55 protein-coding genes, 2 rRNA genes and 1 pseudogene (1 of these 58 running past the window's edge) are annotated in these 56186 nt (G+C 74.2%); 41 read left to right on the plus strand and 17 right to left on the minus strand.

The window, feature by feature from the left end; genetic code table 11:
- Positions 1-78: ribosomal RNA gene (locus GD880_RS16850) — 23S ribosomal RNA — on the plus strand; the annotation flags it as partial.
- Between the two features lie 94 nt (positions 79-172).
- Positions 173-289 (plus strand): 5S ribosomal RNA (gene rrf / locus GD880_RS16855).
- 6 nt (positions 290-295) lie between these two features.
- Here the strand turns inward: rrf and GD880_RS20455 are convergent.
- Positions 296-1411, minus strand: a complete 1116-nt coding sequence (locus GD880_RS20455; protein ID WP_193314578.1) for a hypothetical protein — start codon at positions 1409-1411, stop codon at positions 296-298.
- Here GD880_RS20455 and GD880_RS20460 point away from each other — a divergent pair.
- From GD880_RS20460 to GD880_RS16915, 13 genes are all read left to right on the plus strand, one after another.
- Positions 1340-2191 carry a hypothetical protein gene (locus GD880_RS20460; protein WP_193314579.1) on the plus strand — a complete coding sequence of 284 codons (852 nt, stop codon included), beginning with the start codon at positions 1340-1342 and terminating at the stop codon, positions 2189-2191. The two genes, GD880_RS20455 and GD880_RS20460, sit on opposite strands and share 72 nt — an antisense overlap.
- Complete coding sequence (locus GD880_RS16865) at positions 2188-3258, plus strand: HAD hydrolase-like protein (RefSeq protein WP_226909770.1); 1071 nt, start codon at positions 2188-2190, stop codon at positions 3256-3258. Before GD880_RS20460 ends, GD880_RS16865 begins: the two co-directional genes overlap by 4 nt.
- A 40-nt stretch (positions 3259-3298) precedes the next feature.
- Positions 3299-3457: a hypothetical protein gene (locus GD880_RS20465; RefSeq protein ID WP_193314580.1), complete on the plus strand. Its 159-nt coding sequence runs from the start codon at positions 3299-3301 to the stop codon at positions 3455-3457.
- A gap of 1 nt (position 3458) precedes the next feature.
- A complete protein-coding gene (locus GD880_RS16870) occupies positions 3459-4385 on the plus strand; it encodes a TlyA family RNA methyltransferase (protein WP_152232778.1) in 927 nt (308 codons plus the stop codon).
- Entirely contained in the window at positions 4382-5221 is an 840-nt protein-coding gene (locus GD880_RS16875; RefSeq protein WP_152232779.1) for an NAD kinase, read from the plus strand. The genes GD880_RS16870 and GD880_RS16875 overlap by 4 nt, the downstream gene beginning before the upstream one ends.
- A complete protein-coding gene (recN, locus tag GD880_RS16880) occupies positions 5218-6933 on the plus strand; it encodes a DNA repair protein RecN (RefSeq protein WP_152232780.1) in 1716 nt (571 codons plus the stop codon). The genes GD880_RS16875 and recN overlap by 4 nt, the downstream gene beginning before the upstream one ends.
- Before the next feature lie 4 nt (positions 6934-6937).
- A complete protein-coding gene (gene steA, locus GD880_RS16885; RefSeq protein WP_226909771.1) occupies positions 6938-8137 on the plus strand; it encodes a putative cytokinetic ring protein SteA in 1200 nt (399 codons plus the stop codon).
- Between the two features lie 14 nt (positions 8138-8151).
- Positions 8152-9198 (plus strand): copper transporter, encoded by a 1047-nt coding sequence (locus GD880_RS16890; protein WP_152232782.1) that lies wholly within the window; start codon positions 8152-8154, stop codon positions 9196-9198.
- Positions 9195-10055 (plus strand): hypothetical protein, encoded by an 861-nt coding sequence (locus GD880_RS16895; protein WP_152232783.1) that lies wholly within the window; start codon positions 9195-9197, stop codon positions 10053-10055. The genes GD880_RS16890 and GD880_RS16895 overlap by 4 nt, the downstream gene beginning before the upstream one ends.
- A 3-nt stretch (positions 10056-10058) precedes the next feature.
- Positions 10059-11690, plus strand: coding sequence for a murein biosynthesis integral membrane protein MurJ (gene murJ / locus GD880_RS16900; RefSeq protein ID WP_152232784.1), 1632 nt, complete (start codon positions 10059-10061; stop codon positions 11688-11690).
- A gap of 123 nt (positions 11691-11813) precedes the next feature.
- Positions 11814-12926 (plus strand): glycosyltransferase family 4 protein, encoded by a 1113-nt coding sequence (locus GD880_RS16905; RefSeq protein WP_152232785.1) that lies wholly within the window; start codon positions 11814-11816, stop codon positions 12924-12926.
- Positions 12927-13021: 95 nt separating this feature from the next.
- Positions 13022-14812, plus strand: coding sequence for a CTP synthase (locus GD880_RS16910; RefSeq protein ID WP_152232786.1), 1791 nt, complete (start codon positions 13022-13024; stop codon positions 14810-14812).
- Complete coding sequence (locus GD880_RS16915; RefSeq protein ID WP_152232787.1) at positions 14809-15450, plus strand: NUDIX domain-containing protein; 642 nt, start codon at positions 14809-14811, stop codon at positions 15448-15450. The genes GD880_RS16910 and GD880_RS16915 overlap by 4 nt, the downstream gene beginning before the upstream one ends.
- Before the next feature lie 110 nt (positions 15451-15560).
- Here the strand turns inward: GD880_RS16915 and GD880_RS16920 are convergent, their stop codons facing one another.
- The 3 genes from GD880_RS16920 to GD880_RS16930 all read right to left on the minus strand — a co-directional run bounded on the left by GD880_RS16920 (position 15561) and on the right by GD880_RS16930 (position 18479).
- Positions 15561-16526 carry a COX15/CtaA family protein gene (locus GD880_RS16920; protein WP_226909772.1) on the minus strand — a complete coding sequence of 322 codons (966 nt, stop codon included), beginning with the start codon at positions 16524-16526 and terminating at the stop codon, positions 15561-15563.
- 121 nt (positions 16527-16647) lie between these two features.
- Complete coding sequence (locus GD880_RS16925) at positions 16648-17436, minus strand: ABC transporter permease (protein WP_152232788.1); 789 nt, start codon at positions 17434-17436, stop codon at positions 16648-16650.
- Positions 17437-17447: 11 nt separating this feature from the next.
- Entirely contained in the window at positions 17448-18479 is a 1032-nt protein-coding gene (locus GD880_RS16930; RefSeq protein WP_152232789.1) for an ABC transporter ATP-binding protein, read from the minus strand.
- A gap of 378 nt (positions 18480-18857) precedes the next feature.
- On the opposite strand from GD880_RS16930, the gene GD880_RS16935 reads away from it, so the two are divergent.
- Genes GD880_RS16935 through GD880_RS16970 form a run of 8 tightly spaced genes read left to right on the plus strand, consistent with a single transcriptional unit; the run spans position 18858 to position 25609 of the window.
- Entirely contained in the window at positions 18858-19631 is a 774-nt protein-coding gene (locus GD880_RS16935) for a helix-turn-helix transcriptional regulator (protein ID WP_226909773.1), read from the plus strand.
- A complete protein-coding gene (gene sufB / locus GD880_RS16940; protein WP_319593273.1) occupies positions 19631-21085 on the plus strand; it encodes a Fe-S cluster assembly protein SufB in 1455 nt (484 codons plus the stop codon). Before GD880_RS16935 ends, sufB begins: the two co-directional genes overlap by 1 nt.
- Positions 21085-22299: a Fe-S cluster assembly protein SufD gene (gene sufD / locus GD880_RS16945; protein WP_152232790.1), complete on the plus strand. Its 1215-nt coding sequence runs from the start codon at positions 21085-21087 to the stop codon at positions 22297-22299. Before sufB ends, sufD begins: the two co-directional genes overlap by 1 nt.
- On the plus strand, positions 22296-22643 hold the full coding sequence (locus GD880_RS16950) for a non-heme iron oxygenase ferredoxin subunit (protein WP_152232791.1): 348 nt from the start codon (positions 22296-22298) through the stop codon (positions 22641-22643). The genes sufD and GD880_RS16950 overlap by 4 nt, the downstream gene beginning before the upstream one ends.
- A gap of 33 nt (positions 22644-22676) precedes the next feature.
- Positions 22677-23435: a Fe-S cluster assembly ATPase SufC gene (gene sufC / locus GD880_RS16955; RefSeq protein WP_152232792.1), complete on the plus strand. Its 759-nt coding sequence runs from the start codon at positions 22677-22679 to the stop codon at positions 23433-23435.
- Between the two features lie 14 nt (positions 23436-23449).
- Positions 23450-24790 (plus strand): SufS family cysteine desulfurase, encoded by a 1341-nt coding sequence (locus tag GD880_RS16960; protein WP_152232793.1) that lies wholly within the window; start codon positions 23450-23452, stop codon positions 24788-24790.
- On the plus strand, positions 24783-25280 hold the full coding sequence (gene sufU / locus GD880_RS16965) for a Fe-S cluster assembly sulfur transfer protein SufU (protein ID WP_152232794.1): 498 nt from the start codon (positions 24783-24785) through the stop codon (positions 25278-25280). Before GD880_RS16960 ends, sufU begins: the two co-directional genes overlap by 8 nt.
- On the plus strand, positions 25277-25609 hold the full coding sequence (locus tag GD880_RS16970; protein ID WP_152232795.1) for a metal-sulfur cluster assembly factor: 333 nt from the start codon (positions 25277-25279) through the stop codon (positions 25607-25609). The genes sufU and GD880_RS16970 overlap by 4 nt, the downstream gene beginning before the upstream one ends.
- Before the next feature lie 440 nt (positions 25610-26049).
- Here the strand turns inward: GD880_RS16970 and ypfJ are convergent, their stop codons facing one another.
- Positions 26050-26919, minus strand: coding sequence for a KPN_02809 family neutral zinc metallopeptidase (gene ypfJ, locus GD880_RS16975; protein WP_152232796.1), 870 nt, complete (start codon positions 26917-26919; stop codon positions 26050-26052).
- Between the two features lie 146 nt (positions 26920-27065).
- Here ypfJ and GD880_RS16980 point away from each other — a divergent pair, with 146 nt between their 5' ends.
- Both GD880_RS16980 and GD880_RS16985 read left to right on the plus strand, forming a co-directional pair.
- Positions 27066-27944 (plus strand): aminoglycoside phosphotransferase family protein, encoded by an 879-nt coding sequence (locus GD880_RS16980; protein WP_152232797.1) that lies wholly within the window; start codon positions 27066-27068, stop codon positions 27942-27944.
- 204 nt (positions 27945-28148) lie between these two features.
- A complete protein-coding gene (locus tag GD880_RS16985) occupies positions 28149-29762 on the plus strand; it encodes an ABC-F family ATP-binding cassette domain-containing protein (RefSeq protein WP_152232798.1) in 1614 nt (537 codons plus the stop codon).
- A 108-nt stretch (positions 29763-29870) separates the two neighbouring features.
- Here GD880_RS16985 and GD880_RS16990 read toward each other — a convergent pair whose 3' ends face one another.
- From GD880_RS16990 to GD880_RS17000, 3 genes are read right to left on the minus strand one after another with little or no spacing between them, the layout of a single operon-like run.
- On the minus strand, positions 29871-30863 hold the full coding sequence (locus GD880_RS16990) for an SURF1 family cytochrome oxidase biogenesis protein (RefSeq protein WP_152232799.1): 993 nt from the start codon (positions 30861-30863) through the stop codon (positions 29871-29873).
- Positions 30860-31105, minus strand: coding sequence for a hypothetical protein (locus GD880_RS16995; RefSeq protein WP_152232800.1), 246 nt, complete (start codon positions 31103-31105; stop codon positions 30860-30862). Before GD880_RS16995 ends, GD880_RS16990 begins: the two co-directional genes overlap by 4 nt.
- Positions 31102-31437, minus strand: a complete 336-nt coding sequence (locus GD880_RS17000) for a DUF3099 domain-containing protein (RefSeq protein ID WP_152232801.1) — start codon at positions 31435-31437, stop codon at positions 31102-31104. The genes GD880_RS16995 and GD880_RS17000 overlap by 4 nt, the downstream gene beginning before the upstream one ends.
- Positions 31438-31653: 216 nt before the next feature.
- Here GD880_RS17000 and fabG point away from each other — a divergent pair, with 216 nt between their 5' ends.
- The 4 genes from fabG to GD880_RS20470 all read left to right on the plus strand — a co-directional run bounded on the left by fabG (position 31654) and on the right by GD880_RS20470 (position 34031).
- On the plus strand, positions 31654-32370 hold the full coding sequence (gene fabG, locus GD880_RS17005) for a 3-oxoacyl-ACP reductase FabG (RefSeq protein WP_152232802.1): 717 nt from the start codon (positions 31654-31656) through the stop codon (positions 32368-32370).
- Between the two features lie 67 nt (positions 32371-32437).
- Positions 32438-33205, plus strand: a complete 768-nt coding sequence (fabI, locus tag GD880_RS17010) for an enoyl-ACP reductase FabI (protein WP_152232803.1) — start codon at positions 32438-32440, stop codon at positions 33203-33205.
- Positions 33205-33705 (plus strand): SixA phosphatase family protein, encoded by a 501-nt coding sequence (locus GD880_RS17015; protein ID WP_152232804.1) that lies wholly within the window; start codon positions 33205-33207, stop codon positions 33703-33705. The genes fabI and GD880_RS17015 overlap by 1 nt, the downstream gene beginning before the upstream one ends.
- Positions 33706-33863: 158 nt before the next feature.
- Positions 33864-34031 (plus strand): hypothetical protein, encoded by a 168-nt coding sequence (locus GD880_RS20470; protein WP_193314581.1) that lies wholly within the window; start codon positions 33864-33866, stop codon positions 34029-34031.
- Position 34032: 1 nt separating this feature from the next.
- Here the strand turns inward: GD880_RS20470 and serB are convergent, their stop codons facing one another.
- Both serB and GD880_RS17025 read right to left on the minus strand, forming a co-directional pair.
- A complete protein-coding gene (serB, locus tag GD880_RS17020; RefSeq protein WP_452176752.1) occupies positions 34033-34713 on the minus strand; it encodes a phosphoserine phosphatase SerB in 681 nt (226 codons plus the stop codon).
- A gap of 333 nt (positions 34714-35046) precedes the next feature.
- The gene (locus tag GD880_RS17025) at positions 35047-36291 is read right to left on the minus strand and encodes a glucose-1-phosphate adenylyltransferase (protein ID WP_152232805.1); all 1245 of its coding nucleotides are present in this window, start codon (positions 36289-36291) and stop codon (positions 35047-35049) included.
- Between the two features lie 142 nt (positions 36292-36433).
- Between GD880_RS17025 and glgA the strand changes: the two genes are divergently transcribed.
- On the plus strand, positions 36434-37684 hold the full coding sequence (gene glgA, locus GD880_RS17030; RefSeq protein ID WP_152232806.1) for a glycogen synthase: 1251 nt from the start codon (positions 36434-36436) through the stop codon (positions 37682-37684).
- A 69-nt stretch (positions 37685-37753) separates the two neighbouring features.
- On the opposite strand, the gene GD880_RS17035 is transcribed toward glgA, so the two are convergent.
- Entirely contained in the window at positions 37754-38620 is an 867-nt protein-coding gene (locus GD880_RS17035; protein ID WP_152232807.1) for a hypothetical protein, read from the minus strand.
- A gap of 180 nt (positions 38621-38800) precedes the next feature.
- Here GD880_RS17035 and GD880_RS17040 point away from each other — a divergent pair, with 180 nt between their 5' ends.
- The 7 genes from GD880_RS17040 to GD880_RS17070 all read left to right on the plus strand — a co-directional run bounded on the left by GD880_RS17040 (position 38801) and on the right by GD880_RS17070 (position 47728).
- Positions 38801-39616 (plus strand): ABC transporter ATP-binding protein, encoded by an 816-nt coding sequence (locus tag GD880_RS17040; protein ID WP_152232808.1) that lies wholly within the window; start codon positions 38801-38803, stop codon positions 39614-39616.
- 346 nt (positions 39617-39962) lie between these two features.
- Positions 39963-40412 carry an NfeD family protein gene (locus GD880_RS17045; protein ID WP_152232809.1) on the plus strand — a complete coding sequence of 150 codons (450 nt, stop codon included), beginning with the start codon at positions 39963-39965 and terminating at the stop codon, positions 40410-40412.
- 19 nt (positions 40413-40431) lie between these two features.
- Positions 40432-41721 (plus strand): SPFH domain-containing protein, encoded by a 1290-nt coding sequence (locus GD880_RS17050; RefSeq protein ID WP_152232810.1) that lies wholly within the window; start codon positions 40432-40434, stop codon positions 41719-41721.
- A gap of 79 nt (positions 41722-41800) precedes the next feature.
- Positions 41801-42754 carry a CapA family protein gene (locus GD880_RS17055; RefSeq protein ID WP_152232811.1) on the plus strand — a complete coding sequence of 318 codons (954 nt, stop codon included), beginning with the start codon at positions 41801-41803 and terminating at the stop codon, positions 42752-42754.
- 136 nt (positions 42755-42890) lie between these two features.
- The gene (locus GD880_RS20895; RefSeq protein WP_226909775.1) at positions 42891-44819 is read left to right on the plus strand and encodes an ABC transporter ATP-binding protein; all 1929 of its coding nucleotides are present in this window, start codon (positions 42891-42893) and stop codon (positions 44817-44819) included.
- Positions 44816-46750, plus strand: coding sequence for an ABC transporter ATP-binding protein (locus GD880_RS17065; RefSeq protein WP_152232812.1), 1935 nt, complete (start codon positions 44816-44818; stop codon positions 46748-46750). Before GD880_RS20895 ends, GD880_RS17065 begins: the two co-directional genes overlap by 4 nt.
- Positions 46751-46861: 111 nt before the next feature.
- Positions 46862-47728, plus strand: coding sequence for a TrmH family RNA methyltransferase (locus GD880_RS17070; RefSeq protein ID WP_152232813.1), 867 nt, complete (start codon positions 46862-46864; stop codon positions 47726-47728).
- 101 nt (positions 47729-47829) lie between these two features.
- Here the strand turns inward: GD880_RS17070 and GD880_RS17075 are convergent, their stop codons facing one another.
- Both GD880_RS17075 and GD880_RS17080 read right to left on the minus strand, forming a co-directional pair.
- Positions 47830-48786: a hypothetical protein gene (locus GD880_RS17075; protein WP_152232814.1), complete on the minus strand. Its 957-nt coding sequence runs from the start codon at positions 48784-48786 to the stop codon at positions 47830-47832.
- Positions 48783-49544 (minus strand): hypothetical protein, encoded by a 762-nt coding sequence (locus tag GD880_RS17080; protein WP_152232815.1) that lies wholly within the window; start codon positions 49542-49544, stop codon positions 48783-48785. The genes GD880_RS17075 and GD880_RS17080 overlap by 4 nt, the downstream gene beginning before the upstream one ends.
- 68 nt (positions 49545-49612) lie before the next feature.
- Between GD880_RS17080 and GD880_RS17085 the strand changes: the two are divergent.
- Positions 49613-50044 (plus strand): annotated as a pseudogene (locus GD880_RS17085) (TrmH family RNA methyltransferase); the annotation flags it as partial.
- A 475-nt stretch (positions 50045-50519) separates the two neighbouring features.
- Here the strand turns inward: GD880_RS17085 and GD880_RS17090 are convergent.
- The gene (locus tag GD880_RS17090; RefSeq protein WP_152232817.1) at positions 50520-50909 is read right to left on the minus strand and encodes a nitroreductase family deazaflavin-dependent oxidoreductase; all 390 of its coding nucleotides are present in this window, start codon (positions 50907-50909) and stop codon (positions 50520-50522) included.
- A gap of 95 nt (positions 50910-51004) precedes the next feature.
- Here GD880_RS17090 and GD880_RS17095 point away from each other — a divergent pair, with 95 nt between their 5' ends.
- Complete coding sequence (locus tag GD880_RS17095) at positions 51005-51448, plus strand: MmcQ/YjbR family DNA-binding protein (RefSeq protein WP_152232818.1); 444 nt, start codon at positions 51005-51007, stop codon at positions 51446-51448.
- A gap of 192 nt (positions 51449-51640) precedes the next feature.
- Entirely contained in the window at positions 51641-52246 is a 606-nt protein-coding gene (locus tag GD880_RS17100; RefSeq protein WP_152232819.1) for a hypothetical protein, read from the plus strand.
- A 33-nt stretch (positions 52247-52279) separates the two neighbouring features.
- On the opposite strand, the gene GD880_RS17105 is transcribed toward GD880_RS17100, so the two are convergent.
- Together GD880_RS17105 and GD880_RS17110 are read right to left on the minus strand one after the other, a co-directional pair.
- Entirely contained in the window at positions 52280-54010 is a 1731-nt protein-coding gene (locus GD880_RS17105) for a SulP family inorganic anion transporter (RefSeq protein WP_226909776.1), read from the minus strand.
- Positions 54007-54339, minus strand: a complete 333-nt coding sequence (locus GD880_RS17110) for an ArsR/SmtB family transcription factor (RefSeq protein WP_226909777.1) — start codon at positions 54337-54339, stop codon at positions 54007-54009. Before GD880_RS17110 ends, GD880_RS17105 begins: the two co-directional genes overlap by 4 nt.
- Positions 54340-54530: 191 nt before the next feature.
- On the opposite strand from GD880_RS17110, the gene GD880_RS17115 reads away from it, so the two are divergent.
- Entirely contained in the window at positions 54531-55925 is a 1395-nt protein-coding gene (locus GD880_RS17115; RefSeq protein WP_152232820.1) for a dihydrolipoyl dehydrogenase family protein, read from the plus strand.
- 81 nt (positions 55926-56006) lie between these two features.
- Here GD880_RS17115 and GD880_RS17120 read toward each other — a convergent pair whose 3' ends face one another.
- Positions 56007-56186: the end of an MFS transporter gene (locus GD880_RS17120; RefSeq protein ID WP_152232821.1), read on the minus strand. 1179 nt of this gene lie beyond the right edge of the window; 180 of the gene's 1359 nt are visible here — the last part of the coding sequence; its start codon lies off the right edge, out of view — the gene reads right to left on this strand; its stop codon occupies positions 56007-56009.

A 56186-nucleotide genomic window follows, 5' to 3' on the forward strand; every position in this document is an offset into this window, starting at 1 on the left:
ACTGGGTTGATAGGCCGGACGTGGAAGCGCGGTAACGCGTGGAGCTGACCGGTACTAATTGGCCGACAACTTGCCACAACAAACTAAGCATCAAAGCACTGCTTGCGTCCACTGTACGGTTCCCGAGATACGCCCCACAACCTGCGTGTTGGGCCGGATATCTCCATAGAGTTACGGCGGTCATAGCGAGGGGGAAACGCCCGGTCCCATTCCGAACCCGGAAGCTAAGCCCCTCAGCGCCGATGGTACTGCACGGGAGACCGTGTGGGAGAGTAGGACACCGCCGAACACCCATTCACGAGGAGGTCGCAACACCTGTTGCGGCCTCCTCGTCGTATACGGACAATTCGCACTGATATCGCGCCATTCTCGAGCGCGCCGAATGAGGAAAAGGAAAGCCATGTCGAGCCAGCATGAAGGACCGGAGTCGGAGCGTCCTCCGCGCAAGGGCAATGGCTCCAACCCGCCGGCTCGTGGCCGCGGCGGCGACCGCGGCGATGACGCGTTCCGAGAGAGGGCCCGCAAGCGGTACGCCCGTTCTGACGGCGCGCGCTCCGAGCAGACCGACCGTCGTGAGGGTGGTTACCAGCGGCGTGATGGTGACCGTCGAGAAGGCGGCTACCAGCGCGGTGAGGGTGGTTATCAGCGGCGTGATGGTGAGCGTCGTGAGGGCGGTTACCAGCGGCGTGATGGTGACCGTCGAGAAGGCGGCTACCAGCGCGGTGAGGGTGGTTATCAGCGGCGTGATGGCGAGCGTCGTGAGGGCGGTTACCAGCGGCGTGATGGTGAGCGTCGTGAGGGCGGCTATCAGCGGCGTGATGGTGAGCGTCGTGAGGGCGGCTATCAGCGGCGTGATGGTGAGCGTCGTGAGGGCGGCTATCAGCGGCGTGATGGTGAGCGTCGTGAGGGCGGTTACCAGCGGCGTGATGGTGAGCGTCGTGAGGGTGGTTACCAGCGGCGTGATGGTGACCGTCGAGAAGGCGGCTACCAGCGCGGCGAGGGTGGTTACCAGCGGCGTGATGGTGACCGTCGAGAAGGCGGTTACCAGCGGCGTGATGGTGACCATCGAGAAGGCGGTTACCAGCGCGGCGAGGGTGGTTACCAGCGGCGTGATGGTGACCGTCGAGAAGGCGGTTACCAGCGCGGTGAGGGTGGTTACCAGCGGCGTGATGGTGAGCGTCGTGAGGGCGGCTATCAGCGGCGCGACGGCAGTTCCCCGCGGCGTGACGGCGCAGGTCGGGGTGAGGGCTACGCACGTGCCGGAGGGAGCCGGCCACGCCGCGAGGAGCGCGCGGATCGTCCCGCCGAGCCGCACATCCCCGACGAGGTCGAGCCGCAGATGCTCGACCGGGCGGCCCGCGCCCGGCTGCGCACGCTGGGCAAGAACAACGCCGATCTCGTCGCTCGTCACCTGGTGATGGCCGGACGGCTCATCGACGACGAGCCGGAGACGGCGTACCAGCATGCCCAGGCCGCCATGCGGCGCGCCGGGCGCGTCGACGTCGTCCGAGAGGCGCTGGCGCTGACCGCCTATGCGACCGGGCGCTACGCGGAGGCACTGCGTGAGCTGCGCACGGTGCGCCGTCTCTCCGGCATCGACGCGCACCGCCCCATGGAGGCGGACTGCGAGCGCGGCCTGGGGCGGCCCGAGCGCGCGCTGGCCATCGTCGCGGAGACCGAGCCGGCGGCGCTGTCCGAGGAGGACACGGCCGAGCTGGCTATCGTCGCCAGCGGCGCCCGCGCCGACCTCGGCGAGCACGAGGCCGGCCTCCTGGTCCTCGAGTCCCCGCTTGTCGACCGGGTGAAGCAGCCTGAGCTGGTCCGTCGTCTCTCGCTGGTACGCGCCGACCGCCTCGAGGAGCTCGGCCGCACCGAGGAGGCGGCAGCCCTGCGCGAGGCCGCCGGGCCCGAGCCGGAGCCGGACGAGCCCGTCATCGTGGTCGACCTCGCGGAGCTCGACCCGGGCGCGGAGGAGGAGTCGGGTGGGGCGACTGCGACGGATGTGACGCCCGGATCGGCAGATGCCGACGGGGCTGAGGCCTCGCCGGAGCATGTCGAGCGATCGCCGGAGGACGCCGAGGCAGAGGGCCTCTCCGGCTCGGAAGCCTCCCAGGAGCCGACGAGTGGTGACGGCACGACGACGACGGCGGACCAGGAGCCCGGCGCCACCGAGGACGGAGAGCGCCCGTGACGGCAGCGGCCCCCACCCTGCTGGCGAGCGACCAGCCGCTCGCCGGCGCGTACGACGTCGCGCTCATGGATCTCGACGGGGTGGTCTACCGCGGAGCGGAGCCGGTCGCGTTCGCCGATGCCGGGGTGGCGGCCGCGCGCGGGCTCGGCATGCGGATGATGTTCGTGACGAACAACGCCGCCCGCGCGCCGCAGACGGTGGCCGACCAGCTCACCTCCCTCGGCATCCCGACCGACGGCACCGACGTGATGACCTCGTCCCAGGCCGCGGCGGCGATCCTCGCCGAGGACCTGCCCGCCGGCGCGCTCGTGCTGCCCGTCGGCGGGGCGGGCCTGCGTTCGGCGCTCACGGAGGCCGGGTTCCGGCTCGCCGCCAGCGCAGACGACGCTCCCGTCGCCGTCGTCCAGGGCTTCGCGCCCGAGGTGGGCTGGCCGCAGCTGACTGAGGCCGCCCTGGCCATCGCCGCCGGCGCCCGCTTCGTGGCGACGAACCTCGACGCCACGCTGCCCACCGAGCGGGGCATGGCCGTGGGCAACGGCTCCCTCGTCGCCGCGGTCACCAACGCCACGGGCGTCGTCCCGGTGTCCGCCGGCAAGCCGGAGCCGGAGATCTTCCGGCAGGCCGCGCGGCGCGCCGGCGCCCGCCGCCCGCTCGCCGTCGGCGACCGCCTCAACACCGACCTCGCCGGCGCGCGTGCCGCAGACGTCCCGGGCCTGCACGTCCTCACCGGGGTCAGCGACGCCCGGGACGTCGTCCTCGCCCCGCCGCACGAGCGCCCGAGCTTCCTCGCCGTGGACCTGCGTGCTCTCGTCCAGCCCCACCCCGCGCCCGAGCGGGCGGGGGACTGGTGGCGCTGCGGCGCGGCCGCGGCGCGGGTGTGCGGCCCCGAGCCGCACCTGGAGGTGAGCCTGGCCGGGCGGACCATCACGCTCGACGGCGCCGACCCGGTGACCGTCTCACTCGACGCCTGGCGGTGCCTCGCCGCGGCGGCCTGGTCTGCCGCCGACATGGGCGCGCCGCTGACGTACCAGCAGGTGCCGGTGCTCGAGGTCGTCGCCCCGCGATAACCTCTTCGGGACGGCGGAAAGGCCACGGAAGGAGCGAGGGATGGGCGTGACGCCTGCCGATCTGGCGGCGCGTGCCGCGGGGGAGGACCCGCTGGCACGGCTCGGCGACCTCGCGGAGACCCCGCTGGCCGAACAGGTCGCAGTCTTCGAGGCCATCCACGCCCACCTGTCCGGGCGCCTGTCGAGCGCCGAGCACTGACGTGGCGCGTCGCGTCCGCATCGACACCGAGCTGGTCCGCCGCGGGCTGGCCCGGTCGCGCCAGCACGCCGCCGAGCTCCTCGCGGCCGGGCACGTGCTGCTCGACGGCGAGGTGGTCACCAAACCCGCCCGCCAGGTCGACCCCGCCCAGGCGCTGCGCGTCGACCTCGCCGAGACCGACGACTACGTCTCCCGCGGGGCCCACAAGCTCGCCGGCGCCCTCGACGCCCTCGGGGACGCCGCTCCCGTGGTCGCCGGGCGCCGCTGCCTGGACGCCGGCGCCTCCACCGGCGGCTTTACCGACGTGCTCCTGCGGCGCGGCGCCGCGCACGTCGTCGCCGTCGACGTCGGCTACGGCCAGCTCGCCTGGTCGCTGCAGACCGACGCGCGGGTGACCGTCCTCGACCGCACCAACGTCCGCACCCTGACCCCGGAGATGGTCGCCCCGGCGCCCGAGCTCGTCGTCGGGGACATGTCGTTCATCTCCCTCACCCTCGTGCTGCCGGCGCTGGCCCGCGCGGCCGCCCCGGACGCCGACCTGCTGCTCATGGTCAAGCCGCAGTTCGAGGTCGGCAAGGAGCGCCTCGGGCACGGCGGCGTGGTGCGCGATCCCGCCCTGCACGTCGAGTCCGTGCTCACCGTCGCCGCGGCCGCGGCGCGAGATGGCCTGGACACCTGGGCCGTGGTGCCCAGCCCGCTGCCCGGGCCGTCCGGCAACGTCGAGTACTTCGTCGCGCTGCGCCGGGACCACCCGCGCCCGCTGCGCGGGGCGGACCTCGAGGCGGCCGCCGCCGGGGCCGTGCGCACCGGCCCGGCCGGCACCGGCAACGCCGGCGCCCACCCGGCGGACGCCAGCCCGGCCGGCGCGATCCGCCCCACCGACCCGGGCGCCGCCGCGCCCGCCGATCCCCACCGGGAGACCCCATGAGCCGCCGCATCCTCGTCGTCAGTCACGAGGGACGGCCTGACGCGGTCATCGCGGCGGACAAGGTCAGCGCCGCGCTGCGCCGCAACGGCATCGACACCGCCCGCGACGGCAGCGCCGAGGACGCCGAGCTGGTCATCGTCCTGGGCGGAGACGGCACGATCCTGCGCGCCGCCGAGGTCGCGCGCGCCCACGACGTCCCGCTCCTCGGGGTCAACCTGGGCCACGTCGGCTTCCTCGCCGAGGCCGAGGAGGAGGCGCTGCCCGACGTCGTCGGCCGGGTGGTGGCCCGCGACTACGTCGTCGAGGAACGCATGACCCTCGACATCACCGTCACCACCCCTGAGGGCGAGGTCCGGCACGACTGGGCCATCAACGAGGCCACGGTGGAGAAGGGCGAGCGGGCCCGCATGGTCGAGGCCACCATCGGCGTGGACGGCCGCGGCCTGTCGACCTTCGGCTGCGACGGCGTCATCCTCGCCACCCCCACCGGCTCCACCGCCTACGCCTTCTCCGGCGGCGGGCCGGTCGTCTGGCCCGACGTCGAGGCCATGCTCGTGGTGCCCATCGCCGCCCACGCGCTGTTCGCCCGCCCGATGGTCGTCGGCCCCAGCTCCACCCTCGAGGTCGAGGTGCTGCCCTACGAGGACAAGCACGCCGTGGTCTGGTGCGACGGGCGCCGCATGCTCGACGCCCCCGCCGGCTCGCGGATCCGGGTGTGCCGCGGCGCCCAGCCGGTGCGCCTGGCCCGGCTGACGCAGGCGCCGTTCTCGGCCCGGCTCGTGGCCAAGTTCCACCTGCCCGTGCAGGGCTGGCGCGGCGTGAAGGAGCGCGCGTGATCGACCAGGTCCGGATCGAGAACCTCGGCGTCATCGCGGCGGCCGAGCTCGACCTCGACCCCGCCCTCACCGTCATCACCGGCGAGACCGGCGCGGGCAAGACGATGGTCCTCACCAGCCTGGCCCTGCTGCTCGGCGGCAAGGCGGACGCCGCGCTGGTGCGCCGGGGCGCCGAGCGCGCCGTCGTCGAGGGCACCTTCACCGTCCCCGATGACGGCCCGGCGGCGGCCCGCGCCGAGGACGCCGGCGCCGCCGTGGAGGACGGCGAGCTCCTCGTCGCCCGCACCGTGCCCGCCGCCGGCCGCTCCCGCGCCCACCTGGGCGGGCGGACCGTGCCGACCGGGTTGCTCACCGAGATCGGCGAGCAGCTCGTCACCGTGCACGGGCAGGCCGACCAGCTGCGCCTGCGCGCCCCGTCCCAGCAGCGCGCCGCCCTGGACGCCTTCGGCGGCCCGGACCACGCGGCCCTGCTGGGCGCCTACCGCGAGGCGCACGGGGCGTTCGTGGCCGCCAGCGAGGGCCTCGCCGAGTGGGAGCGCGAGGCCGGGGCCCGCGAGCACGAGATCGCCCTGCTCCGCGCCGGGCTCGAGCAGGTCGACGCGCTCGAGCCGCAGCCGGGGGAGGACCACGCCCTGCGCGAGGAGGCGCTGCGGCTGGGCAACGTCGAGGAGCTGCGCCTGGCCGCCGGCCGGGCCCACCAGGCCCTCACCGGCGACGTCGACGCCCCCGAGTCGGTGGACGCCACCACCCTCCTCGACGCCGCCCGCCGCAGCCTGGAGCAGGCCGCCGACAACGACGCCGCGCTGGAGGGCTGGGCCGGCCGCCTCGCCGAGGCCTCCTACCTCCTCTCCGACGTCGCCGCCGAGCTGGCCGCCTACCTCGACTCCCTCGACGCCGACCCCGTCCGGCTCGAGGCGGTCCACGCCCGCCGCGCCGCCCTCGCCGAGCTCACCCGCGCGCACGGCCCGGACGTCGACGCCGTCCTCGCGTGGGCCGAGCAGGCCCGGGCGCGGCTGGACTACCTCGACGGCCCGGAGGACACCGCCGAGAAGCTGCGCGAGCGACTCGCCGCCGCCCAGGAGGCGGTCACCCGGGCCGGCGCCGCCCTGACCGCCTCTCGCCACGCCGTGGCCGAGCGGCTGGCCGCCGCGGTCGACGCCGAGCTCGCCGGCCTGGCCATGGCCGGGGCCCACCTCACCGCCCGGCTCACCGCCCTGGAGGAGCCCGGCCCGCACGGCCTCGAGGGCGTCGAGCTGCTGCTCGCGCCGCACCCCGGCGCGCCCGCCCGCCCCCTGGGGCAGGGCGCCTCGGGCGGGGAGCTCTCCCGGGTCATGCTCGCCATCGAGGTCGCCCTCGCCGGGGCGTCCCCGGCCGACGGCGAGCTGCGCACCTTCGTCTTCGACGAGGTCGACGCGGGCGTGGGCGGCAAGGCCGCCGTCGAGGTCGGCCGCCGGCTCGCGCGGCTCGCCCGCGGCGCCCAGGTGATCGTGGTGACCCACCTCGCCCAGGTGGCCGCGTTCGCCGACCGGCACCTCGTGGTGAGGAAGAACACCCCGGGTGACGACGCCGTCGTCACCGCCACGGACGTGACCAGCGTGGAAGGGCCAGATCGCGTGCGTGAGCTGGCCCGGATGCTCTCCGGGCAGGAGGACTCCGAGACGGCCCTCCGGCATGCCGCGGAGCTTCTGGAGCGGGCCGACGTGCAACGATGAGGCGGTGACTGCCCTTTTCCGACGCCGCGCCCTGACGGACACCGGGCCCGGGGTCTCGGGCCCGGCCCGCGTGGACGCCCGGACCAAGAACCTCACCAAGCGGCTGCACCCGGGGGACATCGCCGTCATCGACCACGAGGACCTCGACCGGGTCTCCGCCGAGGCGCTGGTCGGCTGCAAGGTCGCCGCCGTGCTCAACGCCGCCCGCTCGACGTCCGGCCGCTACCCCAACCTCGGCCCGGGCATCCTCCTCGAGGCCGGCATCCCCCTGGTCGACGACCTCGGCCCGGCCGTCATGTCCGTGCGCGAGGGCCAGCCGCTGCGCCTGGACGGCACCGAGGTCTACGCCGGCGACAAGCTCGTCGCCGCCGGCACCGTGCAGGACGCCGAGACCATCGAGACCAACATGGCCCAGGCCCGCGAGGGGCTGTCCGTCCAGCTCGAGGCCTTCGCCGCGAACACCATGGACTACGTCCAGCGCGAGCGCGAGCTGCTCGTCGACGGCGTCGGCACCCCGAAGGTGCGCACGAAGTTCGAGGGGCGCCACGCCCTGGTGGTGGTGCGCGGGTACCACTACAAGGAAGACCTCGCGATGCTGCGCTCGTACATCCGCGAGTACCGGCCGCTCCTCATCGGCGTCGACGGCGGCGCGGACGCCATCCTCGAGGCCGGGCTCAGCCCCGACGTCATCGTCGGCGACATGGACTCCGTGTCGGACAAGGCGCTGCGCTCGGGCGCCGAGATCGTCGTCCACGCCTACCGCGACGGCCGCGCCCCCGGGCAGCGGCGGGTGGAGGACCTCGGCGTCGAGCACGTCGTCTTCCCCGCCACCGGTACCAGCGAGGACATCGCCATGCTCATGGCCGACGACCTGGGCGCCGAGCTCATCGTCGCCGTCGGCACGCACGACACGATGATCGAGTTCCTCGACAAGGGCCGCGCCGGCATGGCCTCGACGTTCCTGACCCGGCTGCGCGTGGGCAGCAAGCTCATCGACGCCAAGGGCGTCTCGCGCCTGTACCGGACCCGGATCTCGACCTGGCAGCTGGTGCTGCTGGCGGCGGCGGGCGTGCTCGCCCTGTTCGTCGCGCTGGCGACGACCAACGTGGGACAGACGACCTTCGGCCTCTTCGGCGCCTGGTTCGACGACCTCGTGAACTTCTTCCGGTCGCTCGTGGGGCTGGCCCCCGCGCCGACGACCTGACCTGTGGAGAGCTGATGATCGACTTCCGTTACCACCTCGTCTCGCTCATCGCGGTGTTCCTGGCGCTCGCCGTCGGCATCGTGCTGGGCGCGGGACCCCTGCGCGACACCATCGGGGACACCCTGACGGGTCAGGTGCAGGACCTGCGCGCGGACCGTGAGCGGCTGCGCGGCGAGCTCGAGGCGACCGAGCTGGACGTCACCGAGCGCACCACCTACCTCGAGCAGTCCGCCGGGGTGCTGCTGGAGAACACCCTCACCGACCAGCGGGTCACCGTGGTGACGCTGCCGGGCACCACCACCGACGACGTCAAGGCGGTCCGCGACCGGCTCGCCCAGGCCGGCGCCCAGGTGGACGGCGAGGTCGCCGTCACCGACGCGTGGACCGACCCGAACAACCGCTCCTTCCGGCAGACCTTCGCCGGTCAGCTGCTCGGCTACCTCCAGCCCGCGCCGGCCGCCGACGCCTCCGCCGAGACCATCTTCGGCCTGGCGCTGGGGCACGCGCTGACCCGCAGCGCGGAGGACGGCGGCCGCACCGCCGACGCCTCGACCCTGATGGACCTGCTGACCTCGGCGGACGCGCCGCTGGTCACCCTGACCGCCGAGCCCACCGCCCCGGCCGACGCGACCGTCCTCGTCGGCCCGCGGCCGACGACGCCGCCCGCTCCGGGCACGCCCAAGGAGCAGACCGACGCCGCCGCCGTCGTCCTGGACAGCTACGTGCGCCTGGCCGACGGGCTGGCCACGGCGGGCCCGTCCGTCACCGTCGGCGCCGCGGCCTCCGACCTCGACCTCGTCGCCGCGGTGCGCCACGACGGCGACGTCGCCCGGCGGGTGACCACCGTGGACTCCGTCGGCGAAATCACCGCCGCGCTCTCGACGCCGCTGGCCACCGCCGTCGCCCTCTCCGGCGGGCACGACCACTACGGCTTCCAGTCCGGCGCCACCGAGCCGGTGCCACCGCGCGTCGAGCTGCCCTCGCGCACGCCGGCCACCGCTGAGGCCCCGGCCGAGGCGCCCGCGGAGGACGAGGCGGCCGCCACGCAGGACGCTGCATGAGCCGCCTGCTCGACTTGGCGGCGCCCGCCGCGCTGGGTGCCGCGGCCACCGCCGTGGCCCAGGCCGCCCTCGAGGCGCGGCCCCCCGGCGGGCGCGAGCGCTGGCGGCGCACGAACTTCGCCGGCCGGGACGTCACCCTGCTCGGCGGCGCGGCGGCCGGGATCGGCGCGACCGCGGCCCCGCTCCTCGCCGCGGTGGCCGGCGGGCACCCCCGGGTGGCCGCCGCGGCGGTCGCCGCCGGGGCGGGCGCCGCGTTCGGCGCCGTCGACGACCTCACCGAGGACACCACCGCCGCCGCCAAGGGGCTGCGTGGGCACCTCGGGGCGCTGCGCCGCGGCCGGCTGACCACCGGCGCGCTGAAGATCCTCGGCATCGGTGCCGGCGCGCTGGCAGCGTCCGCGTTGGCCACCCCGCGCCCGCGGCGGCCCGGCGCGCCGGGTGCGCGGGCCGCCGACGTCCTCGCCGGCGCGGCCCTGGTGGCCGGCACCGCGAACCTGCACAACCTCTTCGACCTGCGCCCGGGCCGCTCCCTCAAGGTCGCCGCCGCGCTCAGCGCGCCGCTCGCCCTGGCCGCGCCCGCCGGCGCCCCCGGCACGCTGGCCGCCGCCGCCCTGGGCGTGGCCGGCGCCGCCCTGCCCGACGACCTCGCCGAGCGGGCCATGCTCGGCGACACCGGCGCCAACGCCGTCGGCGCCCTGGTCGGCACCGCCCTGGCCGCCCACCCCTCCCGCGCCGTGCGCGCGGGCGCGCTGGCCGGCGTCGTCGCCCTCACCCTGCTCAGCGAGAAGGTGAGCTTCTCCGCCGTCATCGAGGGCACGCCCGCGCTGCGGCGGCTGGACGCGCTCGGCCGGCGCTGAGGAATGGACCGCCTGCGCTCCCTGCTCGGCGGCGTCCTCGGCGCCGCCGGTCTCATCGCCGTCGTCACCCTCGCCTCCCGGGCCGTGGGGTTCGTCCGCTGGCTGGTGCAGTCCTGGACCGTCGGGGCCTCCGGCGCCGGCACCGCCTACGAGACGGCGAACCGCATCCCCAACGTCCTGTTCGAGGTCGCCGCCGGCGGCGCGCTGGCCGGGGCGGTGGTGCCGCTGCTGGCCGTGCCGCTGGCCCGGCACCTGCGCCGTGACGTGGACCGCACCGCCTCGGCGCTGCTGGGCTGGGCGCTGCTGGTGCTCGTGCCGCTCGCCGCGGCGGTCGCCGCCGCGGCCGGCCCGCTGGCCGGGCTGCTGCTGCCCGGCCGCGACGTGGATCCGGCCCTGGTCGCCCTGACGACGACGTTCCTGCGAATCTTCGCCCTCCAGGTGCCGCTGTACGGCGTGGGCGTGGTGCTCTCCGGCGTGCTCCAGGCGCAGCGGCGGTTCTTCTGGCCGGCGTTCGCGCCCCTGCTGTCCTCCCTCGTCGTCGTCGCCAGCTACCTCGCCTTCGGGGCGCTGGCCGGCGGCCACCAGGACGACCCGGCCGCCCTGCCCGGCGCCGCCGTGGCCTGGCTGGCGTGGGGCACCACCGCCGGGGTGGCGGCGATGAGCCTGTGCCAGCTGCCCCCGGTGCTGCGCTCTGGCGTCCGGCTGCGCCCGGGGCTGCGGTTCCCGCCGGGCGTCGCGCGCCGGGCCGGGCGGCTCGCCGCCGCCGGCATCGGGGCCCTGCTCGCCCAGCAGCTCAGCGTCGTCGTCGTCCTCTACCTGGCCAACACCGCAGGCGAGGTGGGCACCATCAACGTCTACGGCTACGCCCAGGCGGTGTACTTCCTGCCCTACGCCGTCCTGGCCGTCCCGGTCTCCACCGCGGTGTTCCCGCGGCTGGCCGAGCACGCCGGCACCGGGGACCGACGCGCCTTCGCCGCGCTGGCGGCCGGGTCCACCCGCCTGGTGGTGGCCGTCGCCCTCCTCGGGGCCGCGCTGCTCGTGGCGGTCGCCCCGGCGGCCACCGCCGTGTTCTCGCTGCGTTTCCCGATGCCGGGGATGACGGCGGCGATCACCTGGTTCGCGCCGGGCATCGTCGGCTACGCGCTGATCTTCCACATCTCCCGGGCGCTGTACGCCGTGGACCGCGGCCGCGCGGCGGTGGCGGCGACGGCGAGCGGCTGGCTGGTGGTCTCGGTCGCGTCGTGGGCGCTGACCGCGCTGCTGGCGCCGGACGGCGGGGACGGGCCCGCCACCCTCACCGCGCTCGCGCTGGGCTCCTCGCTGGGGATGGTCGTGGCCGGCGTGCTGCTGCTCGCCGCCATGCGCCGGGCGGGCGGGCCGGGCACCCTCGGCGGGCTCGCGCGGACCGGGGTCGTCGTCGTCGCCGGCGCGGCGCTGGGCGCGCTGGCCGGCCGGTGGGTGGTCGACGCCCTGCTCGCCGCCGTGGGCGCGGGCCTGGCCGGGGCGGTGGTGGCCGCCGTGGCCGGGGCCGTGGTGGCGGCCGCGCCGGCCGCGGCGGCGGTGCTGCTGCTCGACCGCGGGACGGTGCGGGCCGGGGCGTGGTCGCAGGAGTCGGGGGCGGACTCGCGGCCGTGATGACGCCGGCCCGGGCGCGCCCGGACCCCGTGCGCGCCCGGCGCGTGAGTGCCCGGGACCGTGCGTGAGCCGGTCCGGCGGGGGCCTGGGCGATACTGGGGCGCCGAGCGAGGGAGGACGAGCATGCGGGTGCTGCAGCTGACGGGATCGAGCGCGGGCGGGGTGGCCCGGCACGCCCGGGAGATCAGCGCCCTGCTGGCCGCCGACGGCGACGAGGTCGTCCTCGCCGGCCCCGCCGACGTGGTCGACGCGGCCGAGCCGGACGGGTACCGGCCGGTGGTCGTCGACATCGCCGACCGCCCCCGCCCCGCCGACGTCGCCGCGGTGCGGGCCGTCCGCCGCCTGGCCGCCCGCGCCGACGTCGTGCACGCCCACGGGCTGCGGGCCGGGGCCGTCGCCGTGCTGGCCGTGCGCACCCTGGCGCGTCGACCCCGGCTGGTCGTCACGGTGCACAACCTGCCCGTCGGCGGCGGGAAGGTGCGCGCGGTCGCCGCGGTGCTCGAGACGCTCGTCGCGCGCGGCGCCGACGCGGTGCTGGCTGTCAGCGGCGACCTCGTCGCCCGCATGCGCGCCCGAGGGGCCCGGGCCGTCGCCCGCGCCCTCGTCCCGGCGCCGGAGCGGCCCGCCGCGACCGTCCCGCCCGCCGCGGTGCGCGCGGCCCTGGGGCTGGGCGCCGACGAGCACCTGCTGCTCACGGTCGCGCGGCTGGCCCCGCAGAAGGGCCTGGACGTGCTGGCCGACGCCGCCGCCCGGCTCGCCGGTGCCGATGCCGGTGCCGGTGCCGGTGCCGGGGCCGGGCCGGGCGCCGCGGCCGCGTCCTGGCGCTGGGTGGTCGTCGGCGACGGGCCGCTGCGCGCCACGCTCGCCGAGCGGACCGCCGACCTGCCGGTGCTGCTGGCCGGCCGGCGCGACGACGTGCCCGACCTGCTCGCCGCCGCGGACGTCGTCGTCTCCACCGCCGCCTGGGAGGGCCAGCCCATCGCCGTGCAGGAGGCGCTGCGCGCCGGGGCGGCGCTGGTGGCCACCGACGTCGGCGGCACCCGGGAGGTCACCGACGACGCCGCGGTGCTCGTCCCCGGCGGCGACGGGTCCGCCGTCGCCGCTGCCGTCCGCGGCCTGCTCGCCGACCCCGCCCGGCGCGAGGCGCTGCGCGCCGCGGCCCGGGCCCGGGCGGCCGAGCTGCCCGGGCCGGAGGACGTCCTGGCCCAGCTGCGGGGGGCCTACGCCCGCCGGTAGCACGCCCGCCGGCAGCACGGTCCGCGGCCCCTCGCCGGCGGTGTCTGACGGCACACCGGGAGCCGTCCGCGGCCCTGGGCGAGCCGCGGCGAGCGATGCTAGGGTCGAAGTCCGTGGTCAACCAACCGAGCCGGCTTCCCGGCAACCAGGCCAGCATCCCTCGCCAGATCTTCGTCACCGGCGGGGTCGTCAGCTCCCTGGGGAAGGGGTTGACGGCGTCCAGCCTCGGCCACCTCCTCCGCGCCCGCGGGCTGCGCGTGGTGATGCAGAAGCTCGACCCGTACATCAACGTCGACCCCGGCACCATGAACCCCTTCCAGCACGGCGAGGTGTTCGTCACCGACGACGGCACCGAGACGGACCTGGACATCGGCCACTACGAGCGCTTCCTCGACGTCGAGCTCTCCGGCAAGGCCAACGCCACCACCGGCCAGGTGTACTCGACCGTCATCGCCAAGGAGCGCCGCGGGGAGTACCTCGGCGACACCGTCCAGGTGATCCCGCACATCACCGACGAGATCAAGGCGCGCATGCGCGCCCAGGCCGAGCCGGTCGACGGCGAGGAGCCGCCGGACGTCATCATCACCGAGATCGGCGGCACGGTCGGCGACATCGAGTCCCTGCCGTTCCTCGAGGCCGCCAGGCAGGTGCGTCAGGACCTCGGCCGCGACAACGTCTTCTTCCTGCACGTCTCGCTGGTGCCCTACATCGCGGCCAGCGGGGAGCTGAAGACGAAGCCGACACAGCACTCGGTCGCCGAGCTGCGCTCCATCGGCATCCAGCCCGATGCCATCGTGTGCCGCTCCGAGCGGGAGCTGCCCGAGAGCGTCAAGGCCAAGATCGCGTCGATGTGCGACGTCGACCGCGAGGCCGTCGTCATGTGCCAGGACGCGCCGAGCATCTACGAGATCCCGGCCGTGCTGCACGCCGAGGGCCTGGACGCGTACGTGGTGCGCCGCCTGTCCCTGAGCTTCCGGGACGTCGACTGGACGGTGTGGGACCGGCTCCTCGAGCGGGTGCGCCACCCCAAGGACTTCGTCGAGGTCGCCATGGTCGGCAAGTACATCGACCTGCCCGACGCCTACCTCTCCGTCACCGAGGCGCTGCGCGCCGGCGGCTTCCACCACCGCGCCCGCGTGAAGATCCGGTGGGTCGCCTCCGACACGTGCCAGACCGGCGAAGGGGCCCGCAAGGCGCTCGACGGCGTCGACGCCGTCCTCGTGCCCGGCGGCTTCGGCGTGCGCGGCATCGAGGGCAAGCTCGGCGCGCTGCGCCACGCCCGCGAGAACCAGATCCCCACGCTCGGCATCTGCCTGGGCCTGCAGTGCATGGTCATCGAGGCCGCCCGGAACATGCTCGGCCTGGACAAGGCCAGCTCGACCGAGTTCGACCCGAGCACCCCCGACCCCGTGGTGGCCACCATGGAGGAGCAGCTGGCCATCGTCGGCGGCGAGGGCGACCTCGGCGGGACCATGCGCCTGGGCCGCTACGAGGCCGTGCTCGAGCCGGGCTCCCTGGCCGCGGAGGTCTACGGCGCCGAGCGGGTGACCGAGCGGCACCGCCACCGCTACGAGGTCAACAACGCCTACCGCGACGCCCTGGACAAGGTGGGCCTGAAGATCTCCGGCCGTTCCCCGGACTCCTCCCTGGTGGAGTTCGTCGAGCTCGACCGGGACCTGCACCCGTACTACATCGCCACCCAGGCCCACCCGGAGTTCAAGTCCCGGCCCACCCGCGCCCACCCGCTGTTCGCCGGGCTCGTCGGCGCCGCGCTCGAGCGTCAGCGCGCGAGCCGGCTGCTCGAGCTCGACGAGCCGGAGACCGTCGGCCTCGAGCACGAGGCCCCGGTGGCCGCCACCGCCGGCGAGAGCGGCGAGCCGGCGTGACGGCGCCGGGGGAGCTGGCGGACGCCAAGGACGCCGGCCGGGAGGTCGTCGCGCACCGGACCATCCACGCCGGCCGGGTCTTCGACCTGGTGGGGGAGGAGGTCCGGCTGCACCCCGACGACGAGAAGCCGGTGGTCCGCGAGTACCTCGACCACCCCGGCGCCGTCGCCGTCGTCGCCCTGCGCGACGGCGAGGCGGGGGAGGAGATCCTGCTCATCCGGCAGTACCGCCACCCCGTGCGCGCCCAGCTGTGGGAGGTCCCCGCGGGCCTGCTCGACGTCGCCGGCGAGGACTACCGCGCCGCCGCCGAGCGCGAGCTCTACGAGGAAGCGGATCTGCGCGCGGCCCGCTGGGACGTGCTGGTGGACTACTTCACCAGCCCCGGGGGGTCCGACGAGTCCCTGCGCGTCTACCTCGCCCGCGACGTCACCGACGTCGACGGCGACGAGCGCCACGAGCGCGAGGACGAGGAGCGGGACATGGCCACCGTCTGGGTGCCGCTGGACGAGGCGGTCATGGCCGTCCACGCCGGGCGGATCCACAACCCCAGCGCCGTCGTCGGCATCCTCGCGGCCGCCTCCGCGCGGGCCCGGGGGTGGGCGCCGCTGCGCCCGACGGACGCGGAGTGGCTGCGCTGACGGCGGCTGCTCCGGCGCCTGAGCTGGGACGCTGAACCGCCGTCGGCGGTGACGGGACGGGCGAGCGGTGCGCGTCGGCACGGCCCACGATGCGAAGCCCGACGGCGCGGTCAGGCGCGGCGCGTGTAGAACGCGCTGCAGGCGAACGTCACGGCCACCGTGAGCAGGCCGGCGCCGAGCATGTGCAGGCCCACGAGGACCTCCGGCAGCCCGAGGAAGTGCTGGGTGTAGCCGATCACGCCCTCGACGACGACGACGCCGAGCAGCCACGGCCACACCCGGCGCGCCCGGTCGAGGCGCGCGTCGTCGCGCCGGCGGCCCAGCAGCACCGCGCCGGCCACGACCGCGACGACGAACAGCCACACCGATCCCGAGTGCATCCGCGTGATGGCCAGCGGGTCGAGGGCGTACCGCGAGGCCTCGTCGAGGTCACCGGAGTGCGGTCCGGAGCCGGTGACCACGGTGCCGAGCGCGACGACGACCGCGGCGAGCCCCGCCAGGACCCACGGCAACGCCCGCAGCCGCCCGTCGGCGAGCCGGACGACGGGACCGTCGCCCTGGCGCAGCCGCACGAGCACGTAGGTGGACACGGCCACGAGAGCCAGCGAGATGAGCATGTGGGAGCCGACGATGGCCGGGTGCAGGTCGACCCAGACGGTCACCCCGCCCACGACCGCCTGCAGGGCGATGCCGGCGAGTGGCAGCCAGGCCAGCCGCCTGAGCGCCGGGGGCCGCGAGGCGGTGGGCTCGCGGCGGTAGACCGCCCACAGAAGCGCCACCGCGATGACGCTGAGCACCCCGGTGAGGGTGCGGTTCCCGAACTCGATGTACGGGTGGATCGAGGTCGCCTCGTGGAAGACGGGCGTGAAGGAGCCCGGCTCGCACATCGGCCAGGACGAGCAGCCCAGCCCCGAGCCGGTCAGTCGCACCGCGCCGCCGGTGACGATGATGCCGATCTGCGCGACGAGGTTCGCCACGGCCAGGACCCACGTCAGGCGGTCGACCCGGCCGGCGGCGGGGGTGCGGGTGGCCCCGGCGGCGTCGTCGGGCCGGCGGGGACGGATCGCGGTGCTCACCGCACCAGGGTACGTGGACCGCGGTGGGCGTCAGGGCCGCGGGAGGCGGCCCGGGCGGGGTACGGGCGTGGGGCTGCTCACGCCGGGGCGCGCCGGGAGCCGGCACGCCGCGCCCGCGGGTTCAGTCCCACCGGAAGTACCGGGCGGCGAGCCAGGAGCCGGCCGCCGTCCACACCGCGAGCACGGCGAGGGCCGCGAGGTCGAGTCGCCCGGTGGTGGCCAGCAGGCGCAGCCCCTCGCCCAGTGCGCCGCAGGGGAGGAGGACGACCACCTGGGCGAGCGGGGCCGGCAGGGTGTCCACGGGCAGCAGCAGCCCGCCGCCGCCGGCCATGAGCACCCACAGCAGGTTCGCGACGGCGAGCACCGCCTCGGGTCGCAGCGTCCCGCCGATCAGCAGCGCCAACGAGACGAACACGGCGGCCCCGAGCAGCACGAACAGCGCCCCGCCGGCCAGCGCGGCGACGCCGAAGCCCTCACCGCGCCAGCCCAGCACGGCGGCGACGAGCAGCAGCACCACGGCCTGGACGGCCAGCACGCACACCACCGCGCCGAGCTTGCCGGCGAGCAGGCCCCGCCGGCCCAGCGGCGTCGTCGCGAGCATGCGCAGCACGCCCCAGCGCCGGTCGAACGCCACGGCGATCGCCTGGGAGGTGAACGCGGTGGAGGCCACGGCCAGGGCGAGGACCCCCGCCAGCGCGGCGGGCGCGCGCGTCGCGCCGGGCAGCGGCACGAGATCGGTGCGCACGAGCACCACCAGCGCGATCACCGGGAGGATGAACGTGAGCAGCAGCTGCTCGCCGTTGCGCAGCACCGCGGCGGTCTCGAACCGGGTCTGGGCGAGCACCCGGCGGGCGCGGGTCCCCGCGTCGGCCCGGGGGACGCCGTCGACCGCGAGGCTCTGGGCGGTCATGTCCTGCTCCTTCACGCGCTCGTCCCCTCGCGCAGCGCCCGGCCGGTGAGGTCGAGGAAGGTGTCCTCCAGGGTCCGGCGGTGGACGGCGACGTGCGCGCCGGGGTGGCCGGCCTCGGCCACCGCGGTGGACACGGCGGCCAGGGTGCCGGCGTCGACGTCGCCGTCGGGGGTCACCTCCACGGCGTCGGCGACGGCGTGGACCCCGAGATCGGCGCGCTCGGCGCGGGCCAGCGCGGCGCTCAGCGCGGCGGCGAGCCCGGCGACCTCAGCGGCCGGGGCCCCGTCGAGGCCGATACGCACCCGGACGCCGTCGGTCAGCTGGGCCGGGGTGCCCTCGGCGATGACCTGGCCGCGGTCGATGATGACCACGTGGTCGGCCAGCTCCTCGGCCTCGGTCATGAGGTGGGTGGTGAGCACGAGGGACGTGCCGCCGGCGCGCAGCTCGCGCAGCAGGTCCCACACCGCCAGCCGGGACTGCGGGTCCAGCCCGGCGGAGGGCTCGTCGAGGAAGACCAGCTCGGGGCGCCCGACGATCGCCCCGGCCAGCGCCAGGCGCTGGCGCTGGCCGCCGGAGAGCCGGCGCACGGAGGTGCGGGCGACCTCGGCGAGGCCCAGCCGCTCGAGCAGGGCGGCCGGGTCCAGCGGGTCGGCGTGGAGCCGGGCGAGGTGGGCGAGGACGGCGCCGGCCTTCGGGGCCATCGGCAGCCCGCCGTCCTGCAGCATCACGCCGACGCGCTCGCGCAGCGGCGCGTCGGACCCGCGCGCGGCGCGGTCGCGGCCGAGCACCTCGATGGTGCCGGCGTCGGGGCGGCGCAGCCCCTCGCAGCACTCGATGGTCGTCGTCTTGCCAGCGCCGTTCGGCCCCAGCACCGCGGTCAGCCGGCCCCGCTCGGCGGTGAGGGAGAGGCCCCGGACCACCTCGCGGCCCCCGTAGGACTTGCGCAGCCCGCGCACCGCCAGGGCGGGCGCGGCCGGCGCGGGCGAGGAGCCGGGGGACGCCGACGGCGGCCCGGAGAGGTCGGGGCGAGAGGGCGCACGCACCCGCACAGCGTAGACACGCGCGCGGCGACGCCGGGCATCGGGCGTGGGGGAGTGGGGCGCGTCACAGTGCGCCGGGACGCCGTCGACCGGGAGGCGCCGGGACGCCGTCGGCCACGAGGCGCCGGGACGCCGTCGACCAGGAGGCGCCGGGACGCCGTCCACCTCGAAGCGCCGGACGCCGTCGTCCAGGAGGCGCGATCCCGCCGTCCGCCCCGGTGCCCGGTCTCACAGCCAGGTGAGGCTGACCTTCCTTGCGGGGAACGATTTTGGGAACAACAATGTTTTCTAATCGTGCCGGGCGGAGCGTGCCCGGTGCAGGCGGGCCCCGGCCCGCACGGAAGGCCTGCGGGCACGCGGAACGGACGAGGGGAGACGCACGTGACCACGCCCGGCCAGCCCACGGCGCCCCGTCGCGGCACGTCCACGGACGAGGCCGGCACGCGCGAGCGGGTGCTCGAGCTCATCGTCGAGCGCGGCCCGGTGCCGGCGGCGACCCTGGCACGGGTCCTCGACCTGACCCCGGCCGCGGTGCGCCGTCACACCACGCACCTCGAGGAGCTCGGCCAGATCCGCGTGCACGAGCCCACCGGCACCGGTCAGCGCGGCCGCGGTCGCCCGGCGCGGCACTACGTGGCCACCGACGCGGGCCGGTCGGTGCTCTCGGACGCCTACTCCGACCTGGCCACCCAGGCCTTGCAGTTCCTGCGGGACGTCGCCGGCGAGGGCGCCCTCGACGCCTTTGTCGACGCCCGCGTCGGCGAGCTGGAGCGGCGCTACGCCCCGCTGCTCGAGCAGGCCGGCCCGGTCCCTGCGGCACGCGCGCACGCCCTCGCCGCCGCCCTGACGGCGGACGGGTACGCGGCCACCACCCGCGCCGTCGGCCCCAAGGGCTTCGCCCTGCAGCTGTGCCAGGGCCACTGCCCCGTGCAAGACGTGGCGCAGGCCTTCCCCCAGCTGTGCGAGGCTGAGACCCAGGCGTTCTCCCGCCTGCTCGGCGTGCACGTGCAGCGCCTCGCCACCCTCGCCGGCGGCGGGCACGTGTGCACCACCCACGTGCCCCTCTCCGCGGTCCCCACCCCGCTCACCACGCGTGACGCCGGGGCCGCCCGTTCCCGGACCAAGTCGCCCAGCGGCGTCACGGAAGGAAACTGATGACAAGTCCCACCCAGCAGGAGGTCACGGTGCCCGACGCGTCGATGACCGAGGACGAGAAGATCATTGCCTCGATCGGCAGCTACGCCTACGGCTGGTCCGATGCCGACGACGCGGGCGCCAACGCCCGGCGTGGTCTGGACGAGGACGTCGTTCGCAACATCTCGGCCCTGAAGCACGAGCCGGAGTGGATGCTCAAGCGCCGGCTCAAGGCGCTGAAGCTCTTCGACAAGAAGCCCATGCCCGGCTGGGGCGCGGACCTGTCGGACATCGACTTCGACAACATCAAGTACTTCGTCCGGTCCACCGAGAAGCAGGCCACCAGCTGGGAGGACCTGCCCGAGGACATCAAGAACACCTACGACCGCCTGGGCATCCCGGAGGCCGAGAAGCAGCGCCTGGTTGCCGGCGTCGCCGCCCAGTACGAGTCCGAGGTGGTCTACCACCAGATCCGTGAGGACCTCGAGGCCCAGGGCGTCATCTTCCTCGACACCGACACGGGCCTGAAGGAGCACCCGGAGATCTTCGAGGAGTACTTCGGCTCGGTCATCCCCGCCGGGGACAACAAGTTCGCCTCGCTCAACACCGCGGTGTGGTCCGGCGGCTCCTTCGTCTACGTCCCCAAGGGCGTCCACGTCGAGATCCCGCTGCAGGCCTACTTCCGCATCAACACCGAGAACATGGGCCAGTTCGAGCGGACGCTGATCATCGCCGACGAGGGCTCCTACGTGCACTACGTCGAGGGCTGCACCGCCCCGATCTACCAGTCCGACTCGCTGCACTCGGCGGTCGTGGAGATCATCGTCAAGAAGGACGCCCGCGTCCGGTACACGACGATCCAGAACTGGTCGAACAACGTGTACAACCTGGTGACCAAGCGCGCCACGGTCGAGACCGGCGGCACCATGGAGTGGATCGACGGCAACATCGGCTCCAAGGTCACCATGAAGTACCCGGCCGTGTACCTCATGGGCGAGCACGCCCGCGGCGAGACCCTGTCGATCGCCTTCGCCGGCGAGGGGCAGCACCAGGACACCGGCTCGAAGATGGTGCACCTGGCCCCGCACACGTCGTCCTCGATCGTGTCGAAGTCCGTGGCCCGCTCCGGCGGCCGCGCCTCCTACCGCGGCCTGGTGCAGGTCCTCGAGGGCGCCGCGCACTCGAAGTCCAACGTGCTGTGCGACGCGCTGCTGGTGGACCAGATCTCCCGGTCCGACACCTACCCCTACGTGGACGTCCGCGTCGACGACGTCGAGATGGGCCACGAGGCCACCGTCTCGAAGGTGAGCGAGGACCAGCTCTTCTACCTCATGTCCCGCGGGATGCCCGAGACCGAGGCCATGGCGATGATCGTGCGCGGCTTCGTCGAGCCCATCGCGCGCGAGCTGCCGATGGAGTACGCCCTCGAGCTCAACCGCCTGATCGAGCTGCAGATGGAAGGATCCGTCGGCTGATGACCGCCACCACCAACATGTCCACCGACCACACCCGCGCCACCGCGGACGCCGCCCACACCCACGGCGGCGGCACGGTGCCGGAGACGTCCCGCGCCGACCGCCGCTCGTCCTTCGAGCTGGCCGACTTCCCGGTCCCCACGGGCCGGGAGGAGGACTGGCGCTTCTCCCCGGTGGACCGACTCCAGCGGCTCTTCGCCGGTGACCTCACCGGCACGGGCCCGGTGGTGACCGTCGAGTCCGACGACGACGTGCGCGTCGAGCGGGTCGGCCGCGACGACGCCCGCCTCGGCCAGGTCCTCGCGCCCGGCGACCGGGTCGCGGCCGCCGCGTGGCAGTCCTTCGGCGAGGCCCTCGTGGTCACGGTGCCGAAGAACCACGTCGACGCCCGCCACACGATGATCGCCATCAACGGCGACGCCGAGACCGCATCCGCCCCCGCCGCCGAGCACGTGCTCGTCGTGGCCGAGGAGCTCAGCGAGTCCCTCGTGGTGCTCGACCACCGCGGCAGCGCCGAGCTCGCCCAGACCGTCGAGATCGACGTCCGCGACGGCGCCCACCTCACCCTCGTGTCCGTCCAGGACTGGGACGAGGGCGCGGTCCACGTGGCCAACCACCGGGCGCGGCTGGGCCGCGACGCGCGCCTCAAGCACATCGTCGTCAGCCTCGGCGGCGACATCGTCCGCCTGACCCCGGACGTGTCCTTCACCGCTCCCGGCGGCGACGTCGAGCTGCTCGGCCTGTACTTCACCGACGCCGGCCAGCACCAGGAGCACCGCCTCTTCGTCGACCACGCCGTGCCGAGCTGCAAGTCCCGGGCCACCTACAAGGGCGCCCTGCAGGGCGACGGCGCGCACTCGGTGTGGGTGGGCGACGTGCTCATCCGCCACGAGGCCGAGGGCACCGACACCTACGAGCTCAACCGCAACCTCGTCCTCACCGAGGGCGCCCGGGCGGACTCCGTGCCGAACCTCGAGATCGAGACCGGCGAGATCGAGGGCGCGGGCCACGCCAGCGCCACCGGCCGGTTCGACGACGAGCAGCTGTTCTACCTGCGCTCGCGCGGCATCCCCGAGGAGGAGGCCCGCCGCCTGGTGGTGCGCGGCTTCTTCGCCGAGCTCATCAACCAGATCGGCGTGCCGCTGGTGCAGGAGCGGCTCATGGAGGCCATCGAGCTCGAGCTGTCCAAGACCATGGGGGCCGCGGCTCGATGACCGCCCAGCACGCCTGCGACACCGCGGACCTCGAGCCGGGCGAGGCCATGCGCCTGGACCTCGAGGCCGCGGACGGTACGCCGCTGCCCGTCGCGCTGGTGCGCGACGAGGACGGGGAGTTCCACGCCATCTCGGACATCTGCTCGCACGGGCAGGTGAACCTCTCCGACGGCGAGGTCGACGGCTGCACCATCGAGTGCTGGCTGCACGGGTCGACCTTCGACCTGCGCACCGGCAAGCCGCTGAGCCTCCCCGCCACCCAGCCCGTCCCCGTCTATCCCGTGACCGTGGACGGGGAGCGCGTCCTGGTGGACGTCGACACCACCGCCGACGTCGCGCGCTGACGCCCCCCGCCGCCCCAGCCAGAAAGAAGACGAATGTCCACCCTTGAGATCAAGAACCTCCACGTCAGCGTCGAGACGAACGACGGCCCCAAGCCGATCCTGCGCGGCGTGGACCTGACCATCGGCTCCGGCGAGATCCACGCGATCATGGGCCCCAACGGCTCGGGCAAGTCGACCCTGGCCTACTCCATCGCCGGCCACCCCAAGTACACCGTGACCGACGGCGAGGTCCTCCTCGACGGCGAGAACGTCCTGGAGATGAGCGTGGACGAGCGCGCCCGCGCCGGGCTGTTCCTCGCCATGCAGTACCCGGTCGAGGTGCCCGGCGTGACGGTGTCGAACTTCCTGCGCACCGCCAAGACCGCCATCACCGGCGAGGCCCCCGCCCTGCGCAAGTGGGTCGGCGACGTCAAGGACGCCATGCACCAGCTGCGCATGGACCCCGAGTTCGCCCAGCGCGACGTCAACCACGGCTTCTCCGGCGGCGAGAAGAAGCGCCACGAGATCCTCCAGATGGAGCTGCTCCAGCCGAAGTTCGCCGTCCTGGACGAGACCGACTCCGGCCTCGACGTCGACGCGCTGCGCATCGTCTCCGAGGGCGTCAACCGGGTGCACGAGGCCACCGGCCTGGGCGTCATGCTCATCACCCACTACACGCGGATCCTCAAGTACATCAAGCCCGACTTCGTCCACGTCTTCGTCGACGGCCGGGTCGCCGACCAGGGCGGCCCCGAGCTCGCCGACCGGCTCGAGGACGAGGGCTACGACCGCTACCTCACCGCCACCGTCTGAGGAAGAAGAGGCGCATGACTGCTGCCGGGACCTCGGTGACCGGCGTCGCCGCGGCGGCCGCCGGCCCCGCCCGCTCCCTGAGCGCGGCGGAGCTGGCGGCCGTGCGCGCGGACTTCCCGCTGCTCGTCCGCACCGTGCGCGGGGACCGCCCGCTGGTCTACCTCGACACCGCCGCCACCTCGCAGAAGCCCCGGTGCGTCATCGACGCCGAGAGCGAGTTCTACGAGCGCACCAACGCCGCCGTGCACCGCGGCGCGCACGCGCTCGCCGAGGAGGCCACCGAGGCCTACGAGACCGCCCGTGCCGCCGTCGCCCGCTTCGTCGGGGCCGGCGAGGACGAGATCGTCTGGACCAAGAACGCCACCGAGGGCATCAACCTCGTCGCGTACGCCATGTCCAACGCGGCGCTGGGCCGTGGCGGGGCAACGGCGCGCGAGCTGTTCGACGTCGGCCCCGGCGACGAGATCGTCGTCACCGAGGCCGAGCACCACGCCAACCTCGTCCCGTGGCAGGAGCTGTGCGCCCGCACCGGCGCGACCCTGCGCTGGATCGGCGTGACCGACGAGGGCCGGCTGGACCCGGCCACCTTCGACGTCATCACCGAGCGCACCCGGGTCGTGGCGCTGGCCCACGCCTCCAACGTCACCGGCGCCGTCGCCCCGGTGGCCGCCGTCGTCGCCCGGGCCCGTGCGGCCGGCGCGCTGGTCGTGCTCGACGCGTGCCAGTCCGTCCCGCACCTGCCGGTCGACGTCAAGGCGCTGGACGTGGACTTCGCCGTGTTCTCGGGCCACAAGATGCTCGGTCCCACCGGCATCGGCGTGCTCTACGGCAAGGCCGAGCTGCTCGAGGCCATGCCACCGTTCCTCACGGGCGGGTCGATGGTCCAGGTGGTGACCATGGAGTCCACCACCTACGCCGCGCCGCCGACCCGGTTCGAGGCGGGCACGCAGATGGTCGCCCAGGCCGCCGGCCTGCACGCCGCCGTCGACTACCTCGCCGAGCTGGGCATGGACGCCGTCGCCGAGCACGAGGCCGGGCTGACCCGGCTGCTGCTCGACGGCGTGGCTTCGGTGCCCGGCGTGCGCATCCTCGGTCCCGCAGACCCGGCCGACCGGCTCGCCGTCGTCGCCTTCGACGTGGCGGGGGTGCACCCGCACGACGTGGGCCAGGTGCTCGACAGCCACGGCATCGCGGTGCGCGTGGGCCACCACTGCGCCCAGCCGATCCACCGGCGCCTGGGCGTGCACGCCTCCGCGCGCGCCTCCGCCGGGGTGTACACGACGGCGGAGGAGATCGAGGCCTTCGTCGACAAGCTCGGCGAGGTCCGGCAGTTCTTCGGGGTGGACCATGGCTGACCCGCTGCAGCAGATGTACCAGCAGGTGATCCTCGACCACGCGCGCGCGAAGCACGGCGCGGGGCAGATCGACCCGTTCGACGGCGAGTCCTTCCAGGTCAACCCCACGTGCGGGGACCAGGTGACCCTGCGCGTGCGGATCGACCACTCCGCCGGTGCCCCGCGGGTCGCGGAGGTGGGCTGGCAGGGGGAGGGCTGCTCGATCTCGCAGGCCTCGCTGTCCGTGCTCACCGACCTGGTCACCGGCAAGGACATCCCCACCGTCGACCACCTCAACGAGACCTTCCGCGAGCTCATGCACGGCCGCGGCAAGGAGCTCGAGCCGGCGAAGTCCGACGAGCTCGAGGACGCCACCGCCTTCGTCGGCGTGGCCCAGTTCCCGGCCCGGATCAAGTGCGCGCTGCTCGGCTGGATGGCCCTGCGCGACGCCCTCGCGCACGCCCTGACGGCCGAGCCCACCCCCGACGCCACCACCAAGGAGACCGCATGAGCGAGACCATGAACCCGTCGCCGACGACCGCGGCCGACGTCGAGGAGGCGATGCGCGACGTCATCGACCCCGAGCTCGGCATCAACGTCGTCGACCTCGGCCTGATCTACGGCATCACCGTGGACCAGAACAACGAGGCGGTCATCGACATGACCCTGACCTCGGCGGCGTGCCCGCTGACCGACGTCATCGAGGATCAGGCCGGGATCGCGACGGAGGGCCTCGTCGCCGGCATCCGGATCAACTGGGTCTGGATGCCGCCGTGGGGCCCGGAGAAGATCACTCCCGAGGGCCGCGAGCAGCTGCGGGCACTCGGGTTCAACGTGTGACCTCGGCCCGCCGCGCCGCTGCGCCGTGACCCGAGCGGGCCGCGGTCAGGATGTGCTGGCCTGACGCGCGGCGCTCGACCGGGTAGCCGAAACCTCCGTACGGACAATCCGTACGGAGGTTTCGGTTTGCATGGAGTCCGGGGGCGGGATTCCCACAGACGGGCGCCGGGCGCCCGCCGACAGCCGCGAGCGGATCATCAAACGCGAGCGGCGTGCGCAACCGCGTTGGCCATCGCCGTGACGGCGTTGGCCCATCGGCCGCCGCGACCGGATGCCAGTGGCCCCACCGCCCGTCCGGTCGGCGGTGGCGCTCAGGCGACGCTGGCCGAAGAGCACGTGCGGACTATCCGTACGGAAGCTTCAGCGAAGGTCGACATGGTCTCCACTCACGCCGGGCCGGACGGTTCGCGGCTCCGGTTGGCGCCGGATTCGTGGGGCCCCTACAGCTGCTGCGCGGCGAACGTGTCGCAGGCGGCCAGCGTGCCCTGCTCGTACCCGGTGGTGAACCACCGCACCCGCTGCTCCGACGACCCGTGCGTCCACGACTCGGGGTTGACCTGCTGGCCCGCCCCGGCCTGGATCCGGTCGTCGCCCACGGCCGCCGCGGCGTCGAGCGCGTCGCCGATCTGCTCCGGCGTCGGCGGCTGGAGGAAGGTCTGGCCCGAGTCGGGGTCGACGACGCTGGCGGCGTGGCCCACCCACAGCCCGGCGTAGCAGTCGGCCTGCAGCTCCAGGCGCACGCCGTCGGACTGCGGGCCGGTCGAGCGCTGGTCGATGGTGGCCATCGTGCCGAGCTGGTTCTGGATGTGGTGGCCCCACTCGTGGGCCACGATGTACTCCTGCGCCAGCGGCGCGTTTTCCGCGCCGAGCTGGGTCTCGAGCTGGTCGAAGAAGCCCAGGTCGAGGTACACGCTCTCGTCGGGCGGGCAGTAGAACGGCCCGACGGCGGAGGTCGCGCTGCCGCAGCCGGTCGCCACCTGACCCTCGAAGAGCTGGAAGGTCGGCTCGCGGTACTGCACCCCGCCCTGCTCGGGCAGCGCCGCCAGCCAGTACTGGTCGAGCGCGTCGGCGGTGTAGACCATGCGGCAGTCGGTGTAGCGGTTGGCGTCCGCTCCGGTCACGCAGTGCGCGAAGTCCTGGGCGGGCGCGGCGGTCTGCTGGCCACCGGGCAGGAACCTCGAGATGTCTTGGCCCGTGAACAGGAGGACGAGCAGCGCAACCAGTCCGGCGCCGCCGCCGACGGCGATGCCCTTGCCGCCGCCGCGGCGCACCCGGCTGGTGTCCGCACGGACGTCGTCGTTGAAGGTCATAGGCCGACCGTAATGCGGTGGCGGGCGGGCCGCCCTGCCGGGGGAAGGTTGCGGCCGACACGCGGCCGGACGCCATCCTGCCCCGACGTGGGATCCTGCACACCGCGTTCCGAACGGGAGCGCACCGAGAAGCGGAGGAGCAGCAGGTGGCCGACAAGCCCGCCGCCGAGGTCGCCGTCGACACCGACCTCGTGCGCCGGTTGCTCGCGGCCCAGCACGCCGACCTCGCCGGGCCGCCGCTCCGCCTGGTCGCCAGCGGCTGGGACAACGTCATCTACCGGCTCGGCGACGACCTCGCCGTCCGGCTGCCGCGCCGCGCGGCCGCGGCCGACCTCATCGAGCACGAGCAGCGCTGGCTCCCCGAGCTCGCGAGACGCCTGCCGGTCGCCGTCCCGGTCCCCGTGCGCCGCGGCGTGCCGGGTCTGGGCTACCCGTGGGCGTGGACGGTGACGCGGTGGAGGCCCGGGACGACGGCGGCCGAGGTGCCGGCGGGGGAGCGGCGCGCGCAGGCCGAGCCGCTGGCCGCCGTCGTCGCCGCGCTCCACCGGCCCGCGCCCCCGGACGCCCCGCACAACCCAGTCCGCGGGGTGCCGCTGGCCGCCCGCCGCGACGCCGTCATCGGCCGGCTCACCAGCGGGCTCGTCCCGCAGGCGGATCGCGCCGCCGCGCTGTGGACCGAGCTCAGCGCGACGCCGGCGTGGGCCGGGCCGGCGCTGTGGCTCCACGGCGACCTCCACCCGGCGAATCTCGTCGTGGCCGACGGCGGCCTGGCGGCGGTCCTCGACTTCGGCGACCTCACCGCGGGCGACCCGGCCACCGACCTCGCCGCCGCCTGGCTGACCTTCGACGCCACCGGGCGGGAGCGGTTCGTCCGGGCGCTGGGTCACGCCTACGACGCCGCCACCTGGCGCCGCGCCCGCGCCTGGGCCCTCGCGCTCGCCACCGCCCTCCTCGCCCACTCCGACGACGCACCGGTGCTGCGCGCCGTCGGCGACCACGCGCTGCGGGAGGTGCTGGCCGGCTGAGCCCCGGGCCGCCCCGAGCCGCCGGCCGCCCCGCGCCGCCGGCCGTCCCGAGCGCGGCGGGCGCCATGGCGGCCGGGGGCGGTGCGGCGTGCGCCGCCGTCGGACGTGGCGAAAATGGCAAGAACGCGCGAAGCGGACCGCCGTACACTGGAACCGCGCCCCGCGGCGTACCCCCCTTCCCATGACATGTCTTGAGGTCTGCCTGTGATCACCGCCCATGACGTCTCCGTACGCATCGGCGCCCGTGAGCTGCTGCACGAGGCGTCGTTCCGTGTCGACGCGGGGATGCGCATCGGGCTCGTGGGCCGCAACGGCGCGGGCAAGACCACGCTGACCAAGCTGCTCTCCGGCCAGGAGGAGACCGCCTCCGTCATCGAGCACACCGGCCAGATCGTGCGCACGGGGGAGATCGGCTACCTGCCGCAGGACCCGCGCACCGGCGACCTGCACGTCCTGGCCCGCGACCGGGTCCTCTCCGCCCGCGGCATCGACGCCATCCTGCGCCGCATCCGCAAGGCGGAGCAGACCATGGCCACCGCCACCGGCGACGCCCAGGTCAAGGCGATGGAGCGCTACGCCCGCCTCGATGCCGAGTTCACCGCCCAGGGCGGCTGGGCCGCGGACGCCGAGGCCGCCCGCATCACCTCCAACCTCGGCCTGCCCCAGCGCGTGCTCGAGCAGCCGCTGGAGACCCTCTCCGGTGGCCAGCGCCGCCGCGTGGAGCTCGCGCGGATCCTGTTCTCGGGCGTCGACACCCTCCTGCTGGACGAGCCGACCAACCACCTCGACCACGACTCGATCATCTGGCTGCGCGACTACCTCAAGACCTACAACGGCGGGTTCATCGTCATCAGCCACGACGTCGAGCTGCTGCGCGAGACGGTCAACCACGTCTTCTACCTCGACGCCAACCGCGGCGTCCTCGACGTGTACAACATGGGCTGGGACGCCTACGTCAAGCAGCGCGAGGCGGACGAGCGGCGCCGCCGCCGCGAGCGGGCCAACGCCGAGAAGAAGGCCGGGGCCCTCATGGCGCAGGCCGACAAGATGCGCGCCAAGGCGACCAAGACCGTCGCCGCCCAGAACATGGCCCGGCGCGCCGAGCGGCTCATGGCCGGCCTGGAGGACACCCGCCGCGCGGACAAGGTCGCGCACCTGCGCTTCCCCGACCCCGCCCCGTGCGGCAAGACCCCGCTGACGGCCGAGGGGCTGAGCAAGTCCTACGGCTCCCTCGAGGTCTTCACCGACGTCAACCTGGCCATCGACCGCGGGTCCAAGGTGGTCATCCTCGGCATGAACGGCGCCGGCAAGACCACGCTCCTGCGGATCCTCGGCGGCGTGGAAAACCCCGACACCGGCGACGTCATCCCCGGGCACGGCCTCAAGGTCGGCTACTACGCCCAGGAGCACGAGACCCTCGACGTCGAGCGCACCGTGGTCGAGAACCTCCGCTCGGCCGCCCCGGACCTGGACGAGACCGGCGTGCGCAGCGTGCTCGGCTCCTTCCTCTTTTCCGGGGAGGACGCCGACAAGCCCGCCAAGGTGCTCTCCGGCGGGGAGAAGACCCGGCTCGCGCTCGCGGTCCTCGTGGTCTCCTCCGCCAACGTGCTGCTGCTCGACGAGCCGACGAACAACCTCGACCCGGCCAGCCGCGAGGAGATCCTCGCCGCGCTGCGCAGCTTCACCGGCGCCGTCGTGCTCGTCACCCACGACGAGGGCGCCGTCGAGGCCCTGCAGCCCGAGCGGGTGCTGCTGCTGCCCGACGCCGACGAGGACCTCTGGAACGACAGCTACCTCGACCTGGTCACGCTGGCCTGATCCGCGCCCTGTCCGCGGGCACGCTGGTCCCAGCGACCACCATGGCCGTCTGGCCGTAGCCACCATGGCAGGTTGGCTGCAGCCAGGATGGCAGGTTGGCTGACGGGATCAGTCCTGCGCGCCCGGTGCCCGCCCGGCGTCGTCCGCCGGCGGCAGCGCGGCCGGTTCGGGCATGACGAGGAGCTCGGGCCGTCCGGACCCGCCCTCGCGTCGCGGCGCCGCCGGCAGGCCCCGCGCGGCCCGGCGCAGCTGCTCGGAGACCTCCAGGTCCTCCTCGAGGTCGTCGCGGGTGACCCGGCGCACCGGCCCCATGCCGGCGCGCTCGGCGGCCTCCCGCCGGGCGAGGATGACGATCGCGCCCAGCGCGGCCGCCGCGAACAGCCCCCACTGGATGGTGTAGGAGAGGTTCAGGCCCCAGTTCAGGCTCGGCCGGGAGTACGTGCCGAGCGCGACGGCGGCCGGCGGCCGCTCCGCGGCACCCAGGACGTAGCCGTCCATGACGGGCAGCCCGGCCGCCGCCGACACGTCGGTCACCTGGGCGGCCGCGGCGAGGACCTGCGGCGGGGTGAGGGTGTAGATCTGCCCGTGGGGCCGCTTGCGGTCCACGGGCGCCTCGGGCGCGCGGAGCCGCCCCGTCACGGTCACCTGGCCGCTCGGCGGCTGGGGCAGGGCGCTGCCCGGCTCCTCCACCTCGTCGGCGGGCAGCCAGCCGCGGTCCACGACGACGACGACCTCCCGCCCGTCACCGAGCCGGGCGACGAACGGGGCCACCAGGTGCCCGGCCGCCTGGCCCTCCGCGGGACGGTTGCGCAGCACCACCGTCCCGCCGTCGACGTAGCGCCCGGTCATGGTCACCGGCCGCCACTCGTGCCCGGGCGGCACGCCGGTCCCGGTGAGCACGTCCTCGAGGGGGACGGGCGCGGCGTCGTAGACGGCACCGATCTGGCGGGAGTCGGCGTGGCGGGACTCGTACCGGTGCCACTGCCAGCGGCCGAGGAACACGCAGGCGACCGCGACGGCGACCATCAGGGCGATGAGGCCGATCCAGCGGGGGGTCCTGAGGAAGGCGTAGCGCCGGGCCGGGGGCGTCGGCGCGCTCACCCGTGCGACTCGGCGAGCTCGTCGACGCCGACGACGTCGCGGAGGAAGGAGCGCGCGGCGAGGAACTGCGAGAGGTGCTCGCGGTGCGCGTCGCAGGCCAGCCACACCTTGCGCCGTCCGGCCGTGTGCAGGCGCGGGTTGTTCCACAGCAGCGCGTGCACGGCCGGCTCCCGGCACCCCTTGGCGCTGCAGACCAGCTGCCCGACGTCCTCGACATAGGGCAGCGCGGCGTCGGGGCTCATGCGAGGTACTCCGTCTTGGGGTCGTAGGGCAGGCGGGGCAGCTGCTTCGGCTCGTCGCCGCCGGGCTGGGGCAGCAGCGCCTCGGGCTCCTTCGGGCGTTCGCGCCCGGCGTTGGCGAAGAGGACGGCGAGCATGGGCAGGAAGATCGCGCCCGCCCCGCACACCCACTTCCACCACCCTGGCACGACGAGCAGCAAGATCATGCAGGAGGTGCGGATGCCCATCGACGTGAGGTAGCGCACCGTCCGCGCGTGCACGTCCTCGGCCAGGGCACGCGGGGCGGAGGTGATCGCGTAGACCGGCTCGGCCTTGTGGCCCTTTCGTCCCCTCACCCCACCAGGCTACGCCGCGGCCGGGCCGAGGGCGGAGCCCGGTCCGCGTCACCTGTCACCGGCCGGCGGGGTGGCCCTGGGCGGCCGGCGACCATCGCCCGAGGCGGCGTCACCACCCGTCCGGGGCGGTCCGTGCGCGGGGACGGCTTCGCCCGGGCGGTGCGCCGTCGGCTACGGTTTCCCCGCAGCGACAGCCAGACGAACGGGAGACGACGGGTGAGCGAGCAGGGCGGGCGCAGTGTGCTGGTGACCGGGGCGAACCGGGGCATCGGCCGCGCCATCGCGGAGCGGTTCGTGGCCGCCGGGGACAAGGTGGCCACCATCTACCGCTCCGGGGAGCTGCCCGCGGGCGTGCTCGGCGTCGTCGGCGACGTGCGCGACACCGCCTCGATCGACGCCGCCTTCACCGAGATCGAGGCTCAGCACGGCCCGGTCGAGGTGGTCGTCGCCAACGCCGGGGTCACCCGCGACCAGCTCCTCATGCGCATGAGCGACGAGGACTTCGACACCGTGCTCGACACCAACCTCGCCGGCGCCTTCCGCGTCGCCCGCCGCGCCAGCAAGGGGATGATCCGCCTGCGCCGCGGCCGGGTCGTGCTCATCTCCTCCGTCGTCGCCACGTACGGCGGGCCCGGCCAGGTCAACTACTCCGCGTCCAAGGCGGGGCTGATCGGCATGGCCCGCTCGATCACCCGCGAGCTGAGCGGGCGCGGCATCACCGCCAACGTCGTCGCCCCCGGCTTCATCGACACCGCGATGACGCAGGCGCTGCCCGAGAAGCAGCAGCAGGCCTATCTCGCCGCCATCCCGGCCGGGCGCTTCGGCGCGGTCGACGACGTCGCCGCCGCCGTGCACTTCCTCGCCAGCGACGCCGCCGCCTACATCTCCGGCGCCGTCATCCCCGTGGACGGCGGCCTGGGCATGGGCCACTGACCCACCCGCACCTCACCGACAACCACCCGCGGCACCCCGGCGTGCCGAGTAGAAGGAGACAACGCACATGGGCCTGCTCGAGGGCAAGACGATCCTGGTCACCGGGGTCCTGAAGGACAACTCCATCGCCTTCCACGTGGCACGGCTCGCCCAGGAGCAGGGCGCGCGCGTGATCCTGTCCTCCTTCGGCCGCCAGTTCCGCCTCACCGAGATCACCGCCCGCCGCCTGCCGCAGCCCGCGCCGGTGGTCCAGCTGGACGTCCAGAGCGACGAGGACCTCGCCAACCTCGCCGACGCCGTCCGTGAGCACGCCGACCACCTCGACGCCGTCGTGCACTCCATCGGCTTCGCGCCCCAGTCCGTCATGGGCGGCAACTTCCTCGCCGCCGAGTGGAAGGACGTCTCCACGGCCGTGGAGATCTCCGCCTTCTCGCTGAAGTCCCTCGCCGCGGCCGCCAAGCCGCTGATGGGCCCGGGCTCCGCCGTCGTCGGCCTGACCTTCGACGCCTCCTTCGCCTGGCCCGTCTACGACTGGATGGGCGTGGCCAAGGCCGCCTTCGAGTCCACCTCCCGCTACCTCGCCCGCGACCTGGGCCGGGACGGCATCCGCGTCAACCTCGTCTCCGCCGGCCCCATCCGGACGACGGCCGCGACCTCCATCCCCGGCTTCGACCAGGTCGAGGGCGGCTGGGGCGAGCGCGCCCCGCTGGGCTGGGACGTCACCGACGCCGAGCCGACGGCGCGCACCGTCGTGGCGCTGTGCTCGGACTGGTTGCCGGCCACCACCGGGGAGATCGTGCACGCCGACGGCGGTGTGCACGCGATGGGGATCTGATGGCGCACACCCTCGTGCTCCTCCGGCACGCCAAGGCGGAGCCGGAGGGGGACCTCGGGGACGCGATGCGGCCGCTGGCCGCCAAAGGCCGGCGGCAGGCGAGCGCGTTGGGACCGCAGCTGGCCGAGGCGGCCGGCGCGGTCGACCTCGCGCTCGTCTCCTCGGCGCTGCGCACCACCGAGACCCTCAAGCTGGTCGCCGCGGGCCTGCCCGTGCGCGAGCAGAGCGTGGTCGACGACCTCTACCAGGGCGGCCCGCGCGCCGTGCTCGGGCTGCTGCAGGATGTCGCCGAGGCGGCCCGCACGGTGCTCGTCGTCGGGCACGAGCCGACCATCTCCGGGCTGGCCTACCTGCTGCACGACACCCGCGACGACCTGGCGCGGCAGGTCAGCCTCGGGGTGCCCACCGCCACCGCCTGCGTGCTGACCGTGCCGGGCACCTGGCGCGACCTCGAGCGCAGCACCGCCCACCTCGACCGGCTGGTCCGCTCGCCGCACTGACGGCTCGTCGGCTCCGGGACCGGCATCGGTGCCCGCACCGCCACCGGCCTGGCGCGGGCCTCCCCGGGCCGCTGACACGGCTGCCGTTCCCCCTGCGCTCCCCCTGGCCGCACACCCGCGGGCGAGAGACAATCGAGGGGTCGGAGGGAGGAGCCGATATGTGTTACGGAAGCTACAGCGACTACTACCGGGCCGAGAGGGAGCGCCGTCGCCGCCAGGAGGAGACGACTCCGAAGGCCGAGCCGGAGAAGGAGACCGCCGCCCCGGTCGAGGCCGAGGCACCCACCGAGTTCGTCGCTGAAGAGCTCGAACCCACCCTGCGCTGACTCAGCGCCCCACCAGGCCGAGGACGGCGTCCAGCCGGGGAAATCCCACGGCGGCGGCGGCCTCGGCCTTCACTATGGGCTTGGCGCAGAAGGCCACGCCCAGCCCGGCTGCGGCGAGCATGCCGAGGTCGTTCGCGCCGTCGCCGACCGCCACCACCCGCTCCATCGGGACCCCGTCCGCCCGGGCCCAGGCGCGCAGGTGCGTCTCCTTCGCGGCGCGGTCGATGACGGGGCCGACCGTGCGGCCGGTGAGGCGGCCGCCGTCGACCTCCAGGCGGTTCGCCACGACGTGGTCGATGCCGAGCGACCGGGCCAGCGGGTCGACGATCTCGGCGAAGCCGCCGGAGACCAGGCCCACCCGCCCGCCGCCGGCGTGCACCGCCTCGACGAGCTCGCGCGCCCCCGGCGTCAGCGTCACGGCGGCGCGCACGTCCTCCAGGACCGCGACGTCCAGGCCGGCGAGGGTGGCCACCCGCTCGCGCAGGCTCGCGGCGAAGTCGAGCTCGCCGCGCATGGCCCGCTCGGTCACCTCCGCCACCTGCTCGCGGGTGCCCGCGTGCTCGGCGATCAGCTCGATGACCTCGGCGGTGATGAAGGTCGAGTCGACGTCCGTGACCAGCAGGCCCACGCCCTCGGCGGCGAGCGGCCCGGTCGTCAGGGCGGCGTCCACGCCGAGCGCGATGGCGGGCGTGCGCAGCTCCGCCCGCGCCTCCTCCACCGCGGCGCCGGGGCGCAGGCGGCCCGTGAGGGCGAGGCCGTACCAGCCGGCGCGGGACGTGTCGGTGACCGTGACGCCGTCGCCGACCCGCTCCAGCAGCGTCTCGGCGTGCCGCACCAGCGTCGCGGGGATCGGCCGCGGGGCGACCAGCCCGGCGCGGACGGCGGCAGACGGCGGGACGGCGGCGGGCGCGGCGGGGCTCTCGATGGGGTCCTGGCTCACCGGATCAGGGTAGGTGCGGCCCGGGGGGCCGCGGCGGGGGTGCCCATCAGGCAGGCCGATCGCCGCGGCGTCCGCTCAGCGCCGGACGACCCCGCCCTTGGGGACCACGGTGATCCCGCTCTCGGTGACCGTGAAGCCGCGCTCGAGGTCGCGCTCGCGGTCCAGGCCCAGCTGCGCGCCGGGCTCGACGACGACGTTCTTGTCGAGAATGGCCCGGTTGACGGTGGCGTTGCGGCCGATGTTGACGCCGTCGAAGAGGACGGAGTCACGCACCGAGGACCACGAGTTCACCCGGGTGCCGGGCGAGAGCACGGAGCCGACCACCTCCCCGCCGGAGATGATGACCCCGGGGGAGATGATCGAGTCCAGCGCGTGGCCCAGCCGCTCGCGGTGGCCGTAGACGAACTTCGCCGGCGGCAGCCCCACGTACCCGGTGTACAGCGGCCACTGCTCGTTGTAGAGGTTGAACACCGGGAAGACGGAGATGAGGTCCTGGTTGGCCTCGTAGAAGGCCTCCACCGTCCCCACGTCGCGCCAGTAGTTGCGGTCCCGGTCGGTCGAGCCCGGCACGTCGTTGAAGGTGAAGTCGTACAGACCCGCGGCGCCGTCCTTGACGAAGGCGGGCACGATCGACCCGCCCATGTCGTGCTTGGAGCTCTCGTCGCGCGCGTCGGCGGTGACCGCCTCCACGAGCGCGTCGGCGTCCATGACGTAGTTGCCCATCGAGGCGAGGATCTCCGTGGGGGAGTCCGCCAGGCCGCGGGCCTCGGTCGGCTTCTCGAGGAACTCGCCGATCTTGTGCGGGTTGTCCTCGTCGGCCTCGATGACGCCGAACTGGTCGGCCAGCGACAGCGGCTGCCGGATGCCCGCCACCGTCAGCGGGAAGCCGGCGTCGATGTGCTGCTCGACCATCTGCGAGAAGTCCATGCGGTAGATGTTGTCCGCGCCGACGATGACGACGATGTCGGGCCGCTCGTCGTCGATGAGGTTGAGCGACTGGTAGATCGCGTCGGCGCTGCCGAGGTACCAGTGCTTGCCCACCCGCTGCTGGGCGGGCACCGGCGCGACGTAGTTGCCCAGCAGCGTCGACATCCGCCACGTCTTGGCGACGTGCCGGTCCAGGCTGTGCGACTTGTACTGGGTGAGCACGACGATGCGCAGGTAGCCGGAGTTGACGAGGTTGGACAGCGCGAAGTCGATGAGCCGGTAGATGCCGCCGAAGGGCACCGCGGGCTTGGCGCGGTCGGCCGTCAGCGGCATCAGCCGCTTGCCCTCGCCGCCCGCCAGGACGATGGCCAGTACGCGTGGGGATGCCGCCATGCCACAGACGATATGGCGCGGCGCCGCCATCGGCAGAAGAACGGCAACAAATTGCCTCGTGTTGTCCGCATCACGTCCGGTGTGGGCATCCTTAGGTGCCGCGCAAGGCCGCGCCGGCCGGGGGACGAGGGAAGGAACTGGCATGAGGGTCGACATGCTCACCCGGGAGTACCCACCACACGTGTACGGCGGCGCCGGCGTCCACGTGACCGAGCTCGCCCGGGTGCTCGCCAAGAGCATCGACGTGCGCGTGCACGCCTTCGACGGGCCGCGCCTGAACGGCGACACCCACCACGACGCCGAGGTCCCGGTCACCGGCTACGACGAGCTGCCCGAGCTGGAGCGGGCCAACGCCGCCCTGCGGACGTTTGGCGTCGACCTTCAGATCGCCGGGAACCTGGCCGGGACGGACCTCGTCCACTCCCACACCTGGTACGCCAACCTCGCCGGCACGCTGGGCTCGCTGCTCAACGACGTCCCCCACGTGCTCTCCGCCCACTCTCTCGAGCCGCTGCGCCCGTGGAAGGCCGAGCAGCTGGGCGGCGGGTACGCCCTGTCGAGCTGGGCCGAGCGCACCGCCTACGAGCAGGCGGCGGGCGTCATCGCCGTCTCCGGCGGCATGCGCGACGACATCCTGCGCGCCTACCCCCAGGTGGACCCGAACAAGGTGCACGTCGTCCACAACGGCATCGACCTGTCCGGGTGGCACCGCCCGCAGGACGACGCCGCGCGGGAGGCGGCCCGGGCCACGCTGGCCCGGCTCGGCGTCGAGCCCGACCGGCCCACGGTCGTCTTCGTCGGCCGTATCACCCGGCAGAAGGGCCTGCCGCACCTGCTGCGCGCCGTCGAGCAGCTGCCGGCGGAGGTCCAGCTCGTGCTGTGCGCCGGCGCGCCGGACACCAAGGAGATCGCGGCGGAGGTCACCGGGCTGGTGGAGGACCTGCAGGACCGCCGCGCCGGGGTGGTCTGGATCGAGGAGATGCTGCCCCGGCGCGAGCTCATCGCGGTGCTGGCCGCCAGCACGGTGTTCGTCTGCCCGTCGATCTACGAGCCGCTCGGCATCGTCAACCTCGAGGCCATGGCCGTCGGGCTGCCGGTGGTGGGCACCGCGACGGGCGGGATCCCCGAGGTGATCGACGACGGCGTCACGGGCCTCCTCGTCCCGATCGAGCAGGCCACCGACGGCACCGGCACGCCGCTGGACCCGGAGAAGTTCCAGCACGACCTGGCCGCGGCGCTGACGGAGGTGGTCACCGACCGGGAGCGGGCGGCGCAGATGGGCGTCGCCGCGCGCCGGCGGGTCGAGGAGCACTTCTCCTGGGACGCGATCGCCCAGCGCACCATCGAGGTCTACGAGACGGTCCTGTCCGGGTACCGGAGCCGGTCCGCCTGAGCGCTCGCGCCGGCGCCGCCCGCGGGGGCTGGGCCGGGGCGCCGGCCGCCGGGACGCCGGCCGCCGGTGTCAGGGTCGCCGGGCGGGCCGGGTCGCGCTGGCCGCGCACAGCGCGTGCCGGGCGGCCCGTTCGACCGACGCCAGCGCCGACGCCCGCTGGGAGATCTGCGCCGCCGTCACGGCACCGCCGTCGTCGCTCAGGGCCAGGTCGATGATGGCGAGCAGCCGCGCCGCGCGCTCGAGGACGTCGAGCTGGCGCGGGTCCAGGCCCGGGGGCAGCAGGCGGTCCGGCAGGGTGGCGAGCGAGAGGTCGAGCAGGTGCTCGGCCAGGTCCGGGCGGTCGCGGGCGACGTCGAGGTCCTCGAGCACCTCGACGGCCTCGGTCAGCGCCAGCTGGATCTCCCGGCGCGCCTGGGAGACGGAGTCCACCCCGGCGAGCAGCAGGCTGGGCGCGGGCAGGAGGTCGGTGATGTCCTGCTCAACCGTCCAGGTCACCAGCTCGCCGCGCTCGTAGATGCTGCCGTAGGTGCTGCGCACCGGGACGACGACGCTGCACACCTCCGCGGCGCCGTCCGCCCGGCGCAGCAGAAGCCCCTCGCCGGCGTCGAGCAGGTCCGCCGACCGGGCGGCCGGCGCGCCCATGGGGTCCCCGGCCCGCGGCAGCAGCGCGGCGACCTCGATCACCGGGGTCAGGCCGGTGAAGAGCTCGTGCAGGGCGGCCAGCCAGGCGGACGCCGTCACGTCGGGACCACGCCGGGCCACGGGGGACGGGACCGTCTCGGCCGCCGCCCGCGGGCGGACGTGGACCTCGTGGTGCTCGCCGGACCGGGCGACGGCGCGCGCGGCCCGGAAGGCGGAGTCGCGGTCGGTGACGGTCGGGAGCCACAGCGCGAGCGTGACCGAGGCGGGGAGCTCGAGGATCGCCGGGCCGGACATGGGTACCACGATACGAACCCGCGCCAGCCGCGGACGGCCCGGCGGCCCACGACCCGCCGCACGGTGTCCGGAACCTGTCCGGGCGGGCCCCGCCGCGGGCCCGCACCGCCGCGGGCCGGGATGCGTCTCGCGCGGCGTGCGCGCGCGGGGCAGGACCGAGGAGTGATCTAGGGTCGAGGCATGGGTGATGTGCTCGAGCTGGCCGGGGTCTCCGTGCGCCGCGGGACCAAGACGATCCTCGGCGGGGTCGACTGGTCCGTGAACGAGGGCGAGCGCTGGGTGGTGCTCGGCCCCAACGGCGCCGGCAAGACGACCATCATCCAGATGGTCGCGGGCCGGCTGCACCCCACGTCCGGCACGGTGACGATCATCGGCGAGCAGCTCGGCAAGGTCGACGTCAACGAGCTGCGCCCGCTGGTCGGGCTCGCCTCGGCGGCCCTCGACCAGCGCCTGCCGATGGGGGAGAGGGTGATCGACGTCGTCGTCACCGCCTCCTACGGCATCACCGGCCGGTGGCGCGAGCAGTACGAGACCCTCGACACCGACCGGGCCCAGGCGCTGCTCGACGTCTTCGGCGTCGGCCACCTGGCCGCGCGCACCTACGGCACGCTCAGCTCCGGCGAGCGCAAGCGCGTCCAGATCGCCCGGGCGCTCATGCCCGACCCCGAGGTGCTTTTGCTCGACGAGCCGGCCGCCGGCCTCGACCTCGGCGGGCGGGAGGAGCTCATGGCCGCCCTCGCTGAGCTCGCCGGCGACAACCGGGCGCCGGTGATCGTGATGGTCACCCACCACGTCGAGGAGATCCCGCCGGGCTTCACCCACGCCCTGCTGCTGCGCGAGGGCGTGGTGGAGGCCGCCGGGCCGATCGACGACGTCCTGACGCCGCAGAACCTCTCCCGTGCCTTCGGGCTCGAGCTCGAGGTCGAGCGCCACCGCGACCGGTTCAGCGCCCGGGCCGCGGGCGCCGGCGCGCGGGCCGGGGCGCACGTCTCCTGAGACCGCACAGGCGCCGGGCGCGGCGAACAGACCGCACAGGCGCCCGGCGCGGCGAACGCACGGCCTCGACGCCGTCGGGGCGAGCAGTGCGACGCCTGTCGGTCTCCGTCCGCCGTGGCCTCAGGACCACAGTGGGAAAACTTCGTCCGGCTATGCCGGACGAAGTTCCCATGGGGCGCTGACCACCGGTAGGGCGTCCCGCCAGCCCCCACGCCCCGCGCCCCAGAAACCACGCCTTCCCGTCCGCAAACCGGGCGGTTCTCGTCCCGGCGCCCGCCGCGACGGGTAGGATCTGGGCCACACGGTTGCGCAACCGCGCACGTCAGGACGGGTGAGGGGAGCGCACATGGCCTGGCTCTGGTGGCTCGGGGCCGCGCTGGTCCTCGGCGTCGTCGAGCTGGTCACGGTCGACCTCATCTTCCTCATGTTCGCCGGGGGAGCGCTCGCCGGCGCCCTCGCCGCCCTCCTCGGCGCCCCGTTGTGGGGGCAGGTGCTGGTCTTCGCCGTCGTCTCGGTCGTCCTGCTCTTCGGCGTGCGGCCGTGGGCCAAGCGGCTGCTGGCCCGGTCGACCCCCGAGACCCTCACCAACGTCGCCGCGCACGTCGGGCGCGAGGCCACCGTCCTCATCGACGTCACCGAGCGGGCGGGGCGCATCAAGCTCATGGGCGAGGTCTGGACGGCACGCGCCGCGCGCCCCGGCACCGTCCTGCCCGCCGGCACCACGGTGCGCGTGGTGCGCATCGACGGCGCGATCGCCGTCGTCGAGGCGACCGCCGACACCACGCTGCACCCCTGATCCCCGACCAAGGAGCGCCATGACCGAGAGCCTGGGCAGCCTTTTCCTGACCGCCATCCTCGTCCTGCTCGCCATCGTCGTGATCGTCGCGATCTGGCGCGCCGTCCGCATCGTGCCGCAAGCGGTGGCGCTCATCGTCGAGCGGCTGGGCAAGTACCAGACGACGATGCACGCCGGGCTGCACTTCCTCATCCCGTTCGTCGACCGGGTGCGTTCCACCGTGGACCTGCGCGAGCAGGTGGTCTCCTTCCCGCCCCAGCCGGTGATCACCTCCGACAACCTCGTCGTCAGCATCGACACCGTGATCTACTTCCAGGTCACCGACCCCAAGTCGGCCACCTACGAGATCGCCAACTTCATCACCGGCATCGAGCAGCTGACCGTCACCACGCTGCGCAACGTCATCGGCTCGATGGACCTCGAGCAGACCCTGACCAGCCGCGACCAGATCAACGGCCAGCTGCGCGGGGTGCTGGACGAGGCCACGAGCCGGTGGGGCATCCGCGTCAACCGCGTCGAGCTCAAGGCGATCGACCCGCCCGCCTCCGTCCAGGGCGCGATGGAGCAGCAGATGCGCGCCGAGCGGGACCGGCGCGCCACGATCCTCACGGCCGAGGGCGTCAAGCAGTCCCAGATCCTCACGGCCGAGGGCGAGAAGCAGTCGGCGATCCTGCGCGCCGAGGGCCAGGCGCAGTCGGCGATCCTCAAGGCGCAGGGTGAGTCCCGGGCCATCCTGCAGGTCTTCGACGCCATCCACCGCGGCAACGCCGACCCCAAGCTGCTGGCCTACCAGTACCTGCAGACCCTGCCCAAGATCGCCGAGGGCAGCTCCTCGAAGATGTGGGTCATCCCCACCGAGTTCACCGCCGCGCTGAGCTCGATCACCGGGGCCTTCGGTGGCAACGGGCGCGTCGGTGGCGGCGAGGGCGGCGGCGAGCCGGTCCCGCCGGTCGACTTCGGCCCGCAGGGCGGCGCGCTCGCCGGGGACCTGCAGGAGACCAGCCTGCAGGACCCCGACGAGGCCCTCGCCGAGGCGCGCTCCTCCGCCGAGCGGGCCACCTCGGAGGCGACGACGGCGGGCACGGCCTCGGGCATGCCGTTCTCCTCCAGCGCCGAGCGCGGGCAGCGCCCGGCCGAGGAGGGCCCGACCCGCGCCGAGCGGCGCCGCGACGACGCGCTCGGCGCCGGCGGGGAGCGGGCCCGCCGCGAGGCGCTGCGCCGGGCGGAGGAGCTCAGCGGCGACGACACCCGCTTCGCGCCGCCGCCGCAGGACCCCGGCGACGACGGCGCCCAGCCGCCGCGCCCCTGACCCGCCGCGTCCCCGGTCCGCGGCGCGGCCGGGACCGGGGACGAGCCGCACCGTCGAGGCGCCGAGCGCAGGAGGCGGCATGGCCGTGCTGGCCCTCGCGGGCGACACGATGCTCGGCCGGCGCGTCGCGGAGGTCCTGGCCGAGGATCCGCGGGCGCCGCTGGTGGGGCCGCGGCTGCGCGCCGCGCTGGCCGCGGCCGACGCCGTCGTCCTCAACCTCGAGTGCTGCGTCTCCGCCCGCGGCCGGCGGTGGCTCGCGCCGGGCAAGCCGTTCTTCTTCCGGGCCCCGCCCCTCGCCGCCGACCGGCTCGCCGAGCTCGGCGTGCGGGCGGTGACCCTGGCCAACAACCACGCCCTCGACTACGGCCGTGACGCGCTGGTCGACACCCTCGAGCACCTCGCGGCCGCGGGCGTCGTCGCCGTCGGCGCCGGTCCCGACGTCGCCGCGGCGCGTCGCCCCGGGGCGCTCGACGTCGCCGGCGAGCCGCTGGCGCTGCTGGGCCTGACCGACCACCCGGCCGACTTCGCCGCCGCGCCGGACCGGCCCGGCGTCGCCTTCGCCGACCTGCGCTCCGCCGTGCCCGGCTGGGTCACCGCGGCGATCGGCGGCGCCGGCGCGCCGGTGCTCGTCAGCCCGCACTGGGGGCCGAACATGGCGACCGAGCCGCTGCCGTACGTGCGCCGCGCCGCGGCGGAGCTGGTCGCCGCCGGTGCCGCGCTCGTGGCCGGGCATTCCGCGCACGTCGTCCAGGGCGTGGCCGGGCGGGTGCTCTTCGACCTCGGTGACTTCCTCGACGACTACGCGGTGCACCCGACGCTGCGCAACGACCTGGGCGCCCTGTGGCTGGTGCACCTGGCGGGCGGGACCGTCCGGGCGGTGGAGGCGGTGCCGGTGCGGCTGCGCCTGGCGCTGACCGAGCTCGCCGCAGGCGACGACGCGGCCTGGGTACGCCGGCGCCTGCGGGCCGCGTGCGCCGCCCTCGGCACCGAGGCGCGCGACGACGGCGACCGCGTCCGCATCGGCTCAGGCTGACCCCCCACTCCGAGGGGCGTTCATTTCGCCGTGCGCGGAGGCGGGCCGGCGCCGCCCGCACGGTGCGGGACGCTGTCGGTGCCATCGCATACTGTGTGCTCGCCGCGGCCCTCGCGGCACCGCCCGAAGGGGTCCGATGCTCATCCGTGTCCTGCGGCGCTTCCTGCGCCCCTACCGCCGCGACGTCGCGCTGGTGGTCGCGCTCCAGCTCGTGCAGACGCTGGCCGCGCTGTCCCTGCCCACCCTCAACGCGGACATCATCGACGACGGCGTCGTGCGCGGCGACACCGGCTACATCATGCGCACCGGCGCCGTGATGCTCGGCATCACGGCGGTGCAGGTGACCTGCGCGATCCTCGCCGTCTACGTGGGCGCGCGCACCGCCATGACCGCGGGCCGGGACCTGCGCTCGGCCGTCTTCGACCGGGTGCAGCGCTTCTCGCTCGCGGAGATGGGCCGCTTCGGGGCCCCGTCGCTCATCACCCGCTCGACCAACGACGTCCAGCAGGTGCAGATGGTGACCCTGCTGACCTTCACCATCATGGTGATGGCCCCGATCATGATGGTCGGCGGCGTGGTCATGGCGCTGCACCAGGACGTGGGCCTCTCCGCGCTGCTCCTCGTGGTCGTGCCGCTGCTCGCGGTGGTCATGGGACTGGCGATCTGGCGCATGGGGCCGCTGTTTCGGAAGATGCAGAAGCGGCTGGACCGGATCAACCTCGTGCTGCGCGAGCAGATCGCCGGCGTCCGGGTGGTCCGCTCCTTCAACCGGCAGCCGACCGAGCGGGAGCGGTTCGAGGGGGCCAGCACCGAGCTGTTCCGGACGGCGCTCGGCGTCGGCCGGCTCATGGCGCTGGTGTTCCCCGCGGTCATGCTCATCATGAACGCCTCGTCGGCGGCGGTGATCTGGTTCGGGGCGGGGCGGATCGACGACGGCGCGATGCCGGTCGGGTCGCTCGTGGCCTTCCTCAACTACCTCATGCAGATCCTCATGTCCGTCCTCATGGCGGTCATGATGTTCATGATGGTGCCGCGCGCCCAGGTCTCCGCCGAGCGCCTCGGCGAGGTGCTCGCCACCGACCCGGAGATCGTCGCCCCCGCCGAGCCGGTGCGCCTCGCCACGGTGGGCGCCGCGGCACGCGCTGGCACGGGTGGTGCGGCGGCCGCCGGGCCTCCGGGCGGCCCGGCGGTCGGCGACGGGGTGCGGGCCGGTAACGGGGTGCGGGCCGGTAACGGGTTCCGCGGCGGCGACGGGTTCCGCGGCGGCGACGTGCCGGGCGCCGCCGGCGAGCTGCGCGGCGCGGACGGCGCGCTCGGCCGGCACCTCGCCGTCGAGCTCGACGGGGCCACCTTCGGCTACGCCGGCGCCCAGGCCCCCGTGCTCCGCGACGTCACCCTGCGGCTGGAGCCGGGCCGGACCACCGCGGTGATCGGCTCCACCGGCGCGGGCAAGACCACCCTGGTCAACCTCATCCCGCGCCTCATCGACGTCACCGCCGGCGCGGTGCGGATGGGTGGGGTGGACGTGCGGGAGGTGGATCCGCGCGAGCTGCGCGAGCACGTCGCGCTCGTGCCCCAGAAGGCCTACCTCTTCTCCGGCACCGTCGCCTCCACCCTGCGCCACGGCCGGCCCGCGGCCACCGACGCCGAGCTGTGGGAGGCCCTCGAGGTCGCCCAGGCCCGGGACTTCGTCGAGGCGCTGCCCGGGGGTCTCGACGCCCCGGTGGAGCAGGGCGGCACGAACTTCTCCGGCGGGCAGCGCCAGCGCCTGGCCATCGCCCGGGCGCTGGTGCGCCGGGCGGACATCTACCTCTTCGACGACGCCTTCTCCGCCCTCGACTACGCCACCGACGCCCGGCTGCGCGCCGTGCTGCCCCGGGCGACGCGCGGCGCGGCCGTGCTCGTCGTCGCCCAGCGGGTGGCGAGCATCCGCGACGCGGACACCATCGTCGTCCTGGACGCCGGCCAGGTGGTCGGCTCGGGCACCCACCAGGAGCTCATGGACGCCAACGCGACCTACCAGGAGATCGTCCTGTCCCAGCTCAGCGCGGAGGAGGCGGCATGAGCGCGCACGGGCCCGGCCCCGGCGGCCGGCCCGGCGTGGCCCCCGGGCAGAAGTCCATGCACTTCGGCGCCTCGCTGCGGCGGCTGGTGCGGACCCTGCGCCCGGAGCGCCCGCGGCTGATCGCCGTCGGGATCCTCGGGTCGGTGTCGGTCGCGCTGGCCGTGCTCGGCCCGAAGATCCTCGGCGACGCGACCAACATCGTCTTCAACGGCGTCGTCGGGCGCATGCTGCCCGCCGGCGTCACCCAGCAGCAGGCCGTCGAGGGGCTCCGGGCCAGCGGCCACGGGCAGATCGCCGACATGGTCGCCGGCATGAAGCACCTCGTGCCCGGGCAGGGCATCGACTTCGACGCGCTGGGACGCACGATCCTCCTGGTGCTGGGCGTCTACGTGCTCTCCGCGGTGTTCCTGTGGCTCCAGGGACGCATCCTCGCCGGGGTCGTGCAGCGCACCGGCTACCGGCTGCGCCAGGACGTCCAGGCCAAGATCGACCGGCTGTCCCTGGCCCACCTCGACGCCCAGCCCCGCGGCGACGTCCTGTCCCGGGTGACCAACGACATCGACAACGTCACCCAGAGCCTGCAGCAGACGCTCTCGCAGCTCGTCACCAGCGTCCTCACCGTCATCGGCGTGCTGGTCATGATGTTCTACCTCTCCTGGCAGCTCGCCCTCATCGCGCTGGTCACCGTGCCGCTCTCGGCGATCCTCACGGTCGTTATCGCCAAGCGGGCCCAGGGACAGTTCGTCATGCAGTGGAAGTCCACCGGGGACCTCGGCGGCCGGGTGGAGGAGGCCTTCACCGGGCACGAGCTCGTCACCGCGTTCAACGCCCAGGACACCTTCACGGCGAGCTTCGAGACCGAGAACGACCGGCTGTACCGCTCGAGCTTCAAGGCCCAGTTCATCTCCGGGACGATCATGCCGGTGATGAGCTTCGTCTCGAACCTCAACTACGTCCTGGTCGCGGTGGTCGGCGGGCTGCGGGTCGCGTCCGGCGCGCTGACGCTCGGGGAGGTGCAGGCGTTCATCCAGTACTCCCGCCAGTTCAGCCAGCCCCTGGCCCAGATCGCCTCGATGTCCAACCTGGTCCAGTCCGGGGTGGCCTCGGCCGAGCGGATCTTCGAGCTCCTGGACGCGGAGGAGGAGACGCCCGACCCAGTGCCGTCCGAGCGGCCCGCCCAGGTCCGCGGCCGGGTGGAGTTCTCCCACGTCAGCTTCCGGTACACGCCGGACACCCCGCTCATCGAGGACCTCAACCTCGTCGTCGAGCCGGGCCAGACCATCGCCGTCGTCGGCCCCACCGGCGCGGGCAAGACGACCCTGGTCAACCTCATCATGCGGTTCTACGAGATCGACGCCGGCACCATCAGCCTCGACGGCGTCGACACTCGCCGCATGAGCCGGGAGGACCTGCGCGACCAGGTCGGGATGGTGCTCCAGGACACCTGGCTGTTCAAGGGCACGATCGCCGAGAACATCGCCTTCGGGCGGGCCGGGGCCACCCCCGCGGACGTCCTCGCGGCCGCGCGGGCCACCAGCGTGGACCGCTTCGTCCACGCCCTGCCCGAGGGGTACGAGACGGTCATCGACGAGGAGGGCGGGGGCGTCTCCGCCGGCGAGAAGCAGCTGATCACCATCGCCCGCGCGTTCCTCGCGGACCCGCAGATCCTCATCCTCGACGAGGCGACGAGCTCGGTGGACACCCGCACCGAGGTCCTCGTCCAGCAGGCCATGGCCGAGCTGCGCCGGGGCCGCACCAGCTTCGTCATCGCGCACCGCCTCTCGACCATCCGCGACGCCGACCTCATCCTCGTCATGGAGCACGGCCGCATCGTCGAGCAGGGCACTCACGCCGGGCTGCTCGAGGCCGACGGCGCGTACGCGCGGCTGTACCAGTCGCAGTTCGCCGCCCCGGTCGCCGAACAGGCGTGAGACCTGCGTGACACCCGGCCGCCGGTCGTCGACCGCGCGGCGGCCCCGGCCTGCCTGACGGGGGCCGGGCTGCCTGACGGGGGCCGGGCGCCGGCGGGGGAGAATGCTCCGGTGCTGATCCGCATCACCGACCCCGCCGACGACCGCCTCGGCGACTACACCCACCTCACCGACGTCGCCCTGCGCTCCAAGCACGAGCCCGCCAAGGGCCTGTACATCGCCGAGAGCTCCAACGTCATCCGCCGTGCCCTGGAGGCCGGCCACCGGCCCCGCTCCTTCCTCATGGCCGAGAAGTGGCTCGAGTCCATGGCGCCGGTCATCGCCGCGGCGCCGGGCTGCGAGGGCGCGCCCGACGGCGGGGAGCAGGTGCCGGTCTTCGTCGCCGAGGAGCCGGTGCTGCGCGCCATCACCGGCTTCCACCTGCACCGCGGGGCGCTCGCGGCGATGCACCGCCCCCCGCTGGCCGGCGTGCGGGAGCTGCTCGAGGGGGCCCGCGCGGGCGCCGGCGCGCGCCGGGTCGCGATCCTCGAGGACATCGTCGACCACACCAACGTCGGGGCCATGTTCCGCAGCGCCGCCGGGCTGGGCGTCGACGCGGTGCTCGTCACGCCGCGCTGCGCGGACCCGCTGTACCGCCGCTCGGTGCGGGTGAGCATGGGCACCGTCTTCCAGGTGCCCTGGACCCGGCTGACCACCTGGCCCGGTGCCATCGACCGCCTCCACGACGCCGGCTTCACCGTCGCCGCGCTCGCCCTGAGCGACGACGCGGTCAGCCTCGACGACTTCGCCGCCTCCCCGGCCGTCGCCGACGCCGGCGCGAAGGTCGCCCTGGTGCTCGGCACCGAGGGCGACGGCCTGGCCCGCGCCACGGTCGAGGCCGCCGACGTCGTCGTGCGCATCCCCATGGCGGGCGGGGTGGACTCCCTCAACGTGGCCGCCGCCTCCGCCGTCGCCTTCTGGGCGACTCGCCGCCGCTAGTCAGGCCATGCTCTTAGTAGTCTGCTGCGTATACGCCCGAATGTTCTATATGTCGGGGTAACGCCCGGTATCGACCTGCGCAAACCGCCCTAGGATTCGATTCAGACAGCGTACGGTTGTGCATCCTTGATTGAGGTAGTGATTTCGATAAACGTAATTGAGATCCGGAGATAATCTTCTCCTGTGCCGGCTCGTATTGTCCACGCGGCGCCGATGTCAGAGTCGACGCCATGGTCCGCCGCATTTCGGACATTTGAAAGATACTTGCCTATTGCAGCAACCTTCTTTGGTAATGCTCTGGCCCTATCGAATGCATCGACCTTGGCGCCTAGGCCTGTCGCCCCTGCTACGCTTACCGACATGTCCGAAGCGAGTTGAGAGAGATACGATTCGATGGCGTTTCCCGCCGATACCACTGCTCCACGAGAGTCGCTCTGGCTGACCTTCAGATACGCTTCGGCGAGAGGTTGAAGTACTGAAGAATGGTCCACGTAGTTGCGTGCGCGCTCGGACATCCAGTCGCGGACGCGTAGCTCCGCTTCGGCGAGTTCCGCAACCGCTCCGGCGAGGAGGGTTGTGAAGTCTTCCTCTAGTTCAAAACGGACCTCATGATTGCCTCCTGCCGTTGCTCGTAGACTCTGGCAATAGGTTCCTAGGCTGAGGAGGGTCTGCTTGATTGTCTCCCTGTGAGCCGCTAGTCCAAGCAGTGCGCGCGTTTGCTGGGCAGCGGTTCCAGCTCCTTCGCCTGACAGGTGGAGGAGTTCCCGAAACACGCGAAACGGTTCGTATGCCTCAACAGCTATTCGAAGTACAGCGGCCCTCTGTGCTAACACTGGGGTATTGAGGAGGCGAGCGAGGGGACTAGCGGCTTTGTAGCAGTTACCGTCGCACCGAATTAGTCCTAAATCTTCGGCGAGTTCAAGCGCCGCCACAGCATTGACATTCGGCAAATCGAGGAAGTCTGCGACCATGTCCGCCGTCGCCGCATCTCGGCCGGCGACCACGCCCTGCACGGCACCAACGACGTTGTCAGCCGTGGTATCTGCGAGCCGCGTCATCGTGGGTCGTCGCCGTCGAGCCCTTCGAGCTCATCGGCCGCGCGCTCGATCGAGTCGAGCATCGTTCGAATTTGAACGCCAAGGTCGGGAAGTTGGCTCGGCTCTACACTGATGTTCACAATCAACTTCAGAGCAACGGAAGTTCCCCCGGGCGCCTGTTCGATTACCCGCTGGACGGTCGGGCCCTGAATGGGCAGAGGCTCGGGCGACGGCATGGGTGCGTCCCCCGGAGGGCGGACGGGTTCATCGACAGGGGTGGCACTTTCACTGATGTTTAGAGCGACCACCTGACCGTCGCGTTCGGCCACGAGCCCCGCTTGTTTCATCATCTCGATGACGGCGGCGGCGCCGGCCAGTGCCCGCGTGCTCTTGTCAGCCCCAGCTGTATACACGATTTGCGTCGCCAGTGTTGACGCGTCCATGCCGCCACGTACCCGGATCGCGGCGATGATGCGTTGGATGATGGTCTGGCCGGAGAGGACTTCGCGCCATGCCGCTGATATGTCGTTCGCTTCTCTGAAATCCAGTGCGCGAGCCAGCTTCTGGCCGACTGCCGTTACACCTTTATCCCGGCCGCCTTCTAGTACGCCGACCGATACAAGGAACCCCGTGTTACGGCTGATCTCTCCCGCAGGGGAGCCGGCGATTCCTGCGACGGTCTCCAGGTTGGTCTTCCCGCCCACATGGTTGTACGCCTGAACAATCCGGGAGAGCGTCTCGTACGACGCGCCAGGCAACTTAAACGTATCGTCCACCATGAGGGCATGGTTGCGGTCGCGGGCTCTCAGTGTGCTGCGACGCGCCGAGAGGCCGACCAAATTTAAACAATGTCGGGGCCATGTTCCGCAGCGCCGCCGGGCTCGGGGTCGACGCGGTGCTGGTCACGCCGCGCTGCGCGGACCCGCTGTACCGCCGCTCGGTGCGGGTGAGCATGGGCACCGTCTTCCAGGTGCCCTGGACCCGGCTGACCATCTGGCCCGGCGCCATCGACCGGCTCCACGACGCCGGCTACATCGTCGCCGCGCTCGCCCTGAGCGAGGACTCGGTCAGCCTCGACGACTTCGCCGCCTCCCCGGCCGTTACCGCGCCCGACTCGAAGATCGCCCTGGTCCTGGGCACCGAGGGGGAAGGCCTCGCCCGCGCGACCGTCGACGCGGCGGACGTGGTCGTGCGCATCCCGATGGCCGGCGGGGTGTACTCCCTGAACCTCGCGGCCGCCTCGGCGGTGGCGTTCTGGGCGACGCGGGCTAGGGCCTGACGACGCGCTGTCGCGAGGCGCGACGACGGCGCAGACCGGTCGCACGCGACCGCCCGGCAGGCAGTGGTGCTCCGCTCGAGAGGGGACGTCATGGACGCGCGAATCGTCGAGTCCTTGACCATGGTGGCGATCGGTGACGGCGTGCTCAGCGCTCTGTTCCCGGTGGCACACACCGCCCGGTGGGAGAGGGGGCCCTGGGGCCCCGGTGCTGGCCTGGTTCAGGGAGCGTCCGGGCCTGACCCGGGCGCTCGGGGTGGCGGAGGCCGTCGGTGCCGTCGCCCTGGCCGCCCGCCTGACGCAGTCCCCGGGGCAGGCCGGGAGGTAGGTCCGGGACGACTCTCTCCGGCAGGTCGTCCGACGTTCGCGGGGGCCGGGCGGCTCGGTCCCCGACATGGGTTCCCTCAGCCCGCGCCCCCGCCCGTGCCCGCGCCGCCCGTGCCCGGGTCCGACGGCCGCGCCCGTGCGCGTGGCCCGGTCAGTGTTCGGCGTCCGCGTCGAGGACGAGCGAGTCCGGCGCCTGGGCCAGCCCGAGGATCTGGCGCACCACCGGCGGGGCCCAGGAGCGCCCCGGGTCGTGCACCAGGCGCGGGTTCGTCAGTTCCACCAACCGGCCACGGGTCCGCACCCGGCATCCGCCGGCGGCGCGCACGTTGCGCACCCAGTCGGTGGACGGGCCGTAGGTCAGCGCGATTCGGTAGCCGGCACCGTCGCGGAAGATGTTGACCGGCACGGCGTACTCGCGGCCGGAGCGGCGACCTCGGTGAACCAGGAGCGCGAAGCCGGGCAGGTACGGGGCCACGAACCGCATCACGCGGTTCAGCGCCCGCTTGTTCACCCGGCCCACCCACAGCGGGATCGGGCTCATCCGTCCTCCTCCGGCCCCTGCCGGTGCGGCGGACCCGCCCCGCGCGCGACCGCCAGCCCCTAGTGTGGCCCCACGGTCAGCCGAGAGGGACGGCGATGGTGCACCCGATCATGTTCGACGACGACGACCCCTACCTGGCACGCCTGCGCGCGGTCGCGCTCGCCTTCCCCGACGCCGCGGAGGTCATCTCGCACGGCCGGCCGCACTTCCGGGTCAAGAAGGTCTTCGCGGTCTACGGCTCGGGCACCAAGGGCCCGGCGGAGACCCGGCTCCGCTACGACCACGGCCTCGTCGTGCTGCCCGAGGCGGGGGAGCGGCTCGCGCTGGAGCAGGACGCGCGCTTCTTCCTCCCCGCCTACCTCGGGCCCAGCGGGTGGGTGGGGCTCGACCTGGCGGCGGGCGGGCGGACCGGGCCCGAGGGGGTCGACTGGGCCGAGGTGGCCGAGCTGCTCGACGGGTCCTACCGGCAGGTGGCCGGCGCCCGGCTGGTGGCCCGGCTGGACGCCGAGGGCAGCCCCGCGGCCCGCACGCGGGCCTGAGCGGCGCGGCCCGCAGCCGCGTCACATGAGCACGCCGGCGGCGGCGGTGCAGGCCGTGGGGCCCGCCCACCGCCGCGCCGCCTCGCGCCACGTCGTCCACAGCCCGGCCCCGGCCGGGCCGCGCCCCGGCCCGCGGTCCGGGCACGCTGCTGCCCACGCGACGCGACCGCCGTCGCCGGAGGGAGGGACGTCGTGGACGCCACGGGTGAGGTCGGCACGCTGACCGAACGAGAGCTGTACGGGCCGCGCGGGTGGAGCGTGCGGGCGGGGGTGTGGGAGGTGCTCGCGCCGTTCACCATGCCCCGGTACGTGCCCTGGACGGCCTGGGAGGGCGCCGGGGAGCCGCCCGACGAACCTGGCGCGGCCGAGGCGCCCGCGGCGGTGGTGGCGGGGGCACCGACCCGCGACCACGTCTCCTGGGCCGGCCTCGACGGCGCGGCGGCCGCGGAGCTGCTCGACCGGCTACCGTCCGCACAGCTTCTCGACCGGCAGAACGACGCCCCGGAGCTGGCGGCGATGCTCGGCGCCGCGGCCGAGCACCCCGGCCTGGTGGAGGTCCACGGCTACGGCATCGGTCCGCAACGGTGCGACGAGCGGGTGACCGCGGAGGGGCTGGTGGTCTATGCGTTCGCGGACGTCGTGGTCAGCCCCCACCACGGCCCGGGCTGCCGGTGCGGGGAGCTGTGGGGGCTGGTCGGCGACGTCCTGGGCCTCGACGGCGAGCTCCCCGACGAGCTGCACCGGATCCGCCCACCCTGGGCGCCGCACCGCGAGGGCTGGTGGCTGTGGTGGGACTGAGGCCAGTGGTGCGGCGCCGGGGTGGCGGGCCGGTCAGCGGGTCGGCACGGCCGCGCAGTCGAGCAGCGACCGGCCGTCCAGCTCGTGGCGCACGTGGTGGCGCGCGTGCGCGACGGCGGCAGGCAGGTCGTGGAAGTAGTGCGCCGCACCGATGGCGTCGAGCACGCCCACCGCCCCCGCCACCCGCAGCTGGTCCGCGTCCAGGCCCTTGAGCAGGACGGTCATGCCGCGGCGCTGCAGGCTCGTGATGATCTCGCCGAGCGCATTGGCGCCTGAGGCGTCCATCATCCGCACGTCGGTGAGCACGAGGACGATGGCGCGAACGCCCCTGACGGCCGTGAGCTCGTCGAGGAACTGCTTGGTGCCGCCGAAGAAGAGCGCGCCGTGGAAGCGGTAGACGGCGATGTGCTCGTGCAGCAGCGCGTCCTCCTCGGCGGCGTCGAGCTCGCGCACCCCCAGCCGCCGCAGCCCGGAGACGCGCGACATCGCCCGCAGCGCGAGAAACGCCGCCACCGCCACACCCGCCTGCACCGCGACGACCAGGTCGAAGACGATCGTCACGGCCACCGTGACGACGTACACCAACGCGTCCGCGCGGCTCGAGCGCACGATCGAGCGGGCCGTGCGCAGGTCGATCATCCGCAGCGCGGTGACGATGAGCACCCCGGCGAGGGCGGAGGTGGGCACCAGCGCGACCACCGGCGCGGCGGCCAGGACCACGATCACGAGCACGACGGCGTGGCTGGCGGCGGCGACCCGGGTGCGGGCACCTGCGCGCACGTTGACCGCCGTCCGCGCGATCGCCCCGGTGGCCGGCATGCCGCCGAAGACCCCGCTGGCCATGTTCGCCAGTCCCTGGCCGACCAGCTCGCGGTCGGCGTGGGCGCGGGGCACCTCCTGGACCATCCCGTCGGCCACCCGGGCCGAGAGCAGGCTCTCCAGCGCCGCCAGCGCGGCGATCGCCAAGGCCGAGGGGAACATCGCCGCGAGCGCCTCGGCATCCCAGGAGGGCAAGGCCGGGGCCGGCAGCGAGGCCGGCATCGCGCCGATGCGGGCCAGCGGCAGCCGCGCCGCCTCGGCGACCACGGTCGCCAGCGCGACCGCGATGAGCGAGGCCGGCAGGGAGCGGCGAACCTTGCCGAGGACGAGCATGAGGACGATGACCCCGACGGTCACCGCCAGCGGCACCGCGGCCCGGCGCGGGTCCGCGGCCTCGAGGGTGCCCAGCGCCACCAGCCCGGCGTTCACGCCCGCGGCCCGGGGGGTGTCCAGGGCGAGCGGCACCTGCTGGAGGAAGATGATCGCCCCGATGCCTAGCGTGAAGCCCTCGACCACCGGCCAGGGGATGACCGAGACCAGCCGCCCCATACCGGCCAGGCCCATGACGACCACGAGCAGGCCGGCGAGGATGGACAGGGCAAAGACCGCCTCCGGGCCGTAGTGGGCGACGACCGGGACGAGCACCACCGTCATCGCGCCGGTGGGCCCGGACACCTGCAGGTGGGAGCCGCCGAGGACGGCGGCCACGAGGCCGGCGACGATCGCGGTGACCAGCCCCGCCGCCGCCCCCACGCCGGAGGCGACGCCGAAGCCCAGCGCCAGGGGCAGGGCGACGATGCCGACGGTCAGCCCGGCCGCCAGGTCCCGGCGCCACGAGCGGGACAGGCCGGCGTAGTCGCTGCGCCGGGGCAGGACCAGGCCGGCCGCCCGGCGGCCGAGGGCGGCTACGGTCCAGCGCGGCTGCAGCGCCTCGAGCCCGCTCACAGCTCCGCCAGGGCGCCACGGGCCGCGTCGAGGCGGTGGAGGAGGAACGTCCGGGCGGCAGCGAGCATCTGCGCCACGGACGGGTCGGCCAGGGCGTAGGTCACCACGTTGCCGCGCCGCGACTTCGTCACCACCCCCGCCCGCCGCAGCACGGTGAGGTGCTGGGACAGGTGGGAGGCCTCGATGCCGATGTCTGCCAGCAGCGCGCTGACCGGCCGGTCGGCCTCGGCGAGGAGCTCGAGGGTGCGGATGCGCACCGGGTGGCCGAGCGCCTTGAACAGCTCGGCCTTGATCTCGTAGACGGGTGTCGCGATGGCGCGGTCGGGCACGGGCAGGTTCCACTCGGTCGGGACTGGTGACTTGATGAATATATCAAGTCACTCATCGTGTGGTGGCGGCCGGGCGGCGGGCAGGACCAGCTGCCGGCCGCGGCGCCCGACCTGCTGCCCGCGCGGTCGAGGGAGAGACTCGGAGATGGGTGCCGGGTGCGTCATGGTCCGCCCCGGGTGAAAGGAGAGTCATGACCGAGATCGAGGACGTCGAGCTGCTGGTGATCGGCGGGGGCAAGGCCGGCAAGTCGCTGGCGATGGACCGGGCCAAGGCCGGCTGGAAGGTCGCCATGGTCGAGCGGGACAAGATCGGCGGCACGTGCATCAACGTCGCCTGCATCCCGACCAAGTCGCTGGTGGCCTCGGCGCGCACCCTCCTCACCGCCCGGCACGCGGGCGAGATGGGCATCGAGCTCGACGGCACTGCGCCGGCGGCCACCCTCGAGGGCCTGCGCGCGCACAAGGAGGGCGTCGTCGGCGGCATGGTCGCCGCGCACGCGAAGATGTTCCACGACTCGGGCATGGACTTCCTCATGGGGACCGCCCGGTTCGTCGGCGAGCGCACCGTCGAGGTCGCGCTCAACGACGGCGGCACCCGGGTGCTGCGCGGGCGCGACGTGGTCATCAACACCGGCACCACCCCGACGCACCCGGACATCCCCGGGCTGGCGGACGTCGACCCGTGGGACTCCGAGGGCATCTTGCGGATGGAGCGCATGCCCCGGTCCATCGTCATCCTCGGCGGCGGGTACGTCGGCTGCGAGTTCGCCTCCATGCTCGCCGTCACCGGCGTGGCCGTCACGCTCGTGCAGGGCCGGGGGCAGCTGCTGCCCCGCGAGGACCCGGACGTCGCCGCGGCGGTGGCGGACGTGCTGCGCGGCCAGGGCGTCGACCTGCGCCTGGGCGTGCGCGCCACCGCGGTGCGCCGCGACGGCCAGGGCGCCGTCGTCGCCCTCTCCGACGGCACGGAGGCCACCGGCGCCGAGCTGCTGGTCGCCACCGGCCGGACCCCCGTCACGGCGGACCTCAACCTCGCGGCCGCCGGCGTCGAGCTCACCGACCGCGGCTTCGTCGTCGTCGACGACCACCTGCGCACCACCGCCGACCACGTCTGGGCGGCCGGGGACGTCGCGGGCAGCCCCCAGTTCACCCACGCCTCGTGGAACGACTTCCGCATCCTCAAGGCCCTGCTCACCGGCGGCGAGGCCTCCACCGCGGGCCGGCTCGTGCCCTACACCGTGTTCACGACGCCGGAGCTCGCCCGGGTGGGCATGACCGAGACCCAGGCGCGCGCCGCCGGCCGCGACGTCAAGGTGGCCCGGCTCGACGTCGCGGCGATCCCGCGCGCCAAGACCCTCCGCATGGGCCAGGGGACGTGGAAGGCGGTCGTCGACGGCGCCACCGACGAGATCCTCGGCGTCGCCCTCCTCGGCCACTCGGCCGGCGAGGTCGTCGCCGCGGTGCAGATGGCCATGCTCGGCCACCTCACCTACCAGCAGGTGCGGGACGCGGTCATCACCCACCCCACCATGGCCGAGGGACTGAACCTGCTCTTCGACACCATCACCGCGGAGGTCCCGGCCTGACCGGCCCCCGCCGCCCGGCTTGCGCAGCGCTCACTCGTCCGCCGCCTCGCCCGCTCAGCGCCCCGCTCGCCCGCCCGGCGCTCACTCGTCCAAGGCGGGCGAGGCGCCGGGCGGCGGGGTCGGCGGCAGTCTGGGCGGCGGGCTGGCCGGCGTCGTCGGCGGTGCCGAGGGCTGGGCCGGGGCGGTGGCCGGGGCGGTGGCCGGGGTGCCGCTCCGGCGGTCGGCGGGATCGTGCTCGCGGCGCGAGAGCGCCAGGAACGG

Source organism: Georgenia ruanii, assembly GCF_009193175.1.
Taxonomy (GTDB): Bacteria; Actinomycetota; Actinomycetes; order Actinomycetales; family Actinomycetaceae; genus Georgenia; species Georgenia ruanii.

Coding starts and splice junctions, on each gene's coding strand:
- GD880_RS20460 (WP_193314579.1), top strand. CDS start 1,340: ATGCTCGACCGGGCGGCCCGCGCCCGGCTGCGCACGCTGGGCAAGAAC.
- GD880_RS20465 (WP_193314580.1), top strand. CDS start 3,299: ATGGGCGTGACGCCTGCCGATCTGGCGGCGCGTGCCGCGGGGGAGGAC.
- GD880_RS16875 (WP_152232779.1), top strand. CDS start 4,382: ATGAGCCGCCGCATCCTCGTCGTCAGTCACGAGGGACGGCCTGACGCG.
- GD880_RS16890 (WP_152232782.1), top strand. CDS start 8,152: ATGATCGACTTCCGTTACCACCTCGTCTCGCTCATCGCGGTGTTCCTG.
- GD880_RS16895 (WP_152232783.1), top strand. CDS start 9,195: ATGAGCCGCCTGCTCGACTTGGCGGCGCCCGCCGCGCTGGGTGCCGCG.
- murJ (WP_152232784.1), top strand. CDS start 10,059: ATGGACCGCCTGCGCTCCCTGCTCGGCGGCGTCCTCGGCGCCGCCGGT.
- GD880_RS16905 (WP_152232785.1), top strand. CDS start 11,814: ATGCGGGTGCTGCAGCTGACGGGATCGAGCGCGGGCGGGGTGGCCCGG.
- GD880_RS16910 (WP_152232786.1), top strand. CDS start 13,022: ATGCTAGGGTCGAAGTCCGTGGTCAACCAACCGAGCCGGCTTCCCGGC.
- GD880_RS16925 (WP_152232788.1), bottom strand. CDS start 17,436: ATGACCGCCCAGAGCCTCGCGGTCGACGGCGTCCCCCGGGCCGACGCG.
- sufB (WP_319593273.1), top strand. CDS start 19,631: ATGACAAGTCCCACCCAGCAGGAGGTCACGGTGCCCGACGCGTCGATG.
- sufD (WP_152232790.1), top strand. CDS start 21,085: ATGACCGCCACCACCAACATGTCCACCGACCACACCCGCGCCACCGCG.
- GD880_RS16950 (WP_152232791.1), top strand. CDS start 22,296: ATGACCGCCCAGCACGCCTGCGACACCGCGGACCTCGAGCCGGGCGAG.
- sufC (WP_152232792.1), top strand. CDS start 22,677: ATGTCCACCCTTGAGATCAAGAACCTCCACGTCAGCGTCGAGACGAAC.
- GD880_RS16960 (WP_152232793.1), top strand. CDS start 23,450: ATGACTGCTGCCGGGACCTCGGTGACCGGCGTCGCCGCGGCGGCCGCC.
- sufU (WP_152232794.1), top strand. CDS start 24,783: ATGGCTGACCCGCTGCAGCAGATGTACCAGCAGGTGATCCTCGACCAC.
- GD880_RS16970 (WP_152232795.1), top strand. CDS start 25,277: ATGAGCGAGACCATGAACCCGTCGCCGACGACCGCGGCCGACGTCGAG.
- ypfJ (WP_152232796.1), bottom strand. CDS start 26,919: ATGACCTTCAACGACGACGTCCGTGCGGACACCAGCCGGGTGCGCCGC.
- GD880_RS16995 (WP_152232800.1), bottom strand. CDS start 31,105: ATGAGCCCCGACGCCGCGCTGCCCTATGTCGAGGACGTCGGGCAGCTG.
- fabI (WP_152232803.1), top strand. CDS start 32,438: ATGGGCCTGCTCGAGGGCAAGACGATCCTGGTCACCGGGGTCCTGAAG.
- GD880_RS17015 (WP_152232804.1), top strand. CDS start 33,205: ATGGCGCACACCCTCGTGCTCCTCCGGCACGCCAAGGCGGAGCCGGAG.
- GD880_RS20470 (WP_193314581.1), top strand. CDS start 33,864: ATGTGTTACGGAAGCTACAGCGACTACTACCGGGCCGAGAGGGAGCGC.
- GD880_RS17025 (WP_152232805.1), bottom strand. CDS start 36,291: ATGGCGGCATCCCCACGCGTACTGGCCATCGTCCTGGCGGGCGGCGAG.
- glgA (WP_152232806.1), top strand. CDS start 36,434: ATGAGGGTCGACATGCTCACCCGGGAGTACCCACCACACGTGTACGGC.
- GD880_RS17035 (WP_152232807.1), bottom strand. CDS start 38,620: ATGTCCGGCCCGGCGATCCTCGAGCTCCCCGCCTCGGTCACGCTCGCG.
- GD880_RS17040 (WP_152232808.1), top strand. CDS start 38,801: ATGGGTGATGTGCTCGAGCTGGCCGGGGTCTCCGTGCGCCGCGGGACC.
- GD880_RS17045 (WP_152232809.1), top strand. CDS start 39,963: ATGGCCTGGCTCTGGTGGCTCGGGGCCGCGCTGGTCCTCGGCGTCGTC.
- GD880_RS17050 (WP_152232810.1), top strand. CDS start 40,432: ATGACCGAGAGCCTGGGCAGCCTTTTCCTGACCGCCATCCTCGTCCTG.
- GD880_RS17055 (WP_152232811.1), top strand. CDS start 41,801: ATGGCCGTGCTGGCCCTCGCGGGCGACACGATGCTCGGCCGGCGCGTC.
- GD880_RS20895 (WP_226909775.1), top strand. CDS start 42,891: ATGCTCATCCGTGTCCTGCGGCGCTTCCTGCGCCCCTACCGCCGCGAC.
- GD880_RS17065 (WP_152232812.1), top strand. CDS start 44,816: ATGAGCGCGCACGGGCCCGGCCCCGGCGGCCGGCCCGGCGTGGCCCCC.
- GD880_RS17075 (WP_152232814.1), bottom strand. CDS start 48,786: ATGACGCGGCTCGCAGATACCACGGCTGACAACGTCGTTGGTGCCGTG.
- GD880_RS17080 (WP_152232815.1), bottom strand. CDS start 49,544: ATGGTGGACGATACGTTTAAGTTGCCTGGCGCGTCGTACGAGACGCTC.
- GD880_RS17090 (WP_152232817.1), bottom strand. CDS start 50,909: ATGAGCCCGATCCCGCTGTGGGTGGGCCGGGTGAACAAGCGGGCGCTG.
- GD880_RS17095 (WP_152232818.1), top strand. CDS start 51,005: ATGGTGCACCCGATCATGTTCGACGACGACGACCCCTACCTGGCACGC.
- GD880_RS17115 (WP_152232820.1), top strand. CDS start 54,531: ATGACCGAGATCGAGGACGTCGAGCTGCTGGTGATCGGCGGGGGCAAG.